General features: G+C 70.6%; 46 protein-coding genes and 2 tRNA genes. 19 read left to right on the forward strand and 29 right to left on the reverse strand.

The window, feature by feature from the left end:
* Window positions 1-183: 183 nt before the first annotated feature.
* A complete protein-coding gene (locus AN216_RS14490) occupies window positions 184-873 on the reverse strand; it encodes a TerB family tellurite resistance protein (RefSeq protein WP_420855744.1) in 690 nt (229 codons plus the stop codon).
* A 215-nt stretch (window positions 874-1,088) separates the two neighbouring features.
* On the opposite strand from AN216_RS14490, the gene AN216_RS14495 reads away from it, so the two are divergent.
* A complete protein-coding gene (locus AN216_RS14495; protein ID WP_070197080.1) occupies window positions 1,089-1,577 on the forward strand; it encodes a YflT domain-containing protein in 489 nt (162 codons plus the stop codon).
* A gap of 125 nt (window positions 1,578-1,702) precedes the next feature.
* On the opposite strand, the gene leuA is transcribed toward AN216_RS14495, so the two are convergent.
* Window positions 1,703-3,535: a 2-isopropylmalate synthase gene (leuA, locus tag AN216_RS14500; protein ID WP_079166591.1), complete on the reverse strand. Its 1,833-nt coding sequence runs from the start codon at window positions 3,533-3,535 to the stop codon at window positions 1,703-1,705.
* Between the two features lie 336 nt (window positions 3,536-3,871).
* Here leuA and AN216_RS14505 point away from each other — a divergent pair, with 336 nt between their 5' ends.
* The 9 genes from AN216_RS14505 (at window position 3,872) to era (ending at window position 11,987) form a co-directional block, all read left to right on the forward strand.
* Window positions 3,872-4,138 carry a protealysin inhibitor emfourin gene (locus AN216_RS14505; protein ID WP_070197082.1) on the forward strand — a complete coding sequence of 89 codons (267 nt, stop codon included), beginning with the start codon at window positions 3,872-3,874 and terminating at the stop codon, window positions 4,136-4,138.
* A 2-nt stretch (window positions 4,139-4,140) separates the two neighbouring features.
* Window positions 4,141-5,223, forward strand: a complete 1,083-nt coding sequence (locus tag AN216_RS14510) for an S-(hydroxymethyl)mycothiol dehydrogenase (RefSeq protein ID WP_070197083.1) — start codon at window positions 4,141-4,143, stop codon at window positions 5,221-5,223.
* Window positions 5,223-5,855 (forward strand): MBL fold metallo-hydrolase, encoded by a 633-nt coding sequence (locus AN216_RS14515; RefSeq protein WP_070197084.1) that lies wholly within the window; start codon window positions 5,223-5,225, stop codon window positions 5,853-5,855. Before AN216_RS14510 ends, AN216_RS14515 begins: the two co-directional genes overlap by 1 nt.
* A 361-nt stretch (window positions 5,856-6,216) precedes the next feature.
* Entirely contained in the window at window positions 6,217-7,332 is a 1,116-nt protein-coding gene (locus AN216_RS14520) for a PfkB family carbohydrate kinase (RefSeq protein ID WP_070197301.1), read from the forward strand.
* A gap of 192 nt (window positions 7,333-7,524) precedes the next feature.
* Window positions 7,525-8,616 (forward strand): PhoH family protein, encoded by a 1,092-nt coding sequence (locus tag AN216_RS14525; protein WP_070197085.1) that lies wholly within the window; start codon window positions 7,525-7,527, stop codon window positions 8,614-8,616.
* A gap of 11 nt (window positions 8,617-8,627) precedes the next feature.
* Complete coding sequence (gene ybeY, locus AN216_RS14530; protein WP_070197086.1) at window positions 8,628-9,128, forward strand: rRNA maturation RNase YbeY; 501 nt, start codon at window positions 8,628-8,630, stop codon at window positions 9,126-9,128.
* Entirely contained in the window at window positions 9,125-10,468 is a 1,344-nt protein-coding gene (locus AN216_RS14535; RefSeq protein WP_070197087.1) for a hemolysin family protein, read from the forward strand. The genes ybeY and AN216_RS14535 overlap by 4 nt, the downstream gene beginning before the upstream one ends.
* A gap of 58 nt (window positions 10,469-10,526) precedes the next feature.
* Entirely contained in the window at window positions 10,527-10,877 is a 351-nt protein-coding gene (locus AN216_RS14540; protein ID WP_070197088.1) for a cytidine/deoxycytidylate deaminase family protein, read from the forward strand.
* Window positions 10,878-11,036: 159 nt separating this feature from the next.
* Window positions 11,037-11,987, forward strand: a complete 951-nt coding sequence (gene era, locus AN216_RS14545; protein ID WP_070197089.1) for a GTPase Era — start codon at window positions 11,037-11,039, stop codon at window positions 11,985-11,987.
* Between the two features lie 54 nt (window positions 11,988-12,041).
* Here the strand turns inward: era and AN216_RS14550 are convergent, their stop codons facing one another.
* From AN216_RS14550 to hrcA, 7 genes are all read right to left on the reverse strand, one after another.
* Window positions 12,042-12,644: a Uma2 family endonuclease gene (locus tag AN216_RS14550; protein ID WP_070197302.1), complete on the reverse strand. Its 603-nt coding sequence runs from the start codon at window positions 12,642-12,644 to the stop codon at window positions 12,042-12,044.
* A 119-nt stretch (window positions 12,645-12,763) separates the two neighbouring features.
* Window positions 12,764-13,669, reverse strand: coding sequence for a ribonuclease Z (locus tag AN216_RS14555; RefSeq protein WP_070197090.1), 906 nt, complete (start codon window positions 13,667-13,669; stop codon window positions 12,764-12,766).
* Window positions 13,670-13,684: 15 nt separating this feature from the next.
* Window positions 13,685-14,062, reverse strand: a complete 378-nt coding sequence (locus AN216_RS14560; protein WP_070197091.1) for a histidine triad nucleotide-binding protein — start codon at window positions 14,060-14,062, stop codon at window positions 13,685-13,687.
* Between the two features lie 155 nt (window positions 14,063-14,217).
* Window positions 14,218-14,961 carry a 16S rRNA (uracil(1498)-N(3))-methyltransferase gene (locus AN216_RS14565; RefSeq protein ID WP_070197092.1) on the reverse strand — a complete coding sequence of 248 codons (744 nt, stop codon included), beginning with the start codon at window positions 14,959-14,961 and terminating at the stop codon, window positions 14,218-14,220.
* Window positions 14,958-16,043 (reverse strand): nitronate monooxygenase, encoded by a 1,086-nt coding sequence (locus AN216_RS14570; protein WP_070197093.1) that lies wholly within the window; start codon window positions 16,041-16,043, stop codon window positions 14,958-14,960. The genes AN216_RS14565 and AN216_RS14570 overlap by 4 nt, the downstream gene beginning before the upstream one ends.
* A 109-nt stretch (window positions 16,044-16,152) precedes the next feature.
* Window positions 16,153-17,286 carry a molecular chaperone DnaJ gene (dnaJ, locus tag AN216_RS14575; protein WP_070197094.1) on the reverse strand — a complete coding sequence of 378 codons (1,134 nt, stop codon included), beginning with the start codon at window positions 17,284-17,286 and terminating at the stop codon, window positions 16,153-16,155.
* On the reverse strand, window positions 17,287-18,303 hold the full coding sequence (hrcA, locus tag AN216_RS14580) for a heat-inducible transcriptional repressor HrcA (protein ID WP_070197095.1): 1,017 nt from the start codon (window positions 18,301-18,303) through the stop codon (window positions 17,287-17,289).
* Window positions 18,304-18,551: 248 nt separating this feature from the next.
* Here hrcA and AN216_RS14585 point away from each other — a divergent pair, with 248 nt between their 5' ends.
* The gene (locus tag AN216_RS14585; RefSeq protein WP_070197096.1) at window positions 18,552-19,274 is read left to right on the forward strand and encodes an MBL fold metallo-hydrolase; all 723 of its coding nucleotides are present in this window, start codon (window positions 18,552-18,554) and stop codon (window positions 19,272-19,274) included.
* Between the two features lie 11 nt (window positions 19,275-19,285).
* Window positions 19,286-20,134: a DUF3097 domain-containing protein gene (locus AN216_RS14590; RefSeq protein WP_070197097.1), complete on the forward strand. Its 849-nt coding sequence runs from the start codon at window positions 19,286-19,288 to the stop codon at window positions 20,132-20,134.
* 28 nt (window positions 20,135-20,162) lie between these two features.
* On the opposite strand, the gene AN216_RS14595 is transcribed toward AN216_RS14590, so the two are convergent.
* On the reverse strand, window positions 20,163-20,714 hold the full coding sequence (locus AN216_RS14595; protein WP_070197303.1) for a Uma2 family endonuclease: 552 nt from the start codon (window positions 20,712-20,714) through the stop codon (window positions 20,163-20,165).
* 111 nt (window positions 20,715-20,825) lie between these two features.
* Between AN216_RS14595 and hemW the strand changes: the two genes are divergently transcribed.
* Window positions 20,826-22,058 (forward strand): radical SAM family heme chaperone HemW, encoded by a 1,233-nt coding sequence (hemW, locus tag AN216_RS14600; RefSeq protein ID WP_070197304.1) that lies wholly within the window; start codon window positions 20,826-20,828, stop codon window positions 22,056-22,058.
* Between the two features lie 62 nt (window positions 22,059-22,120).
* Here the strand turns inward: hemW and AN216_RS14605 are convergent, their stop codons facing one another.
* Window positions 22,121-24,013: an AMP-dependent synthetase/ligase gene (locus AN216_RS14605; RefSeq protein ID WP_070197098.1), complete on the reverse strand. Its 1,893-nt coding sequence runs from the start codon at window positions 24,011-24,013 to the stop codon at window positions 22,121-22,123.
* Between the two features lie 249 nt (window positions 24,014-24,262).
* Window positions 24,263-26,146, reverse strand: a complete 1,884-nt coding sequence (gene lepA, locus AN216_RS14610; protein ID WP_070197099.1) for a translation elongation factor 4 — start codon at window positions 26,144-26,146, stop codon at window positions 24,263-24,265.
* Between the two features lie 234 nt (window positions 26,147-26,380).
* On the opposite strand from lepA, the gene rpsT reads away from it, so the two are divergent.
* Window positions 26,381-26,647: a 30S ribosomal protein S20 gene (gene rpsT, locus AN216_RS14615; RefSeq protein ID WP_070197305.1), complete on the forward strand. Its 267-nt coding sequence runs from the start codon at window positions 26,381-26,383 to the stop codon at window positions 26,645-26,647.
* Between the two features lie 591 nt (window positions 26,648-27,238).
* Complete coding sequence (locus AN216_RS14620) at window positions 27,239-27,586, forward strand: DUF1330 domain-containing protein (RefSeq protein WP_070197100.1); 348 nt, start codon at window positions 27,239-27,241, stop codon at window positions 27,584-27,586.
* A gap of 140 nt (window positions 27,587-27,726) precedes the next feature.
* Here the strand turns inward: AN216_RS14620 and AN216_RS14625 are convergent, their stop codons facing one another.
* Window positions 27,727-28,266 (reverse strand): sugar O-acetyltransferase, encoded by a 540-nt coding sequence (locus tag AN216_RS14625; RefSeq protein ID WP_070197306.1) that lies wholly within the window; start codon window positions 28,264-28,266, stop codon window positions 27,727-27,729.
* 131 nt (window positions 28,267-28,397) lie between these two features.
* Here AN216_RS14625 and holA point away from each other — a divergent pair, with 131 nt between their 5' ends.
* From holA to AN216_RS14640, 3 genes are all read left to right on the forward strand, one after another.
* On the forward strand, window positions 28,398-29,390 hold the full coding sequence (gene holA, locus AN216_RS14630) for a DNA polymerase III subunit delta (RefSeq protein WP_070197101.1): 993 nt from the start codon (window positions 28,398-28,400) through the stop codon (window positions 29,388-29,390).
* Window positions 29,391-29,475: 85 nt separating this feature from the next.
* Window positions 29,476-29,718, forward strand: a complete 243-nt coding sequence (locus tag AN216_RS14635) for a hypothetical protein (protein ID WP_070197102.1) — start codon at window positions 29,476-29,478, stop codon at window positions 29,716-29,718.
* 192 nt (window positions 29,719-29,910) lie between these two features.
* The gene (locus AN216_RS14640) at window positions 29,911-30,384 is read left to right on the forward strand and encodes a pyridoxamine 5'-phosphate oxidase family protein (protein WP_070197103.1); all 474 of its coding nucleotides are present in this window, start codon (window positions 29,911-29,913) and stop codon (window positions 30,382-30,384) included.
* Between the two features lie 39 nt (window positions 30,385-30,423).
* Here AN216_RS14640 and AN216_RS14645 read toward each other — a convergent pair whose 3' ends face one another.
* The 13 genes from AN216_RS14645 to AN216_RS29255 all read right to left on the reverse strand — a co-directional run bounded on the left by AN216_RS14645 (window position 30,424) and on the right by AN216_RS29255 (window position 45,265).
* Entirely contained in the window at window positions 30,424-32,979 is a 2,556-nt protein-coding gene (locus AN216_RS14645) for a ComEC/Rec2 family competence protein (protein WP_420855745.1), read from the reverse strand.
* 239 nt (window positions 32,980-33,218) lie between these two features.
* On the reverse strand, window positions 33,219-33,893 hold the full coding sequence (locus AN216_RS30245; RefSeq protein WP_244502463.1) for a ComEA family DNA-binding protein: 675 nt from the start codon (window positions 33,891-33,893) through the stop codon (window positions 33,219-33,221).
* Between the two features lie 883 nt (window positions 33,894-34,776).
* Window positions 34,777-35,631, reverse strand: a complete 855-nt coding sequence (locus AN216_RS14655) for a DegV family protein (protein WP_070197106.1) — start codon at window positions 35,629-35,631, stop codon at window positions 34,777-34,779.
* An 89-nt stretch (window positions 35,632-35,720) separates the two neighbouring features.
* Window positions 35,721-36,602, reverse strand: coding sequence for a hypothetical protein (locus tag AN216_RS29720; RefSeq protein ID WP_070197107.1), 882 nt, complete (start codon window positions 36,600-36,602; stop codon window positions 35,721-35,723).
* A gap of 306 nt (window positions 36,603-36,908) precedes the next feature.
* Complete coding sequence (gene leuS / locus AN216_RS14665; RefSeq protein ID WP_070197108.1) at window positions 36,909-39,839, reverse strand: leucine--tRNA ligase; 2,931 nt, start codon at window positions 39,837-39,839, stop codon at window positions 36,909-36,911.
* Between the two features lie 268 nt (window positions 39,840-40,107).
* Window positions 40,108-40,180 (reverse strand) — tRNA-Ala (locus AN216_RS14670).
* 254 nt (window positions 40,181-40,434) lie between these two features.
* Window positions 40,435-40,668, reverse strand: a complete 234-nt coding sequence (locus AN216_RS14675) for a hypothetical protein (RefSeq protein ID WP_070197109.1) — start codon at window positions 40,666-40,668, stop codon at window positions 40,435-40,437.
* A gap of 295 nt (window positions 40,669-40,963) precedes the next feature.
* Window positions 40,964-41,036 (reverse strand) — tRNA-Ala (locus AN216_RS14680).
* Window positions 41,037-41,150: 114 nt separating this feature from the next.
* Window positions 41,151-41,801, reverse strand: a complete 651-nt coding sequence (locus AN216_RS14685; protein WP_070197110.1) for a histidine phosphatase family protein — start codon at window positions 41,799-41,801, stop codon at window positions 41,151-41,153.
* A complete protein-coding gene (gene rsfS, locus AN216_RS14690) occupies window positions 41,798-42,217 on the reverse strand; it encodes a ribosome silencing factor (protein ID WP_070197111.1) in 420 nt (139 codons plus the stop codon). The genes AN216_RS14685 and rsfS overlap by 4 nt, the downstream gene beginning before the upstream one ends.
* A gap of 219 nt (window positions 42,218-42,436) precedes the next feature.
* Window positions 42,437-44,335 (reverse strand): LCP family protein, encoded by a 1,899-nt coding sequence (locus tag AN216_RS14695; protein WP_070197112.1) that lies wholly within the window; start codon window positions 44,333-44,335, stop codon window positions 42,437-42,439.
* On the reverse strand, window positions 44,332-44,991 hold the full coding sequence (gene nadD, locus AN216_RS14700; RefSeq protein WP_070197113.1) for a nicotinate-nucleotide adenylyltransferase: 660 nt from the start codon (window positions 44,989-44,991) through the stop codon (window positions 44,332-44,334). Before nadD ends, AN216_RS14695 begins: the two co-directional genes overlap by 4 nt.
* Window positions 44,992-45,109: 118 nt before the next feature.
* A complete protein-coding gene (locus AN216_RS29255; protein WP_170843126.1) occupies window positions 45,110-45,265 on the reverse strand; it encodes a hypothetical protein in 156 nt (51 codons plus the stop codon).
* 186 nt (window positions 45,266-45,451) lie between these two features.
* Between AN216_RS29255 and AN216_RS14705 the strand changes: the two genes are divergently transcribed.
* Complete coding sequence (locus tag AN216_RS14705; protein WP_070197114.1) at window positions 45,452-46,573, forward strand: M48 family metallopeptidase; 1,122 nt, start codon at window positions 45,452-45,454, stop codon at window positions 46,571-46,573.
* Between the two features lie 91 nt (window positions 46,574-46,664).
* On the opposite strand, the gene AN216_RS14710 is transcribed toward AN216_RS14705, so the two are convergent.
* From AN216_RS14710 to AN216_RS14720, 3 genes are all read right to left on the reverse strand, one after another.
* A complete protein-coding gene (locus tag AN216_RS14710; RefSeq protein ID WP_070197115.1) occupies window positions 46,665-47,744 on the reverse strand; it encodes an SCO2583 family membrane protein in 1,080 nt (359 codons plus the stop codon).
* A gap of 132 nt (window positions 47,745-47,876) precedes the next feature.
* Window positions 47,877-48,557 (reverse strand): SCO2584 family spore wall biosynthesis protein, encoded by a 681-nt coding sequence (locus AN216_RS14715; protein WP_070197116.1) that lies wholly within the window; start codon window positions 48,555-48,557, stop codon window positions 47,877-47,879.
* A gap of 62 nt (window positions 48,558-48,619) precedes the next feature.
* On the reverse strand, window positions 48,620-49,837 hold a 1,218-nt coding region (locus AN216_RS14720; protein ID WP_070197117.1), incomplete at its 5' end, for a glutamate-5-semialdehyde dehydrogenase.

Raw genomic sequence — 49,837 nt, forward strand, 5'->3', positions numbered from 1 at the left:
CCGCGCCGGGCGCGGTACGCCGCGGGCCCGCGCCGGAGAGGGCCGAGACGGCCCGGAAGGACGGTGGCCGGGCAGGCCGGTGAGCCGCCGGCGCGGGCGCCCATGAGCCCCGGCCCAGGCTCACCCGAGCCGCACGGCCCGTGCCGCGGAAGGGGCAGGGGACTCGGGAAGGGGAGAAAGCGCTCAGGAAGGGGTGCGCGCGGTGGCGAGCAGCCGCTCGATGTCCCCTCCCCGCAGGCTGAGGACCTCGCCGACCGTCTCCAACACCTCCCGCTCCGCCGCGACGTACGGGCCGTCGGCGAGCGCGACCACCGCCCCCCGCAGCAGCAGCGCCTCCCGGCCCGAGGCCGCCAGATGCGGAGCCAACGGGCGCAGGACCTGGGCCACCTCAACACCGGCGGCGGAGGGTACGACCGCGCCCTCGCCGGCCGTCGGGCGCCGCTCCGCCTCGAGCGCGGCGAGCAGGGTGATCAGCTGATCCTCCGCACAATCGGAGTATCCAGCGTCGCGCAAAACTGCGACAGCCGCCTCGCGGCTGACACGTGAGCCGCCGCCACCCGCGGCGAGGACGGCCAGTACGACGGAGTGCGTCGCGTCCCGAAGCATCGCCGAAAGCCGTCCGGTGGTGGGCTCGGACAGCGCCTCCAGGCCGAAGTGGCCCCGGCAGGCCGCGCATTCGACCACCGTCGCCGCCGCCCCGCGCGGCAGCAGCGGCAGGCCCAGCAGGACGAATCTGCGCCGCCCGGTGCGCCGTCGATAGCCGCGGTCACCACCACACTCCGGGCAGAAGAAGTCACCATCGCCGACGGTGTGCCACCTCGTGCGGATGCCCGCGACGCGCGCGGGCCCGTCTCGCCCACCACGGGAACGCATCATCCGCACCTCCAGCACGCTTCGGCAACATCGCCGGGAATGGACGTGATGTTAACCACATCCGCCAGTATCCGTCAGCCCCCTGTGGAAACCGGCGCCGACGGCCCCCGTACGCGCGAGCGCGCCCGCCGGCCCGGACACGCCGCCCGAGGTCGCGCATGGAGCGGGCGGGACGGGACACCCGTGGGGCACTGACCTCCCGAGGAGGAGCGGAGATGTCGCAGATCGACCCGACGCCCAGGAACCCGGTCACCGACCAGTGGAACACGGTGGCCAGCTTCGACGCGTACGAAGAGGCGCAGGAGGCGGTCGACCATCTGTCGGACGAGCACTTCCCGGTGGAGTACGTGGACATCGTCGGCAGCGGACTGAAGCTCGTCGAGCATGTCACCGGGCGACTCACCAAGGGCAAGGCGGCGGGCGCGGGCGCCGCCAGCGGAGCCTGGTTCGGGCTGTTCATCGGGCTGCTGGTGGGGCTGTTCACGGCAGGTCCGGTCTGGCTCGGACTGATCCTCGGCGGGGTGCTGATCGGCGCCGTGTGGGGAGCGGTCTTCGGTTTCGCCGGGCACGCGGCGACCGGCGGTCGACGCGACTTCGCGTCCACCCGGGCTCTCACGGCGACCCGGTACGACGTCATCGCGCGCGGTGGTCACGCCCAGGAGGCCCGCGACATCCTCGGGCGCGCGCGGCACGCCGCTGGTTGAGGGTGCCGAGTTCCGCGGGGGTCCCGACCGACGCGCGGAACGGGGAAGGATCGTCCCGCAACCCCGTCGGGACCCCCGCGCACCCGCACGGGTGTCCCGACGGGACGTGTGCTCAGCTCACCGGCTCACGGCCGAGCGGCGCGGTTCACCGCGGAGACCACGGCCTTGATGGACGCCCGGACGATGTTCGCGTCGATGCCCATTCCCCACAGCACCTTGTCGTCGACGGCGCACTCGATGTACGCCGCCGCCTGCGCCCCGGCTCCCTCGCTCATCGTGTGCTCGACGTAGTCCAGTAGCCGTACGTCCACCTCGACAGCGTCCCGCAGCGCGTCGAAGAACGCCGCCAGCGGGCCGTTGCCGGCGCCGGTCAGCACGGTGTCCTGACCGTCCACCGTCGCCTCCACGGTGAGGGCGTCCTGGCCCTGGCTGGTGGTGGACGTCTGCGCCGAACGCAGCGCGATACGGCCCCAGCTCTGCTCCGGCACCGGCAGGTACTCGTCCTGGAACGCCGCCCAGATGGCCGCCGGTGTGATCTCGCCGCCGTCGCTGTCGCTCCGCTCCTGGATGAGCTTCGAGAACTCGACCTGCATCCGCCGCGGCAGCGACAGGTTGTGCTCCTGCTGCAGGACGTAGGCCACACCGCCCTTTCCGGACTGCGAGTTGACCCGGATGACGGCTTCGTACGACCTGCCGACGTCCCTCGGGTCGATGGGCAGGTACGGCACCTCCCAGGTGATGTCCTCGACCGCGCTCCCCCGCTCCGCCGCGGTGGCCTCCAGCGCCTCGAAGCCCTTCTTGATGGCGTCCTGGTGGGAGCCGGAGAAGGCGGTGTACACCAGGTCGCCGACGTACGGGTGGCGGGGGTGCACCTCCATCTGGTTGCAGTACTCGTACGTCCGCCGGATCTCGTCGATCTCGGAGAAGTCCAGCTCCGGGTCCACACCCTGGGAGAAGAGGTTCATGCCCAGCGTCACCAGGTCGACGTTCCCCGTACGCTCGCCCTGTCCGAACAGGCAGCCCTCCACCCGGTCGGCGCCGGCCATCAGCGCCAGCTCGGCCGCCGCGACGGCGGTTCCCCGGTCGTTGTGCGGGTGGACCGACAGGCAGACGTGCTCCCGGCGGGAGAGGTGCCGGCCCATCCACTCGAAACGGTCCGCGTGCGTCGAGGGGGTGGAACGCTCCACGGTGGCCGGCAGGTTCAGGATGATCTCGCGCCCCTCCTCCGGCTGCCATACGTCCATCACGCCCTCGCAGATCTCCAGGGCGAAGTCCAGCTCGGTGTCGGTGAAGATCTCCGGGGAGTACTGGTAGCCGAACACGGTCTCGGGGCCCAGCAGCTTGTCGGCGTACTCCATCACCAAGCGGGTGCCGTCCACCGCGATCTGCTTGACGTCCTCCCGGGAGCCCCGGAAGACCACCCTGCGGAAGACCGGCGCGGCGGCGTTGTACAGGTGCACCGTGGCGCTCCGGGCGCCACGCAGCGACTCGACGGTGCGCTCGATCAGATCCTCGCGCGCCTGGGTGAGCACCGAGAGGGTGACGTCCTCCGGAACGGCGTCCTCCTCGATGATGGAGCGCACGAAGTCGAAGTCGGTCTGGCCTGAGGAGGGGAAGCCGACCTCGATCTCCTTGAAGCCCATGGACACCAGCAGGTCGAACATCGCACGCTTGCGGGCCGGCGACATCGGGTCGATCAGTGCCTGGTTGCCGTCCCGCAGGTCGGTCGACAGCCAGCGCGGCGCCTGGGTGACGCGTTGCTGGGGCCAGTTACGGTCCGGGATGTCGACACTCTCGTACGGCGTGTAACGGTGTACGGGCATCCCGGAGGGCCGCTGGCGCACGGTCGCGGCGGTGACGGGGGTGGCCGGGTGCACCCGGGAGGCGGCGCCGCCGGGGCGCGCGGGGCTCGTGGGGCGTACGGCAGGGGTCTCGGAACGATCGCTCGGGGCAGACATGAGACGCGGCTCCAGTCGCTGGACTCTTCGGTGGCTGGACTCTTCGGGGCTGAGAGAGGCCGACGGATGACAGCACCGATCTCCGCGGGGAGGGGGTCGGCCGTACGACTACAGACCCTCGCCGCGGCAGCTAAGGAGGAGCGTTCCGAAGCGCATGATGTCCCCACGCTAACCGAAGCACCCGGTCACCGCCGGGGGCGTATCACCATGCGGGACGGGACGTCCCCGCGCGTCGGCGTACGCCCCCGGAGCGCCCCCGGAGCCGCCCGCCCGGTGAAACGATCGAGAACGGCGAGGCCCCTTAAGTTCCGCCGCCGGCCGCGCGAGGATGGGCACATGCGCATCACCGTCACCCGGAGCGGCGGCTTCGGCGGACAGTCCCGCCGGGCGACGCTCGAAACCCAACACCGCACGGACGCCGAGGAGCTGACCACCCTCGCCCAGCACGCGCTGGCCGAGGGCCGGCGGGAACGCCCGCTCGGCGTACCGGACGGATTCCACTACGAGATCGAGTGCGACGGGACCGCCACGTACTGCGCCGACCCGCGGCTCAGTACCGCCCAGCGCGCTCTGATCACCCGAGTCCTCAAGGAGGGCGCCTGACCATGACCCAGCACGTACGCGGAGTCATCGCTCCGGGCAAGGACCAACCCGTCCGTACGGAGACCATCGTGGTGCCCGATCCCGGGCCCGGCGAGGCGGTGGTCGAGGTGCGGGCGTGCGGGGTGTGCCACACCGATCTGCACTACCGCGAGGGCGGCATCAACGACGACTTCCCCTTCCTCCTGGGACACGAGGCCGCGGGCGTGGTCGAGTCCGTCGGGGAGGGCGTCAGCGAGGTGGCCCCCGGCGACTTCGTGGTGCTCAACTGGCGCGCGGTGTGCGGGCAGTGCCGAGCCTGCGCCCGGGGGCGCCCCTGGTACTGCTTCGACACGCACAACGCCGAGCAGCCCATGACGCTGACCGACGGCACGCCCCTGTCCCCGGCGTTGGGCATCGGCGCGTTCGCCGAGAAGACACTGGTCGCCGCCGGACAGTGCACCAAGGTGCCGGAGACCGCCCCGGAGGTGGCCGGATTGCTCGGCTGCGGGGTGATGGCCGGCATCGGCGCGGCGATCAACACCGGCCAGGTCTCCCGGGGCGACTCGGTGGCGGTCATCGGCTGCGGCGGCGTGGGGGACGCGGCGATCGCGGGGTCCAGGCTGGCCGGGGCGGCCCGCGTCATCGCCGTCGACATCGACGACCGGAAGCTCGCCACCGCGCGCGAGCTGGGCGCCACCCACACGGTCAACTCCCGGCAGACCGACCCGATCACCGCGGTACGCGAGTTGACCGGCGGCTTCGGCGCCGATGTCGTCATCGAGGCGGTGGGCCGGCCGGAGACGTACGAACAGGCCTTCTACGCGCGCGACCTGGCCGGGACGGTGGTACTGGTGGGAGTGCCCACCCCGGACATGAAACTGGAGCTGCCGCTGCTGGACGTCTTCGGACGGGGCGGTTCCCTCAAGTCCTCCTGGTACGGCGACTGCTTGCCGTCCCGGGACTTCCCGATGCTGATCGACCTGCACCGACAGGGGCGGCTGGATCTGGCACCGTTCGTCACGGAGAAGATCAACCTGGACCAGGTCGAGGAGGCGTTCGCGAAGATGCACACCGGTGAGGTACTGCGCTCGGTGGTGATGTTCTGATGCCGGGCTGCCGCGTCGACCACCTGGTCACCTCCGGCACCTTCAGGCTGGACGGCGGCAGTTGGGAGGTGGACAACAACGTGTGGATCATCGGTGACGACACGGAGGCCGTCGTGATCGACGCCGCGCACGACGCCGACGCCATCGCCGAGGCAGTGGGCGGGCGTACCCTGCGCGCCATCGTGTGCACGCACGGGCACAACGACCACGTCGACGCCGCCCCCGCCCTGGCGGAACGCACCGGAGCGCCGGTGTTGCTGCACCCGGACGACGAACCGCTGTGGCGGATGACGCACCCGGACCGGCACCCGGACGGCCAACTGGCCGACGGCCAGGTGCTGACCGTGGCCGGCACGGACCTCACCGTGCTGCACACTCCCGGGCACGCGCCCGGCGCCGTGTGTCTGCACGCCCCGGAGCTGGGCACCGTCTTCACCGGAGACACCCTCTTCCAGGGCGGGCCGGGCGCCACGGGAAGGTCGTACTCGGACTTCCCGACCATCGTCGAGTCGATCCGGAACCGACTGCTGACGCTGCCCGACGACACGATCGCGCGTCCCGGGCACGGCGACTCGACCACGATCGGCGAGGAGTCCCCCGGCGTGCCGGACTGGCTGGCCCGCGGGCACTGATCCGCCTGGACCGACCAGCGGTGTCCTCGCCGGACCCACGCCACCGCACGCGTACGGGAGCAGACCCGTACGCGTGCGGTACGGCGGTCCGTACGCGCACGGCCCACGCGCACGACGCACGCGTACGGGATGACGCGCACGGGATCACCCGCCCGACGTGACCAAACCGGCGCGACCGCTCCGGAGTCTCGGCCCTCCCGGCAGTCGCGGCCGCCGCGGAAGCGCCCCGGAGCCGGCGGCGAGGCAGACTGGCCGTGCGGCGCCCGCCGCGTACGGCACGACAGGGAGAAGCACGGTGAGCACGCCCGAGACACCGGACCGGACGGCGCAGAGGTACGAGAGGCTCGGCGGCGAGGACACGATGCCTCCCGGGAGCCGGCTGCCGAAGAGTTCCGGCCGGCTGGACCCGCTCGCCGCCGTACGCGCGCCGCAGGACCCGGACTGCGACGTGTACCTCACCGGCACCGTCTTCCTGGACATCATCTTCACCGGGCTGGACGCGGCGCCCGTACGCGGCACCGAGTCCTGGGCCCGCGGCATGGGATCCAGCCCAGGCGGCGTGGCGAACATGGCCACCGCGCTGGCCCGCCTCGGCCTGCGGACCTCGCTGGCCGCCGAGTTCGGCGACGACATGTACGGCGACTACTGCCGGGAGGAGCTGGAGCTGGGCGAGGGCATCGACCTGTCGATGTCGCACACCGTGCCCGGCTGGCACTCCCCGGTCACCGTGTCCATGGCGTACGAGGGCGAGCGCACGATGGTCTCGCACGGGCACGAGACGCCGCCCGCGGACCGGGTGCCGGAGCACGCGCGGGAGGGCCCGCCCCCGGCGCGCGCCTGCGTGGCCTCCCTGGTGCCCGACGAACGCCAGGACTGGATCGCCACCGCCGCCGACCAGGGCAGCCGCGTCTTCGCGGACGTGGGCTGGGATGACACCGGCCGCTGGGAACTGGACGCGCTGCGCGGCCTGGAGCACTGCGAGGCGTTCCTTCCGAACGCCGTGGAGGCCATGCGCTACACCCGTACGGACTGCCCGCGCGCCGCCGCCCACAAGCTGGCGGAGCGGGTGCCGCTCGCCGTGGTGACGATGGGCGCGGAGGGCGCGTACGCCGTGGACGGGCGGACCGGGGAGGACGCCGAGGTGCCGGCGATCCGGGTGCCGGCGCTGGACACCACCGGAGCCGGGGACGTCTTCGTCGCCGGCTTCGTCACCGGCACTCTGGCGGGCTGGCCGCTGGCCGACCGGCTGGCCTGCGCGGGGTTGACGGCGGCGTTGTCGGTGCAGGAGTTCGGCGGCTCGCTGTCCGCTCCCGGCTGGGTGGAGATCGCCGCCTGGTACCAGCACGTGCGGTCGTACGACGACCAGGACCCGACCGCGCTGCGGCAGCGGTACGGCTTCCTGGACGGGCTGTTGCCGGGCTGCGCGCGAGCGTGGCCGCTGCGCCGGGCCGTACCGACGATCGGCTTCCGCGCGTGAGGACGGGCCGGGGCAGCTACGGACGGGACGGGGCCCGGCCGGGACGCCGGACGCACACGGCGGGGCGGCAGCGGCGGGCGGCGAGTGAGCCCCGGAAAACCCGTCGGGCTTGTCGGTGACCGGGCGTAAGCTGGGTGGTGCACGATCCACGCAGCCCCCAGAGAGGGATGAAGTAGGCCGCGCAGGCCGCCCATGACGCAGACAACCACCACCCAAGAGAACGCCAGCCAGGGCACCGCACGGTTCACCGTGCCGGCCAAACATCCGATGGTCACGGTGCTTGGATCCGGCGACTCGCTGCTGCGGGTGATCGAGACGGCGTTCCCGGAGACCGACATCCACGTCCGGGGAAACGAGGTCACCGCGACCGGCGCCCCGGAAGAGGTCGCACTGGTTCAGCGGCTGTTCGACGAGATGATGCTGGTGCTGCGGACGGGCCAGCCCATGACGGAGGACGCCGTCGAGCGCACCATCGCGATGCTGCGGGAGTCGGAGTCGGGTGCGGAGGGCGGCCACTCCGCACCCGCCCAGGTGCTCACGCAGGACATCCTCTCCAACCGGGGCCGCACCATCCGGCCCAAGACGCTCAACCAGAAGCAGTACGTCGACGCGATCGACAAGCACACCGTGGTCTTCGGGATCGGCCCGGCCGGCACCGGCAAGACGTATCTCGCGATGGCCAAGGCGGTGCAGGCGCTTCAGTCCAAGCAGGTCAACCGGATCATCCTGACCCGGCCGGCCGTCGAGGCGGGCGAGCGGCTGGGATACCTCCCCGGCACGCTCTACGAGAAGATCGACCCGTACCTCCGCCCGCTCTACGACGCGCTGCACGACATGCTCGACCCCGACTCCATCCCCCGGCTGATGACCTCCGGCACGATCGAGGTCGCACCGCTGGCATACATGAGGGGCAGAAGCCTCAATGATGCCTTCATCATCCTGGACGAGGCGCAGAACACCAATCCGGAGCAGATGAAGATGTTCCTGACCCGGCTCGGCTTCGACTCGAAGATCGTCGTCACGGGCGACATCACCCAGGTCGACCTGCCAGGCGGCACCAGGAGCGGCCTGCGGCAGGTGCGGGACATCCTGGAGGACGTGGAGGACGTGAACTTCTCCACGCTCACCAGCAGGGACGTGGTGCGGCACAAACTCGTGGGGCGGATCGTTGACGCCTATGAGCGCTACGACGTGCGCGACGGCTCCGGCAGCACACCGAACGGCGAGACCGACGCGACACGCGGTGCGCGAGACGACAGACACCAGAGCAACGGAAGCCACTGAATCCCACACCCATGTCGATCGATGTCAACAACGAGTCCGGGCGAGAGGTCGACGAGCAGTCGCTTCTCGACATCGCCCGATACGCCCTGACCAAGCTACGTATCCACCCCCTCGCGGAGCTGTCCGTCATCGCGGTGGACGCGGAGGCGATGGAACAGCTGCACCTGCAGTGGATGGATCTGCCCGGCCCGACCGACGTGATGTCCTTCCCCATGGACGAGTTGCGGCCGCCCGGCCGGGACGACGAGGAACCGCCGCAGGGGCTCCTCGGAGACATCGTGCTGTGCCCCGAGGTGGCCGAGAAGCAGGGGGCCGACGCGCCCACCGGCCACACCATGGCCGAGGAACTGCACCTGCTGACCGTGCACGGCGTGCTGCACCTCCTGGGGTACGACCACGAGGAGCCCGGTGAGCGGGCCGAGATGTTCGGACTACAGGCGGCGATCGTCGACGGCTGGCGCGCCGAGCAGGGCCTGGAAGGCCCTTCGCCGACCCCGACCACGACGTCATGAACCTCCAACTCGTCGCCGCGGCGGTCGCCCTGGTGGTGGTGGCGTGGCTGGCCGCCTGCGCGGAGGCCGGCCTGGCACGCACCACCAGCTTCCGGGCGGACGAGGTGGTGCGCTCGGGCCGGCGGGGAGCCAACCGGCTCGCCCACGTCGCCGCGGACCCGACCCGCTACCTCAACCTCGCGCTGCTGCTCCGGGTCGCCAGCGAGATGGCGGCCGGGGTGCTGGTGACGTACGCCAGCCTGGGCTACTTCGCGCACACCTGGGAGGCGCTCTCCCTCGCGATCGGCGTGATGGTGCTGGTCTCCTACGTCGCGGTGGGCGTCTCGCCCCGGACCATCGGCCGGCAGCACCCGCTCAGCACGGCGATCGCCGCCAGTTACGTCCTGGTGCCGCTCGCGCGGGTGCTCGGACCCCTCCCGCAGCTGCTCATCCTGCTGGGCAACGCGCTGACTCCCGGGAAGGGCTTCCGTCGCGGCCCGTTCGCCAGTGAGGCGGAGCTGCGGGCGATGGTCGACATGGCGGAGCAGGAGTCGCTGATCGAGGCCGAGGAACGCAAGATGGTGCACTCGGTCTTCCAGCTCGGGGACACGCTCGTGCGCGAGGTGATGGTGCCGCGTACGGACCTGGTCACGGTCGAGCGGTACAAGACCCTCCGGCAGGCCCTCACCCTGGCACTGCGCTCCGGCTTCTCCCGGATTCCGGTCGTCGGGGAGAGCGAGGACGACGTGCTGGGCATCGTCTACGTCAAGGACCTCGCCCGCAAGGTGCACATCAACCGCGAGGCCGAGTCCGAGCTGGTGTCCGCCGCGATGCGGCCGGCCACCTTCGTGCCGGACACGAAGAACGCCGGCGATCTGCTGCGGGAGATGCAGCGGGACCGGACGCACGTCGCGGTGGTGATCGACGAGTACGGCGGCACCGCTGGCGTCGTGACCATCGAGGACATCCTGGAGGAGATCGTCGGCGAGATCACCGACGAGTACGACCGCGAACTGCCACCGGTGGAGGAGCTGGGCGAGGGCAGTTACCGGGTCACCGCCCGGCTCGGTCTGGACGACCTGGAGGAGCTGTACGACCTGACCGGGCTGGACGACGACGATGTGGAGACGGTCGGCGGGCTGCTGGCCAAGTCGCTGGGCCGGGTGCCGATCCCGGGTGCGAGCACCACGGTCGACGCCACCCAGGACCGCTCCGACCCGACGCTCACCGCCCTGCGGCTGACCGCTGAGTCACCGACCGGGCGCCGGAACCGCATCGTCACGGTGTTGGTGGAACCGGTGCGTGACGCCTCGGTCCGAGAGGCCGAGGAGGAGAGGACCGCGGCCGTGTCGGACCGCTGAGGAGCGAGCGGACGGGGCCGTTCCCGTCCGCTCGGCCCGGACGCATATGCTCCCGCGTATGAGTGACGACGCCCTGGACCCGGAAGACGCCAAGCTCCTCACCCTCGCCCGCAGCACCCGCGCACGGAACGCCGTGCAGGAGGGCGCGGCGGTTCGCGACGACACCGGCCGTACGTACGTCGCCGGCACCGTGGATCTGCCCTCGCTACGGCTCAGCGCGCTGCGTACGGCCGTCGCGATGGCGGTGGCCTCCGGCGCGCGCTCGTTGGAGGCGGGTGCCGTCGTCTCGGCGGTGGAGCGGTTGCCGACCGATGACCTGGACGCCGTACGGGACTTGGGGGGCGAAGGCACGCCCGTGCTGCTCGCCGGGCCGGACGGGGTGCCGCACACCACGACGCTGGTCGGCTGACGCGGGCCCGGGCCGGACCTTCTGCGTCGCTGGACCCGGGCCGGTGCGCGTCGTCGTGAGGCCCGTACGGTCACCCGCACCGGGGCCGTACGGTCACCCGCGGCGGCCGGCTCTCCACCCGGTCCGGGGCGCCGCGCGCCATCGGGGACAATGTTCCGTATGAGCGCACCCCCTCCTGCCTCCGACACCCCCGCGGACACGCACCGCTCGGGCTTCGCGTGCTTCGTCGGCCGGCCCAACGCGGGCAAGTCGACGTTGACCAACGCGCTGGTGGGCACCAAGGTCGCCATCACCTCGACCCGCCCGCAGACCACCCGGCACACCGTGCGCGGCATCGTGCACCGGGACGACGCGCAGTTGGTGCTCGTCGATACTCCGGGTCTGCACAAGCCCCGCACGCTGCTGGGCGAACGCCTCAACGACGTCGTCCGCAGCACCTGGGCCGAGGTCGACGTCATCGGCTTCTGCCTGCCGGCCGACCAGAAGATCGGCCCCGGTGACCGATTCATCGCCCAGGAGCTGGCCGAGTCCCGCAAGACGCCGAAGGTCGCCGTTGTCACCAAGTCGGATCTGGTCGATCCGCCGGCGCTCGCCGCGCAGTTGCTCGCGGTCGAACGGCTCGGGCAAGAGTTGGGCATCGGGTGGTCCGAGATCGTCCCGGTGTCGGCGGTGGACGGACACCAGGTCGGTCTGCTGGCCGACCTCCTCGTCCCGCTGCTGCCGGAGGGGCCGGTGTTGTACCCGGACGGGGAGCTGACGGACGAGCCGGAGCGGGTGATGGTCGCCGAGCTGATCCGGGAGGCGACCTTGGAGGGCGTACGCGACGAACTGCCGCACTCCATCGCGGTGGTGGTGGAGGAGATGGGCCCGCGGCCGAACCGGCCGCGGGACAAGCCGCTGCTGGACGTGCACGCGAACATCTTCATCGAACGGCCCAGCCAGAAGGGCATCGTGATCGGCCCCAAGGGCAGGCGGCTGAAGGAGGTCGGGAGCACCTCCCGGGTCCATATCGAGGCGCTGCTCGGCACCCCGGTCTATCTCGACCTGCACGTCAAGGTCGCCAAGGACTGGCAGCGCGATCCGAAGCAGCTGCGTCGACTGGGCTTCTGACGCCAGCCTGTCGGCCGGCCAGCCTCGCGCGGGCCGGGGAAGCGCCCCGCCTGGTCAGCTGCCGGCGTGCAGGACCGACGTGACCGACAGGGTTACCGCAGCACTCACGGAGCCGGGCAGGGTGACGTGTTCCCCCGGCGCGTGCACCCGATGACCGCGGTATTCACTGATGTGCGGGTCGCTCAGCACGTGGAGCCGACTGTGCTTACGGTCGACGATCAGATAAAGCGGAATCCCGGCTACCGCGTACGCCACCACCTTGGCCCGCAGGTCATTGGCGGAGTTGGTGGACGTGACCTCGATAACCATGCGGAAGGCGATCGGGTCATAGCAGTTGTTCTCACGCAGGTGCTCTCGGTAGTCGGCGTCGACCACCGAGAGGTCAGGCACGGCGAAGTCGGCTGGGCCGCCGGGAAGCCATACGCCGGCGCCCTGGAGCACCCGGGTGTGCGCACCGTGCAGCTCGGCGAGCGCGAAGGTCAGATCCGTCAGGGCCTCCGCGTGCGGCCCGTCCGGCGGTGGTGTCACGGTGATCTGGCCCCCGATGATCTCGACGCGATAGCCCGCCGGCAGCTCTGACCGCAGTCGCTGAGCCTGCCGCAACAGGCCCTCCCCACGCTCGCCGTCACATGGACGCTCGACTGCGGCTGCGGACATGCACGCCTCCCGGGACTGGTTCGCGACCATCATCGTAGAACGGGCGGCCACGGCGTGCTCCACGCTCGGCTCGTCCCCGGGACGAGTGACCCCAGCTGGCACGCGTCCGGCACGGTGGCTCAGCGGCGCTTGGGCACCGGGATGCGGTCCAGGTCCCGGGCAGCCGTGAGTTCCCCCTCGAATCCGGCGGCACGCGCCTGGCGTACGAACGCCTCCGGGTCCGGGTAACGCTGGCTGAAGTGCGTGAGCACCAGATGCCGTACGCCCGCGTCCGCGGCGACCCGGCCGGCCTGTCCGGCGGTCAGATGGCCGTGTTCGCCGGCGAGCGTGGCGTCCTCGTCCAGGAAGGTGGACTCGATCACCAGCAGGTCGCAGCCCTCGGCCAGTTCCTCCACGCCCGCGCACATCCGGGTGTCCATGACGAACGCGAAGCGCTGCCCCCGGCGGGGCACGCTGACCTGCTCGAGCGTGACGCCACGGAGCGCGCCCTCGCGTCGTAGCCGCCCGACGTCCGGGCCGCTGATCCCGTACCCCGCGAGCCGTTCCGGCAGCATCCTGAGACCGTCCGGCTCCTCCAGTCGGTAGCCGAATGACTCGACGGGGTGCGAGAGTTGGCGCGCGCTCAGGGCGTACGCCGGTCCCTCGTACAGCACTTCGGAACGCAGTACGGGCGCCGGGCGCAGCGGCACCGTCTCGCGGTAGGCCGTCGCGTACCGCAGGCGGTCGAAGAAGCGCTGGCCGCTGGCCGGGAAGTGCGCGGTGATCGGATGCGGCACCCGGTCCAGGTTGATGCGCTGGATCACTCCGGCCAGTCCGAGGGAGTGGTCACCGTGGAAGTGGGTGACGCAGATCCGGTTGAGGTCGTGTGCGGCCACCGAGGCCCGCAGCATCTGACGCTGGGTGCCCTCGCCGGGGTCGAAGAGGATGCCCTCGCCGTCCCAGCGCAGGACGTAGCCGTTGTGGTTGCGGTGCCGGGTCGGGACCTGGCTGGCGGTGCCGAGTACCACCAGTTCGCGTACGGACAACAGCGGTCACCCCGGTCAGCCGGGCGGCCAGTCGAGGCCGCGCCCGCCGAGGACGTGGGCGTGCGCGTGGAAGACGGTCTGTCCGGCGCCCGTACCGGTGTTGAAGACCACCCGGTAGCCCGTGCCGGGGCCGCCCTCGGACACCGCGAGCTTCTCCAGCGCTGCCACCTCGCCCGCCTCCCGCAACACGTCCGCGGCGACCTGCGGTGCCTCGGTGGCCAACGTCACCGCGTCCCGGTGGTGCGCCTTCGGGATCACCAACACGTGGACGGGGGCCTGTGGGTTGATGTCCCGGAACGCCACGGTGGTCTCGGTGTCCCGTACGACGGTAGCGGGCACCTCACCCGCCACGATCTTGCAGAACAGGCAGTCGGCCTGCGGTTCTCCCGCCACTGTGGCGCCTCCCGCTGTCGATGAGGAATCCGTACGCACCGGATGCTACCGGCAACCGACCAGCGCGCTCGGCTCCGCACCCCGCGGACGGGCGTACGGCCATGACCCTGGTGCCGGCCTGACGCTGGCGCGCCGACGCCGGTACCACCACATGCTCAGGCGCCACCCCAGCGTCCCGTACGCCCCATCAGCAGCGCCGCGGCGGCCGTACCAGCCGTGGAGGTGCGCAGCACGCTCGGGCCGAGCCGGTACGGCTGGGCACCCGCCTCGGCGAACGCCCCCAGTTCGGCCGGGCTGATCCCGCCCTCCGGACCCACCACCAGCACGATGTCACCCTCCGCCGGCAGTTCGGCGGCGGCGAGCGGGAGCCCACCCTCCTCGTGCAGTACGGCACCGAACGCGGCGGCCGCCAGCCAGCGGGCCGGCTCCGTCCCCCCGATCGGCTCCGCGACGTGCGGAAAGCGCAGTCTTCTCGCCTGCTTGCCCGCCTCCCGCGCAGTACGCCGCCACTTCTCGAGCGACTTCGCGGCGCGCTCGCCCCGCCACTGGGTGACACAACGGGAGGCCGCCCAGGGCACGATGGTGTCCACACCGGTCTCCGTCATGGTCTCCACCGCCAACTCACCCCGCTCTCCCTTGGGCAGCGCCTGGACCACGGTCAGCCGGGGCCGTGGCGGCGGTTCCGTGCGCACCCGGGTCACCTCGGCTGTCAGCCGGTCCTTGCCCTCGACCGAGAGCACCGTGGCGTCCGCGCCGGTGCCCTCACCGTCGGTCAGCGTGATCTCCTCACCGGGCTTCACGCGGCGTACGGACACCGCGTGCCGCCCCTCGGGCCCGTCCAGGAGGAGACGGCCGGCGGCGAGCGCCTGCGGGGCGGCGACGAACATCGGAGCGGTCACGCGACGCCTCGCTCGGTCATGCCCTCCCGGGCCACGGACAGTTCGGCCGCGAGCACCTCCACCAGCTGCCCGGCCGGCAGATCCCGCGCCAGCTGGTGGCCCTGACCCGCCCACAGCGCCATGCCCTGCGGGTCACCGACACGCGCCGCGGCCTTTCGCAGCCCGGCGGTGAGGTGGTGGACCTGTGGATACGCGGCGGGCGCGTACGGTCCGTGCTCCCGCACGAAGCGGTTGACCAGCCCGCGGGCGAGTCTGCCGGAGAAGGCCCGGGTGAGTTCGGTGCGGCCGTACAGCGGGTCCGTCAGGGCCCGCTTGTGCAGCGGACTGGCCCCGGACTCCGGGCACGCCAGGAACGCGGTGCCCAACTGCGCCGCGCTCGCACCCGCGGCCAGCACGGCGGCGACCTGTCCGCCCCGCATCAGCCCGCCGGAGGCGATCATGGGAAGCCGCACCGTCTCCTTGATCCGGGTCAGCAGCGGCAGCAGCGCGCTGTGTGAACCGGTGCCGTCCAACTCGGGATCGTCCTCGTACGAGCCGTGGTGCCCGCCGGCCTCCACACCCTGCACGCACACCGCGCCGGCACCGGCTGCCTCCGCCTGCTGAGCCTCGGGGACCGAGGTGACGGTGACCACGGTGAACGTACCCAGTCCGGCGAGGCGTTCGAGGACCTGCGGAGCGGGGCAGCCGAAGGTGAACGAGACCAACGGCACCGGGTGCTCGAGCAGTACGGCCAACTTGCCCTCGAAGGCGTCGTCAGCGCCCTGGTCGGTGTCTCCCAGCGGCGTCTCGTACCACCTGGCCTCTCCGGCGAGTTGCTCGCGGTAGCCCCGCAGCGCGGCCGGGTCGGCGTTGTCCGGCTGCGGCAGGAAGAGGTTCACGCCGAACGGCCGGTCGTTCAGCCCGCGCAGCTGTCGGATCTCCCCGTACATCGCCTCCGGCGTCTTGTAACCCGCGGCGAGGAAACCGAGGCCGCCGGCCTCGCCCACCGCCGCGGCCAGCTCCGGACCGGCGGCACCGCCGGCCATCGGAGCCTGCACGAGGGGGTGTTCGGAGAAGTCAGCGAGCGCTGTCCCAGCGGCCATGACGTCATCCTGTCACGCGGCCGCGCCCCGCACCTCCCCGCCCGCGCCGAGACGGGACGCCGGTGTCCGGGGATCCGTGTACTGCTGGGCCTCAGCGGACGTTTGGGGCTCAGCGGCCGTTGAAGGCATCCTTCAATCGGGAGAACAGCCCCTGTTGCCCGGGCTGGAAGTGCCCCTCCGGCCGCTCCTCACCGCGCATCTGGGAGAGCTGGCGCAGCAACTCCTCCTGCTCCGTGTCCATCTTGGTCGGCGTCAACACCTCGACGTGCACGATCAGCTGGCCCCGGCCACCGCCGCGCAGGTGTGTGACACCACGCTCGTGCAGCGGGATCGACTGGCCGGACTGGGTGCCGGGCCGGATGTCCACCTCTTCCTTGCCGTCCAGCGTCTCGAGCGGCACCTTGGTGCCCAGCGCGGCGGCCGTCATGGGGATGGTGACCGTGCAGTGCAGGTCGTCGCCACGACGCTGGAAGGTGGGGTGCGACGCTTCGTGGATCTCCACGTAGAGGTCGCCCGCGGGCCCGCCGCCCGGGCCGACCTCGCCCTCGCCGGCGAGCTGGATACGGGTGCCGTTGTCGACACCGGCCGGCACCTTGACGGTGAGCGTACGCCGCGAGCGGATACGGCCGTCTCCCGCGCACTCCGGGCACGGGGTGGGCACCACCGTGCCGAAACCCTGGCACTGCGGGCAGGGGCGGGAGGTCATGACCTGGCCCAGGAAGGAACGGGTGACCTGGGAGACCTCCCCACGGCCCCGGCACATGTCACAGGTCTGCGCGGAGGTCCCGGGGGCGGCGCCCTCGCCGCTGCAACTGCCGCAGACCGTCGCCGTGTCGACCTGGATGTCCTTGGTCGTGCCGAAGGCGGCCTCGTCCAACTCGACGTCGAGCCGGATCATGGCGTCCTGACCCCGACGGGTACGCGAACGCGGTCCGCGCTGCGAGGCCGTACCGAAGAAGGCGTCCATGATGTCGGAGAAGTTCCCGAAGCCCGCGCCGAAACCGCCGGCCCCGCCGCCACCGGCAGCCGAGGCCGGGTCGCCACCGAGGTCGTAGACCTGCTTCTTCTGGGGATCGGACAGCACCTCGTAGGCGGTGTTGATCTCCTTGAAGCGGTCCTGGGTCTTCGGGTCCGGGTTGACGTCCGGGTGGAGTTCCCGCGCCAACCGGCGGAAGGCCTTCTTGATCTCGTCCTGCGAGGCGTCCCGCTGCACGCCGAGGACCGCGTAGTAGTCCGTCGCCACTTACGACTCCGCGAGGATCTGTCCGACGTAACGTGCCACTGCGCGTACCGCTCCCATCGTTCCGGGGTAGTCCATCCGGGTCGGCCCGACCACGCCGAGCTTGGCGACCGCCTCTTCGCCTGAACCGTAGCCGACCGATACCACCGATGTGGAACTCAGGCCCTCATGGGCGTTCTCATGACCGATTCGCACGGTCATGCCCGAGTCGGTGGCCTCCCCCAGGAGTTTGAGCAGGACGACCTGTTCCTCCAGTGCTTCCAGCACCGGCCGGATGGTGAGGGGAAAATCATGGTCGAAGCGGGTGAGATTGGCGGTGCCGCCGATCATCAGCCGCTCCTCGGTCTCCTCGACCAGTGTCTCCAACAGCGTGGCGAGCACCGCCGAGATCGTGCCACGGTCCTCCGCGTCGAAGCCCTCCGGGAGGTCCTGCACCAGCCGCGGCACCTCCGCGAAGCGCTGACCGGCGATGCAGCTGTTCAGCCGGGCACGCAGGTCCGCGACGGTGTTGTCGACGATCGGCGCGGGGCAGTCGACCAACCGCTGCTCGACCCGCCCCGTATCGGTGATCAGCACCAGCATCAGCCGCGCCGGCGCCAGAGACAGCAGCTCCACGTGCCGCACGGTGGAGCGGGTGAGCGAGGGATACTGCACCACCGCGACCTTGCGGGTCAACTGCGCCAGCAGCCGGACCGTACGCCCCACCACGTCGTCCAGGTCCACGGCGCCGTCCAGGAAGTTCTGGATGGCGCGGCGCTCCGGTGAGGTCATCGGCTTGACTCCGGCCAACCGGTCGACGAAGAGCCGATAGCCCTTGTCGGTCGGCACCCGCCCGGCGCTGGTGTGCGGCTGCGCGATGAAGCCGTCGTCCTCCAGCGCCGCCATGTCGTTACGGACCGTGGCTGGGGAGACCTGCAGGTTGTGCCGCTCGGTCAGCGCCTTGGAACCAACCGGCTCCTCCGTGCCGACGTAGTCCTGAACGATGGCGCGCAGCACTTCCAGTCTTCGTTCACCGAGCATCCGCGCACCTCCTTCACAAGCGGCTCCGGTCCCGCGGCCTGGCACTCACGACCGGGGAGTGCCAGTCACCGGAGCAAGTGTACGGCCGGATGCCGTGCGGGGGGCAAGGGTGGGCGCGGGCGAGCACGGCGGGTGATCGCGAGGGCACCCCCGCGCCGGACGCCGGGCCGCCGAGTGCCAGACGCCGGACGCGGGATGCGCGAGGGCCGCGGGATGCGCGAGGGCCGCGGGCCGGATAGCGTCCCGGTGTGCGCGCTCCCCCGGAAGAACTCACGCCCGGAGTCGTACGCTTCCGGCTCCCCCGCTGGGACGCGACGGTCGGCGCCGTCGCCGGGGCCGACGGAGTACTCGTCGTCGACGCCGGGTCGAGCCTGCGCGAGGGCGCCGCCGTCCGGCACGCCGTACGGCAACGTTTCGGCCTGCCGGTGACCCAACTGGCACTCACCCATGCCCACTTCGACCATGTGCTCGGTGCCGCCGCCTTCGCCGGCGCCCGGGTGTACGGCGCGGTGGGGGTGGACACGCTCCTCGGCTCGGCCGGCCGGGTCTCGCTGTACGAGGAGGCCGTCCGGCACGGTCTGGGACGGGAAGCCGCGGCGGAGGCGGCCGACGTCCTCGTACGGCCGAGGCACGCCGTGTCCGGCGAGCTGACCCTGTCTCTCGGTGGCGGTCGGCAGGTGCTGCTCGCCAACGTCGGCCCAGGACACACGGGACACGATCTGGCCGTGTTCGTGCCGGGCCACACCCCTGGCGAAGCTGAGACGGTCTTCTGCGGTGACCTCGTGGAGGAGTCCGGCCCGCCGCAGGCCGGGGCGGACGCCCGCCCCAGCCGCTGGCCCGAGGCCCTGGACCGGCTGCTGGCGCTCGGCGGCCCGGACGCCGCCTACGTGCCCGGGCACGGCGCCGTGGTGGACGCGGCGTTCGTACGCGCTCAACGCGACCACCTGGCTCGGCGGTTCGGTGCCGGGTGAAGAATGGGCGCATGCGCAGCCGCAGTTACGACCCGGATCTCACCCCACCCTGGAAGCGCCGGAAGACCGCCACCGAGGTGACCGCCGCACCCGGACTGGTGGTCGAGGAGGTCAGCACCGGCTTCTGCGGGGCGGTGATCCGCTGTGAGAAGACGGCGCGGGGCCTCACCGTCACCCTGGAGGACCGCTTCGGCAAGCACCGGGTCTTCCCCATGGAGCCACGGGGTTTCCTGTTGGAGGGCCAGCCGGTGACTCTCGTACGGCCACGCGCCGCCACCCCGACTTCCCCCGCGGGGAAGGGGCGCACCGCCTCGGGCTCGGTCGCGGTGCCGGACACCCGGGCACGGGTGGCGCGCGCCGGGCGGATCTACGTCGAGGGGCGGCACGACGCCGAGCTGGTGGAGAAGGTCTGGGGAGACGACCTGCGGATCGAGGGCGTGGTGGTGGAGTACCTCGCGGGGGTGGACGATCTCCCGGGCGTGGTGCGGGAGTTCGGTCCGGGCCCGGACGCCAGGCTGGGCGTACTGGTGGACCACCTGGTGCCGGGGTCGAAGGAGTCGCGCATCGCTGCCCAGGTGACTCATGAGGACGTGCTGGTCGTGGGGCATCCGTACATCGACATCTGGCAGGCAGTGAAGCCGGCCTCGGCGGGGATCGAGGCATGGCCCCGGGTGCCGCGCGGGCAGGACTGGAAGACCGGCGTGTGCCGAGCCCTGGGCTGGCCGGACAACACGGGCGCGGCATGGCAGCGGCTGCTGGGGGCGGTGGGGTCGTACAAGGACCTGGAACCGGAACTGCTGGGGCGGGTGGAGGAGCTGATCGACTTCGTGACGGCGCCGCCCGACGGGCACCCGGGCTGAGACCCGCGCGGCAGCGGGACCGGCAGGGTCAGGGCTGGGTACGGAACGAGGACGTCTCGAGCGTGACGTCCAGCGACTCAAGCGGGATCGGCTCCTCGAACTTGGAGATCCGCTCCACCCGGTAGTCAGCCGCCGCTCCAACACCGGCCGGCTCCGTGAACAGCACGCAACGACCCGACAGCGGATCGATCACCAGATACGCCGGCACGCCACCAGCGGCGTAGATCGAGCGCTTCAGCCGATAGTCCCGATCGACGCTGTTCCTCGAGACGACCTCCAGAACCAGTGTCACCGCAGGGGCCGGAATCAGCCGCCCCGGCCCCTCGAACGCAGCTGGGTCCAGCACCACGAGGCCTGGCTGCGGCTCGCTGGCCTCGCCGGGAATGGCGATGTCCTGCGTCTGTAGTCGATCCCACCGCGCGGGCGGGATCTGGTCCGCCACGGACTGCACGATCTTGTTGTGCACCCAGTCCGAGCCGGCCATCATCACGATGTCCCCCCGCAACAGCTCAGCCTTGTACCCCTCCGGCACCTCAAGTTGTTCGAAGAGCTGTATCGCCCGGTCATCAATGGCTGTCACCGCTTCGCCCTCCCACTCCGTGTGCACTCAGAGTAACGCTCCTCGGAGGTACACGCACCAGCTGGGATACGGGGCCACGCCTTCGGGTGACGATGCCGGACAATGGCGTTCATGCCCTCCGCACTACCCGACGGCGAGCCGGTCCCCGAGAACGGCTCGCTCCCCGACCACGCCCTCGAGAGCGCCACCTCCCGCCCGCTGGGCTTCTATCTGCACGTGCCGTACTGCGCCACCCGCTGTGGCTACTGCGACTTCAACACCTACACCGCCGAGGAGCTGACCGGCGCCGACGGCACCCGGGCGTCCAGGGAGACCTACGCCGCCAATCTGGCGGAAGAGCTGCGGCTGGCCCGTAAGGTGCTCGGCGACGACCCCCGTTCGATCAGGACCGTCTTCGTCGGTGGCGGCACTCCCACCCTGCTGCCCCCGGCGGATCTCGGCCATCTCCTGGACGTGCTCCGCGCGGAGTTCGGACTGGCGCCGGACGCCGAGATCACCACGGAGGCGAATCCGGAGTCCGTGGGCCCGGCCTCGCTGGAGAAGCTCCGCGCGGCCGGCTTCAACCGGATCTCCTTCGGCATGCAGAGTGCCCGACAGCACGTGCTGCGGGTCCTTGAGCGTACGCACACGCCCGGTCGCCCGGAGGCGTGCGTCGCGGAGGCACGCGCGGCGGGTTTCGAGCAGGTCAGCCTGGACCTGATCTACGGCACCCCCGGCGAGTCCGAGGACGACTGGCGGGCCTCGCTGGACGCCGCGCTGGCCGCCGGCCCCGACCACGTCTCGGCGTACGCGCTGATCGTCGAGGAAGGCACCCGGCTGGCCCGGCGGATTCGCCGCGGCGAGATCCCACCCACCGACGACGACCAGCACGCCGACCGCTACCTCCAGGCCGAGGAGACACTGAGCGCGGCGGGCCTGCGGTGGTACGAGGTCTCCAACTGGGCGACGGACGACGCCGCCCGCTGCCGGCACAACGAGTTGTACTGGACCGGTGGCGACTGGTGGGGCGCCGGTCCGGGCGCGCACAGCCACGTCGGCGGGGTCCGCTGGTGGAACGTCAAGCACCCGGCCGCGTACGCCCAGGCCCTCGCGGAGGGGCGTACGCCGGGCGCCGGACGGGAGGTGCTGACCGCCGACGACCGTCGGTTGGAACGGGTCCTGCTGGAGCTGCGGCTCGTCGACGGCTGTCCTCTGGACCTCCTCGCCCCCGAGGGGGCGCGCGCCGCCGGCCGCGCGCTGGAGGACGGCCTGCTCCGCCCCGAGGCGTACGACCGCGGGCGGGCCGCACTCACGCTGCGCGGGCGGCTGCTGGCCGACGCGGTGGTCCGCGGCCTGGTGGACTGAGCGCCTGGGAGGCGCACGTCCACCAGGCCGGCACGACCGGCTGGGCTCGAGTTCGCGGAGGGTCAGGCGGCGCGGGACCCCTCGTACATCTCGTCGATCAGGTGCTTGAACTCGCGCTCCACCACCGGCCGCTTGACCTTGAGGCTGGGGGTCAGCTCGCCGTGCTCGATGTCGAGGTCGCGCGGCAGGATGCGGAACTTCTTGATCCTCTGCCAGCGCTGCAGACCCGAGTTGAGCTGCTCGACGTAGCCGTCGATTAGTTCCCGTACCTCGTCGGAGGCGACCACCGCTTCGTAGGGCTTGTCCTTGAGCGACTCGTGTTCGCTGGCCCACTGGGTCAGCGAGGGCTCGTCGAGCGCGATCAGCGCCGTGCAGAAGTTCCGGTCCGCGCCGTGCACCAGGATGTTGGAGACGTACGGGCAGACGGCCTTGAACTGGCCCTCGACCTCCGCCGGCGCGATGTACTTGCCGCCGGACGTCTTGATCAGGTCCTTCTTACGGTCGGTGATCCGCAGGTAGCCGTCGGAGGACAACTCGCCGATGTCCCCGGTGTGGAACCAACCGTCACTCTCCAGCACCTCGGCCGTCTTCTCCGGGAGGCCGTGGTAGCCCTGCATGATGCCGGGGCCGCGCAGGAGGACCTCACCGTCGTCCGCGATCCGTACCTCCGTGCCGGGCAACGGCTTGCCGACGGTGCCGGTCCGGTACGCCTCTCCGGGGTTCACGAAGCTCGCGGCGCTCGACTCCGTGAGGCCGTAGCCCTCGAGGATGTGGATGCCGGCACCGGAGAAGAAGAACCCGATGTCCGGGGCCAACGCGGCGGAGCCGGAGACGCAGGCGCGCAGCCTGCCGCCGAACGCCTCCCGTAGCTGGGCGTAGACCAGTCGGTCGGCGACGGCGTGCTTGGCCTTGAGGCCGGCGGGAGCGCTGGCGACGCCGGTACGGCGGTAGTTGTCCTGGGTGACCTTGCCGTACTCGCGAGCCACCCCGGCCGCCCACTGGAAGATCTTGTACTTCGCCGCGCCGCCCGCCTTCGCCTTGGCCGCGACGCCGTTGTAGACCTTCTCGAAGATCCGCGGCACGGCGGCCATGTACGTCGGGCGCACCACCGGAAGGTTGTCGATGATCTTGTCGACCCGACCGTCCACGGCCGTCACGTGCCCGACCTCGACCTGCCCCGCGGTCAGCACCTTGCCGAAGACGTGTGCCAGCGGCAGCCAGAGATACTGCACGTCCTCGCCGTTGACCAGGCCGGTCTGGGCGATCGCCCTGGCCATGTAGGACCAGCACTCGTGCGGCAGCCGTACGCCCTTGGGCTTGCCGGTCGTGCCGGAGGTGTAGATGAGGGTGGCGAGTTGGTCGCTGCGCAGCGTCCCGACGCTGTCCCGGACGCTCTCGGGCTGTTCCTCCAGGTGCGCGTTGCCCCGCCGGATCAGCTCGTCGAGTGAGAGGACCCAGCCCTCCGGGTCCTCGGACCGGGCGACGGCGTCCGCCTGCTCCATCACCACGACGTGAGCCAGTCGCGGCAGTTCGTCCCGCTTCTCCCGAACCTTCGCCAGCTGCGCGGCGTCCTCGGCGATCAGCACGCGGCTCTCCGAGTCGGAGAGGATGTACGCCGTCTCGTCCGTGTTCGTGCTCGGGTAGACCGTGGTGGTGGCCGCTCCGGAACACAGCACCCCGAAGTCGCACAGAATCCAGTCGACCCGGGTGCTGGAGGCCAGGGCGACCCGCTCCTCCGGTTGGATGCCCAGCTTCATCAGGCCGGCGGCGATCGCGGAGACCCGCTCGCCGGCCTCCCGCCAGGTGTAGGACCCCCAGGTCTCGGACCCGCCCGGGGTGGTCGCCGGCACCGGATACCGGTACGCCTCCGCGTCCGGAGTGGCCGTCACGCGCTCCAGGAACACGTGCGCCACGGATGGCGGCCGGTCTTCGATCAGGGACTGTGTGTCGCTCACGCCAACCTCCGGGCCCGAATCTGCTGCTTGTGCGTGCTCGCTCGCGGGTTCGTCCGCGCGGAGAACGTCGCGGCGGACACACGGGGCACTTTTGTGACTCACGAGTAACTATTGATCGGCGATCAGCGTAGAGGTCACAGCGCCGTAATGTAAGGGGGACGGGGGGCGGTCGATACGGGAGCGTGACCCCGCCACCCGCGGTCACCCGCGAAGCCGCCATCGAACCGCCACATGTCGCGGGTCCGAGCCCTACTTCTTGGCCTTCGCGTCGCCGGCTTTGCCATCGCCGCCGTCGCTGGAGAGCGCCGCGATGAACGCCTCCTGGGGCACCTCGACCCGGCCGACGACCTTCATCCGCTTCTTCCCCTCCTTCTGCTTCTCCAGCAGCTTCCGCTTCCGCGAGATGTCACCGCCGTAACACTTGGCCAGCACGTCCTTACGGATCGCCCGCACCGTCTCGCGTGCGATGATCCGCGAGCCGACCGCCGCCTGGATCGGCACCTCGAACTGCTGCCGCGGGATCAGCTCCCGCAGCTTCGTCGCCATCCGCACCCCGTAGGCGTACGCCTTGTCCTTGTGCACGATGGCGGAGAACGCGTCCACCCGATCGCCCTGCAACAGGATGTCGACCTTCACGAGATCGGCGATCTGCTCGCCGTTGGGCTCGTAGTCCAGCGAGGCGTATCCACGCGTCTTGGACTTCAGCGCGTCGAAGAAGTCGAAGACGATCTCGGCCAGCGGCAGTTGGTACCGCAACTCGACACGGTCCTCGGAGAGGTAGTCCATGCCCTGCAGGCTGCCGCGACGGGACTGGCACAGCTCCATGATCGCGCCGACGAACTCGCTGGGCGCGATGAGCGTCGAGCGCACCACCGGCTCGTGCACCTGGTCCACCTTGCCGGTGGGGAACTCGCTGGGGTTCGTGACGACGTGCGTGGCGCCGTCCTCCATGTCGACCTGGTAGATGACGTTCGGCGCGGTGGCGATCAGGTCCAGTCCGAACTCGCGCTCCAGACGCTCCCGGATCACCTCCAGGTGCAGCAGACCGAGGAACCCGACCCGGAAACCGAAGCCGAGAGCCGCCGAGGTCTCCGGCTCGTACACCAACGCCGCGTCGTTGAGTCGGAGCTTGTCCAGCGCGTCCCGCAGCTCCGGATAGTCCGAGCCGTCGAGCGGATACAGCCCGGAGAACACCATCGGCTTGGGCTCCTTGTAGCCGCTGAGCGGTTCCTCCGCGCCGTGGTTGAGCTGGGTGATCGTGTCACCCACCTTGGACTGGCGTACGTCCTTCACGCCCGTGATCAGATAGCCGACCTCACCGACGCCGAGCCCGTCGGCCGGGTTCATCTCGGGCGAGTTCGCGCCGATCTCCAGCAACTCGTGGGTGGCTCCCGTGGACATCATGCGGATGCGCTCGCGCTTGCCCAGCATGCCGTCGACGACCTTGACGTACGTCACCACGCCTCGGTAGGCGTCGTACACCGAGTCGAAGATCATGGCTCGCGCGGGCGAGTCCGCCACACCGACCGGCGGAGCGACCTGCTCCACCACCGCGTCGAGCAGGTCCTCGACACCCTCTCCGGTCTTGGCCGAGACCTTCAGCACGTCCGTCGACTCGCAGCCGATCAGATGGGCCAGTTCGGAGGCGAACTTCTCCGGCTGGGCCGCCGGCAGGTCGATCTTGTTCAGTACCGGGATGATGGTCAGGTCGTGCTCCATCGCCAGGTACAGGTTGGCGAGCGTCTGCGCCTCGATGCCCTGCGCCGCGTCCACCAGCAGGATGCAGCCCTCACACGCGGCCAGCGAGCGGGAGACCTCGTAGGTGAAGTCCACATGACCGGGGGTGTCGATCATGTTGAGGACATGCGGAACCGCCCCGTCCGTGCCACTCGTCGGCGCCCACGGCATCCGGACGGCCTGGGACTTGATCGTGATGCCGCGCTCCCGCTCGATGTCCATCCGGTCGAGGTACTGAGCGCGCATCTGTCGCTGCTCGACGACACCGGTCAGCTGGAGCATCCGGTCAGCGAGCGTCGACTTGCCGTGGTCGATGTGCGCGATGATGCAGAAGTTACGGATCAGTGCCGGCTCGGTGCGGCTCGGCTCAGGCACGTTCGAAGGGGTCGCGGGCACGCAGTGTCCTGTCGGTCAGTCGGTGAGGGCTCTCGGGTCATACGTCGCGTCCATGGTCCCATGAGCGCGCGCCCGCGGGGGAACGCCGACCGGATACGTGGAGGGCCACGGACGGCTGTTAGGCTTGCCCACTGTGTCTCGTGCCGGTAGCTCCACCGGAACTCCAGAAGTTCGGTGCGACGCCGCCCGGAAGGACACCAGCATCACACCTTCGAACACCGTAAGGGCACTTTCGTGGCGAACATCAAGTCCCAGATGAAGCGGATCAAGACCAACGAGAAGGCGCGGCAGCGCAACAAGGCGGTCAAGTCCGAGCTGAAGACCGCCATCCGGCGGACCCGTGAGGCCGTCGCCGCAGGCGACGCCGAGCAGGCGAACGTCGCTGTCCGGGACGCCGGCCGGAAGCTGGACAAGGCCGTCAGCAAGGGCGTGCTGCACAAGAACAACGCGGCCAACAAGAAGTCCGCGCTGGCTCAGAAGGTCAACTCGCTGCAGGGCTGAGCGCAGCCGCACAGCGCGAATCCGTCGGCACGGAACCGCGGACCCTCTCTCCGCCCGCGCCGAATGCGTCACTGGCACCGCACGCGGCCTGCGTTCGCCACGCGGGTGCGGTGTTCACAACCAGACAGCGAGCCCGTTCACGGGCTTGGCAGTACGGCCCGATCGGCTTCCGTCGATCGGGCCGTACGCGTGGCGCACGCACGTGAACCCGAGAACACTCCACCGGCTCGCACAGGCTTCCGGCGCGCCACGTCATGCGGATCACCGGAGCGGTATCCAGCAGGCATGGAAAGACGTACCACCACCCGCGCAGGCCAGCAGACCGGGAAGCACGACGGTGCGCACGGCGGTCGCCGCCATCGACTTCAGCCCACGAGGTCATGGGTCGACCTTCTGTTCACTCACGCTGTTCACTCACGCGGTGCCTCCCTGCCGGTCGATGCCGGCGCTGCCATCCCCGGCGCGAGACCCGTCGCTGATTTCCTTCCGTGTACGGGAACGGGCACGTCAATCACCTCTGAGGTCATCGACCCCGGCAAGCGCGCCGGACACCATGGTCGACACCCGAACCAGCCAGCGGAAAGGGACGCCATGCCCGCCTACGCCATAGCTCACCTGCGCGACGCCGCCCCCCACCCGGAGATCGCCGAGTACATGGAGCGCATCACCGGCACCCTCGAACCGTACGGTGGACGCTTCCTCGTGCACGTCACACGGCACGAGGTGAAGGAGGGCAGCTGGCCCGGAAGCGTCGTACTGATCAGCTTCCCCGGTATCGCCGAGGCGCGCGCCTGGTGGGACTCACCGGCCTACCAGGAGATCGCTCCACTGCGGTCTCGGCACATCGAAGGCGACATCATCCTCGTCGAGGGCGTCCCGGAGGGCTACTCACCGGCCTCCAGCGCCGCGCGGATGCGGGAGACAGCGGCCACCGAATAGCCTCCGACAGAGGCGGGACGGTGGCTTCCCACCCGCCGCCGCTCGTACGCGAATACACCCCGGCCTCGGTCCGCTCCGTACGACGCGCTCGCCATGGCCCCCGTACGGTCCTGGGTGCCTGGCGCGTACCAGCTCGGTCGTCAGGCGGCGATCTCGCGGACGACCCGGGCCGGGTTGCCGACCGCGACGACATTGGGCGGCAGATCCTTGACCACCACCGCTCCCGCCCCGACGACGGTGTTCTCGCCGATGGTCACTCCCGGGCAGACGATGACGCCCCCGCCCAGCCACACGTTGTCGCCGACCGTGATCGGCTCGGCGGCCTCCCATTTCGCTCGACGCTGCTCCGGGTCGACGGGATGGGTCGGCGTGAGCAGTTGCACGTTGGGGCCGAACTGGACGTCGGCGCCGATGGTGATCCTGGCCACGTCGAGCAGTACGGCGCCGAAGTTGATGAAGGTGCCCGGCCCGACGGTGATCTGGTAGCCGTAGTCCACATAGAGCGGTGGTCGTACCTCCGCACCAGCGCCCACCTCGGCCAGCAGCTCGGCGAGCAGCTTCCTGCGCCCTTCCGGGTCGGCGGCGGACGAGGCGTTGAACCGCTCGCTGAGCTGGGCCCCGCGCAGTGCGTCCGCGGCCAGTTCCGGATCGTCGGCGATATAGAGCTCCCCGGCGAGCATCCTGTCCTTCTGGCTGGTCACGGTGGTCCTCTCGCAACGACGGGCTCGGCACAAGCACCCCCAGTCTGCCAACCGGACTGGGCGGCCGTTACGCACCGCGCTGTCGGTGTGCCATGCGATGCTGGAGCACGATGGCCGCAACCCGTAGGAAACCGACGACCGACGACCCACTGGCGCGGGTCACTCTTGCCGTGGGCCAGGAGGAGCTGCTGCTGGATCGTGCGGTGAGCCATGTTCTCGCCGCCGCGCGCTCCGACGACCCGGACACGGACCTGCGCGAGTTGACCAGCCCCGAGTTGCAGCCCGGCACGCTGGACGAGCTGACCAGTCCCTCGCTGTTCGCCGAGCGGAAGGTGATCGTGGTGCGGGGGGCACAGGACCTGGCCTCGGACAGCGTGAAGGATCTCAAGCGTTACCTCGCCGCCCCGGCCGAAGAGATCATCCTGGTGTTGCTGCACGCGGGGGGCAACAAGGGCAAGGCGGTGCTGGAGGCCGCCCGATCCGCCGACGCTCGCGAGGTGGCCTGCGCCAAGCTGACCAAGCCGGCGGATCGAGTCGCCTTCGTGCGGGGGGAGTTCAGGTCGTTCGGGCGTTCCGCGACCCCGGAGGCGTGTCAGGTGCTGTGTGACGCCATCGGCAGCGATCTTCGGGAGCTGGCGTCCGCCTGCGCACAGCTCGTGGCCGATGTCGAGGGCACCATCGACGACTCGGTGGTCGCGCGCTATTACACCGGGCGGGCCGAAGCCTCCAGCTTCACCGTCGCCGACCGTGCGGTGGAGGGCCGTGCGGCCGAGGCCCTGGAGGCGTTGCGGTGGTCTCTCGCCACCGGTGTCGCGCCAGTGCTGGTGACCAGCGCTCTCGCGCAGGGTGTCCGGGCTGTCGCGAAGCTCGCCTCGGCGCCCAGCAGCATGGGCCCGGGTGATCTGGCGCGGGAGTTGGGCATGCCGCCCTGGAAGGTCAAGACGGTGCGGCAGCAGATGCGGGGCTGGTCCGCGGACGGGGTCGCGGTCGCGCTGCGGGCGGTCGCCGAGGCTGACGCGGGGGTGAAGGGCGGCAGCGCGGACCCGGAGTACGCGCTGGAGCAGGCGGTGCTGACGGTGTCCCGGGCCGCGCGTTCGCGGTGATCGTGGCTTCGGTGGTCTCAGTGGCTTCGGTGGCTAGGAGGAACAGCACACATGGCATGCTTCCTCTCATGCGGAGGATGACCCGTTGACCGACGTACGACACGTGCTGGTGCTGCCGGACCGGGACGCCGCCGAAGAGGTCGCCGAGCTGTTGTTGGAACGTTTCCACATGCCCGACGAACCTCGCGTGCTCAGGGACGAGTTGGCCGGCGAGGATGACGCGGAGGACGCGCAGTGGCTGGTGGTCGTGGAGGACCCGGAAGGGCGCTGGTCAGCTGACCGACTGGCGACACTGGCCGAGGAGTTCGAGGGCTGGCGGGAGAGCTGAGGACCGGGCGGGCCATCCGGGGCGTACCGACGGTGGCGTGCCTGGTTCGGGCGGAGCGGCTGCGGCGCTTGAGCTCGCTGGACGACCCCCGTACGCACCGGACTGCCGGGCCCGCAGTCGATGGCCTGAGGCACGGGCACTAGGACCCATGACGGATGGACGGCATGTCTCCCTCGCGCTAGCTTTCCGAGGGTGACACTCGACTCCGCGGCACGCACCCGCACGCAGCGCAAGCAGGAAGTACTGGAACGTTTGCGTACCGAGCACGACGTCTGGGTGGCGTCGGCCGATGCGGAGGGGACACCCTGCCTGGTGCCGCTGTCGCTGTACTGGGATGGTACGGCGATCTGGTTGGCCACCCGGGAGACCAATCCGACCGGGCGGAATCTGCGGACGGGCCGAAGCACCCGGCTCTCCTTTCCGGACACGCACGATGCCGTGCTGCTGGACGGCGGCGTGGAGACGTTCACCAAACGGGACATCGACGAGGCTACGGCGGACGCGTTCGCCGCACGCTGTGGTTGGGAGCCACGACGCTCGGCCGCCAGGGGTGTCGTGGGCGACTACGTCTACTTCCGGGTCACACTGACCGCTGTGCAAGCCTTCCGGGGACTGCACGAGATGCCCGAGCGGCATCTGATGCGTGAGGGCGAGTGGCTGGTCTGAGACGCCGTTGGGCTGTGCCACTCCGACCGGTGCGCGCCGTCATGGCCGTTCCTGGCCCGGCCGCCGGACGACAGCGTCACCGGATCCGGTCACGGACAACGCTCCGGAGATGTCGGTGCGCAGCACCAACGCTCCTTCCCTGCGCAGCGCGTGGACGGTACGGGGTGCCGGATGGCCGTAGTTGTTGTCGGCTCCACAGGAGATCAGCGCGATACGTGGGCTGAGCCGTCGCAGCAACTCGGCGTCCTGTCGTCCCGAACCGTGGTGGGCCACCTTCAGAACATCGACCTGCGGCAGGCCCGGGTGGGTGTCCAGCAGCTCTCGCTGGGCATCCGGCTCCAAGTCTCCGGGCAGGAAGAGTGTGAGCTTCCCGGAACGCACCAGCATCGTCACGCTCGAGTTGTTGGCGCCGTCCTCCGAACCGCCTGACGTGGACGGGTCTCCGTTGCCGTCCGGCCACAGCACCCGCCAGGACAGTGAGCCGACCTGACGTCGCTCGCCGGGTGCCGCACGTGTCATCGGGATTCCGGCTTCCCGCGCCGTGCGGCGTACGAACGCCGCCTGCCCCGGCGGCTCCGCCAAGCCGGTCGTCTGGATGGCGCCGACCGCACGGCCCCGCAGGACGCCCGGGAGTCCGGTCACATGGTCAGCGTGGAAGTGCGTCAGCAGCACCAGCGGCACCGTCGTGACACCCAGCGCACGTAGGCAGTCGTCCACCGCGTCCGGGTCCGGTCCGGAATCGACCACCACCGCGCTGTGGTCGCCCGATGCCAGCACCAGAGCATCACCCTGCCCCACATCGCAGGTCACGACCCGCCAGTCGGGCGGAGGCCAGCCGGTGAGCGGGCGGGTGACACCCTGCGGACGTAGCAGGGCGAGCAGAAGCAGGACCGCGCAGCAGGCGGACAGCCACGGGTGGCGCGGAAGCCTACGAGCGAGCACGGCCATGGCGGCGCTCAGGCCGGCGAGCAACAGAGCTCCGGCCCAACTGTCCGGCCATGCCACAACCGCTCCTGGCACGTCAGCTCCGGTGCGTGCGATGACCGCGATGCCTCCGGTGGGCCAACCGGCCAACCAGGCCAGCGCGGTGGCAACCGGCATGGCGAACGGGGCGACCGCGAGAGCGGCGAAGCCCAGCACCGTCGCGGGCGCCACAGCGAACTCCGCAAGGAGGTTGCAAGGCACCGCGACGAGACTCACGTGTCCGGAAAGCACCACCACCACGGGGGCGCACACGGCCTGCGCGGCGCCTGCCGCGGCGAGTGCCTCGGCGAGGCGTCCCGGCACCCCGCGCCGGCGCAGCGCCATGCTCCAACGCGGAGCCAGGAGAAGCAGCGAGGCGGTAGCCAGCACGGACAGCGCGAAGCCGAAGTCCTGGGCCAGCCAGGGATGCCACAGGACGAGCAGCAGCACGGCGGCGGCGAGCGCGGGGAGCATCGAACGCCGGCGTCCCGTACCGATCGCGAGAACGGTGATGAGTCCGCAGGCGGCGGCCCGCAACACGCTGGGCTCCGGACGGCACACCACCACGAATCCGAGGATCACCGAACCGGACAACAGCACGGTCCCCCGCAGGGAGATGCCCAATCGTGGGGCGATGCCACGTCGTTCGGCACGGGAGGCGGTGCCTGGCGGACCGATGAGCAGGACCAACAGGATGGTGAGATTACCGCCGCTGACAGCCAGCAGATGCAGCATGTCGGTGGTGCGGAACGCCTCGTCGAGTTCCTCCGGCACTCGGGTGGTGTCGCCCACGACCAGCCCCGGAAGCAGGGCTCTGGCGTCGGCGGCGAGCCCGTCGCTGGCTTCCCGCAGACCAGCTCGCAGCCCGCCGGCGGTGCGTTGCAGAGCGCTAGGGCCCTCGAGGATCGCGGGCGGTTCGCCATCCTGGACACTCAGCACGGCGGCGAGATCACGCGCGCCGTGCTCGGGGGCGTCCGGCAGCTGGAACCGCGCGTCCACACGCAGCCGAGAGGACGGCAACAGGTCCAGCCACTCCTCCTCCCTATCCGGTGTTGCGTGTACGGCGCTCCTCGCCGATTCCCGAGAATCCCCGCCGGCGGCTTCCCCGGATGCCGTGCTCGCGGTTATGGCCGGCGCTTCGTGTGACCGCACGAAGAGGAGTGCGGGCGCGCGTAGTCCGCCGGTGTCCGTCCCCTCGAAGTCGACACGGCTGATCTGGGCCGGCACCACGATCGTCCCCGGGGTCTGTCTGGGGCCATGTGTCCGTGGGGCGACAGCCCAGGGGTCACCGGTGACCTTCACCTCCACGGTTGCCCGCGCGTGTTCGCGCGCCAGACCGGGCACGGGACCACGGCGCAGGTCCGCGGTGTGCAGCGTGGCGGACGCCACACCCGCGGCAGCGGAACACAGGGCCATCGCCGCGGCCACCAGCACCCCACCCGGAAGCCGCGCCCTCCCACCAGATCCCCGGCACGGTTCGGATGCCGGCTCGGGAGCCCGCGTCGCCTGCCCGTCCGTTGGTGGAGCGGGCGGCGGGTCGGATTCGACTAGGGCTCTACCAGCCCGGCTGGCCGGCTCCGGAACAGTCCCTCCCGCCCATGGGCCGCGTGCACAGCGTGTCCACAGCAACAGCAGCAGTGCCGACAGGAAGCAGCCCGCCGACAGCACCACGGCCTGAACGCCCGTCACCCGTAGACCAATCGCGGCCGCGGCCCAGGTGGCGAGTGCGGAGGGTACGAGTCGGAGGTCCAGTGGCCCCTCCTGCCGTTGATCCCTCGCTCCCCGCCGGTGGTTGACGGACCCGGGCGACGGGGGCCGCCCCGGCGCGCAGCGCCCTTCCGTCCTGTCTGGCGCCGGTGCCGTGCCGCCCGTCACGGGATGACCAGCGATTCGAGTTCGGCGAACCGGGCCTCTCCGATCCCGCTGACCTCCTTGAGCTGCTCGATCGAGGCGAAGCCGGCGTGCTCAGTGCGGAATTCGATGATGTGCTGGGCGAGTACGGGGCCGACTCCCGGCAGTTGCTCCAGTTGCTGCGCCGAGGCGGAGCTGAGGCTGATCCTGCTCTGCGCGACCCCGGCGCCCCCGGTGGACGCACCGGATGGATCGGACGGGGCGGAACCGGGGGGTGCGGCGCCCGCGGCCGCCGGGGCTGGCGGCTTGTCGCCGACGCTGATCTGTTCCCCGTCGACGAGACGCCGTGCCTGGTTAAGGCCCTTGGTGTCCGCGCCCGATGTGAGGCCCCCGGCTGCCTTGAGCGCGTCGGTGACCCGGGATCCCGGTGGGAGCCGTTGGATTCCCGGGTCCTCCACATCGCCGGTGACCTCCACCGTGACTCGCTTGCCCCCGGAGGCACTTGGCTCAGGGGCTTCATCGGAGGTGGGAGAGCCGGCGGACACCTTGGGTGGTCGAACCGGCTGCGGCCGTCCGCTCCAGAAGTGGTGCACGGCGAAGCCGACCGCGACAAGCAGCACCACAGCGAGAGCGGCCAGGGTCTTCGGTTCCACTCCACAGCGCAACTGGACCCACGGTGGCAGTCGTTCCAGCACGGCGAGCCGCCCTCGGCCCTGCCGCCCCACCGGACGCTGACCGCTTTCGCGGCGGCACTCCTCCTCGTCCTCGAGCGTCTCGCCAGGCGATCGTGAATACGATCCGACTCCCCGTTTCCGTACGGAAGATGGCACTCCACGGGCAAGCGGCTCCGGGCGGTCATGTCCAGCTGCACGCGCCGCACACGGGCGTGGCGGGACCGTGCGCCCGGCCCGGCTACGCCGAACCGCCGCCCGCGCCACGGAGATCGCCACGCCGCGCGGCAGCTGCTGATCAGGCGAGGATGGGTGGACGGCGGCGCGGTCCGGGACGAGCGCTTCAGCGACGACGGTTCCGGCCGTCACCGGCCCCGGAGCCCGCACTGAGCGAGCTTCGGTCGGGCGGGTCGGCTCCGGGCGCCCCAGGACACGGCAGCCCCGCCCCGGAGAAGCCAGTGACTGCCCCGTGAGCGACCGGTCGCCGCTCCAGCGGCCCTCGGCGGGCGCACCGTCCGGCAACGCTCCGTTCCGCACCGCACCGTCCCGTACCGCACCGTCTCCCGGCGTGCTCAGCGCGGGACGTGTACGGGTCGGGGGCGGACCGCTCCCCGGCAGGTGCGCGCTTACGGACAGCGGCCGGGTCGACGACGGTTGGTTCCCTGCCACCGGTCCGCCTGGAGGTGAGGTGGGGAAGAGGGCCGCCACCCGGCCGGGGAAGGGCGACGGTGCGCTGTCCCGGCGGTGGCGAAGTCGACTGGCAGAGCCGCGACCTGGGCCGGGGTGTCCGGGTCCACGGGTGTCACGGTGAGATCGAGAGTTCATGGGCCGACGCTAAGGTGGCCCACGGGGAACAAATGATCTTGCTCGTCTTCTGGGGACAACTGTCGGCTTGTGGAAAGTTCGCTCACTCGTTCCGGTGAAGTGAGACCACCGTGCCGAGCAGACCCGGACCGGTATGCGCGCCGATGACCGCTCCCACCTCGCTCACCTGCAGACTCTTCAGCCCGGGGACCCGTGAACGCAGCCGATCGGCTAGTTGCTCCGCCCGCTCCGGAGCAGCGAGATGATGCACCGCGAGATCCACGTCCAGTTCGCCGGCCTTGCCCACGGCGATCTCCTCCAGGCGAGCCAGTGCCCGTGAGGCCGTCCGCACCTTCTCCCGCAAGCCGATGCTTCCGTCCGCCAACTCCAGGAGTGGCTTGACGGCCAGGGCGGAGCCCAACAGGGCTTGGGCGGCACCGATCCGACCACCTCGTCGGAGATAGTCCAGGGTGTCGACGTAGAAATAGGCGGAGGTCGCCTCGGCTCGTCGTGACGCGGCGGCCGCCACGTCGTCCAGCGTGCCGCCCGCTGCCGCGGTCTCGGCCGCCGCCAGCGCGCAGAAGCCCAGGGCCATGGCCACCATTCCGGTGTCCAGCACGCGCACCGGCAGTGGTGCTTCCCTGGCGGCGAGGCAGGCGGCGTCGTACGTACCCGAAAGCTCCGCGGACAGGTGCAGCGAGACGACGCCTGACGCCCCGGCGTCGGCCGCTTCCTGATAGGTCTCGGCGAAGGCCGCCGGACTGGGGCGGGACGTGGTGACCGGACGTCTCTTGTGCAGAGCCTCGGCAAGCGAGTCCGCCGAGATCTCCGTGCCTTCCTCCCATGCCTGTCCGTCCAGCACGACGGTCAACGGCACCGTACGCACCTGGCACGCTGCCGGAATCGCCGGCGGCAGATAGGCCGTGGAGTCGGTGACAACAGCGACATGGTGGTGCATGGAAGGGAGATTATCCCCGCTCGCCCGCGGTCAGCAGCCCAGGCCCGGCGGCTGGCATGCCGCTCGCCCGTCCACGGACGCCGGCTCTCTCAGCGTTCACTGTCAGGGCGTCCCTTACGCAGGTCATGTGGCTTGCCCGAGGGCTCGGCCTCCGGGTCGCCCGCCTCCCACCGCGCTCTCGGGTCCAGGGCCTGGCTAACGGCGTCCGGCAGGGTCGGCTCCTGCGCCGGCGTCAGCGCTGCCGGCCCACTCCCGGTGTCGCGCTGAGCCTCGTCCACGGGCCGCTGGCCACCGTGCGCGGCCGGCTCCTCCACGGCAGCGACCGACTCTCCCGGCGCGGCCGGAGCCGAACGGTCCCCCACGGAACGCCCGCTTCTCGGCGGCCCCTCCTCCGCCTCGGCGGCGCCCGCCCGTGGCTGGGCCGGGTCCCGCCAGCCCCGCAGCGCGCCCGACTCGATCTCGATCTGCTCCCGTAGCGAACCCAGCGAGTCAGTGGTGTCGTAGTCCCGCGCCCGCTCCTGGGCGGCGAAACGCAGCGAGTCGGCGGATTCCTTGATGGACGCGACGCGCTCACGTGCCTCCGGCAGCCTCTCGGCGACTCGGGCACGGTCCGGCTCCCGCTCCATCAGCAGGCGCAACTCGCCGTCCAACTGTCGGGCGTGCTCATGCAGCCGGTCGAGCAGACCGAGAGCCTCACGCAGCGAGGGGTCGTCGTCCGCACCGGCGTCCAGGACACCCCGAGTGTGATCAATGGACGCGCGCAGCTCCAGCCTCAGCCGTGCGACCTGGCCCACCGGACCCGGCTGCGCGCTCTTCGCCTTGAGCCCCGTCTCCTCCACGGTCCGCCGCACCTGACTGCCCGTACGCTCCACGCCCCGACGCACCGCACGCGCCGTCCGGACGGTGAGCATGATCCCGAGGGTCACGAAGATCACGAAGAGCACGGCGAGCACTCCGATGACGAATTCCACTCGCGCTCCCTCGTCAGACTTTCCCGGTCCGTGCGCCTGCCATCGCGCGCACGGCAACACGCACCGCGCGCGGCACCTCCAGGGTAAACGGCAAGCAGAGGCGTGGGGTTCCACCCGTCCCGGACACTTCCCCCGGCGGCCCCTTAGGGGGTCCGGGGTGCCGTCCCGTCTTCCGGGGCCTCGTGAGTCCGGGTGTTCCGGGTGCCCAGTCCGGGTGTTCCGGGTGCCCAGTCCGGGTGTTCCGGGTGCCCAGTCCGGGTGTTCCGGGTGCCCAGTGTGTGCGGGAACGGGTGAAGCGCTCCGATGTCAGCTCGGGACGATGTTCACCAGCTTGGGAGCCCGCACGATCACCTTACGGACCGACATGCCTTCCATCGCCGAGGCCACCGCGGGACTCGCCAGCGCCAGCGCCTCCAGGTCCGCGTCCGTGATCGACGGCGACACCTCCAGTCGGGCCTTCAGCTTGCCCTTGATCTGTACGACGCAGGTCACCGACTCGTCCACGACGTACGCCGGGTCGGCGACCGGGAAGTCCGCGTACACCAGGGAGGTCTCGTGGCCGAGCCGGTGCCACAGCTCCTCCGCGATGTGCGGCGCCAGCGGGGCGATCAGCAGGACAAGCTGCTCGACGACCCCGCGCGGCACCACGCTCTGCTTGGTGAGGTGGTTGTTCAGCTCGGTCACCTTGGCGACGGCGGTGTTGAACCGCAGTCCGGACAGGTCCTGCCGGACGCCGTCGATCGCCTTGTGCAGCGCACGCAGGGTGTCCTCGTCCGGTTCCGTGTCGGCGACCCGGACCTCGCCGGTGGCCTCGTCGACGACGTTCCGCCACAGTCGCTGCAGCAGCCGGTGCTGGCCGACGACAGCGCGCGGGTCCCAGGGCCGGGAGACGTCCAGCGGCCCCATCGCCATCTCGTAAAGCCGCAACGTGTCGGCGCCGTAGTCGGCGAAGATCTCGTCCGGAGTGACGGCGTTCTTCAGGGACTTGCCCATCTTGCCCAGCTGCCGGGAGACCTGCTCGCCCCGGTGGAAGTACTGCCCGTCGCGCTCCTCCACCTCGGCCGCGGGAACGACGATGCCACGGCGGTCCCGGTAGACGAACGCCTGGATCATGCCCTGGTTGTACAGCTTGTGGAAGGGCTCGGAGGAGGAGGTGTGGCCCAGGTCGAACAACACCTTGGACCAGAAACGCGCGTACAGCAGGTGAAGTACGGCGTGTTCCTGGCCTCCGACGTACAGGTCGACCCCGCCGTGCGGAATGCCCTCCCGCGGGCCCATCCAGTACCGCTCCACCGTCGGGTCGACCGGCGCCTCGTCGTTGCGCGGGTCCAGATACCGCAGCTCGTACCAGCAAGAACCGGCCCAGTTGGGCATGGTGTTGGTTTCCCGCCGATACGCACGCGGCCCGTCGCCCCGCCCCAGGTCCAGGGTGACGTGCACCCAGTCGTGGTTCCGGGACAGTGGCGTCTCGGGAGTGGTCGCCGCGTCGTCGGGATCGAAGGTGCGCGGCGAGTAGTCGTCGACCTCTGGGAGTTCCAGCGGCAGCATCGACTCCGGCAGCCCGTGCGCGACGCCCTGCTCGTCGTAGACGATCGGGAACGGCTCGCCCCAGTACCGTTGCCGGCTGAACAACCAGTCCCGCAGCCGGTAATTGACCACACCGGCGCCGATCCCCTGGGCCTCCAGCCACTCGGTGACCTTCGCCTTGGCCTCCGTCACTCCCAGACCGTCGATGGTGATCCGCGGGCCGGCGGAGTTCACGACGCGCGCGTCGTACGAGACGAACGCGTCGTCCCAGTCCGCCGGGTCGTTGCCCCGCCCGTCGGCGGGCTCCACCACACACCGCATGGGCAGTTCGAAAGCCCGCGCGAACGCGAAGTCACGGTGGTCGTGCGCCGGCACCGCCATGATGGCGCCCGTGCCGTATCCCATCAGCACGTAGTCGGCGACGAAGACCGGCACCTGCTCGCCGCTGACCGGATTGGTGGCGTACGCACCGGTGAACACACCGGTCTTGTCCTTGACCTCGGCCTGTCGTTCCACGTCCGACTTGGCCGCGGCCTGTGCCTGGTACGCGGCGACCGCGTCCCGTGGGCTGCCGTGTCCGCCGGTCCAGGTCTGGTGCGTACCCTCCGGCCAGGCGTCCGGGACGATGTCGGCGACCAGCTCGTGCTCCGGGGCCAGCACGACGTAGGTCGCGCCGAACAGGGTGTCCTGTCGCGTCGTGAACACGCTGATCGTGGCCTCGCCCGCGGGCCCGCCACCGGCGTCGCCGGCCGACTCGACCGGGCGGGCGGACTGCCGCGGCACCGGAAAGTCGACGTGCGCGCCCTCGCTGCGTCCGATCCAGTTCCGCTGCGCCAGCTTGATCGACTCCGGCCAGTCCAGCCCTTCCAGGTCGTTCACCAGCCGGTCGGCGTACGCGGTGATGCGCATGTTCCACTGACGCAGCTTGGCCTTGAACACCGGGAAGTTGCCGCGTTCCGAGCGGCCCTCGGCGGTGACCTCCTCGTTGGCCAGCACGGTGCCAAGCCCCGGGCACCAGTTCACGGGGGCGTCGGAGGCGTACGCCAGCCGGTACTCGCCCAGCAGTTCGGCGCGTTGTACCTCCGTGAGTTCCGCCCAGCTGGCGTGACCCTCGGGGGTGGGGCGGCGCCCGCTCTCGAACTCGGCCACCAGCTCGGCCACCGGGCGGGCACGGTCGGCCTCCGCGTCGTACCAGGAGTCGAAGATCTGCAGGAAGATCCACTGGGTCCACCGGTAGAACTCCGGGTCGGTCGTCGCCACCGAGCGCCGCTGGTCGTGGCCCAGACCCAACCGCCGCAGCTGGGAGCGCATGTTGACGATGTTCGCCTCGGTCGACTCCCGCGGGTGGGTGCCGGTTTGCACGGCGTACTGCTCCGCGGGCAGACCGAACGCGTCGAAGCCCAGGGTGTGCAGGACGTTGTGCCCGGTCATTCGCTGGTATCGGGCGGCCACGTCGGTGGCGATGTAGCCCAGCGGGTGGCCGACGTGCAGCCCCGAGCCGGAGGGGTACGGAAACATGTCCATGAAGAACTTCTTGGGCTTGGCGACCATGTCGGGATCGCCGCCCAGCTCGCCCGCGCCGGGGTTGGGGGCCTCGTACGTGCCCTGTTTCTCCCAGAAGTCCTGCCAGCGTGTCTCGATGTCGGCGGCCATGGCCGCCGTGTAGCGATGGGGGGCCGCGGCCTCGGCGGCAGTCGTCGTCTCGCTCATCGTCCTCAAAGCTCCATCGGTCGTCCCTGCTTAGCCAAATGAAAAATCCCCTCACACAGGAGGGGATGCCGCGCCGACTCCGCCCCGCTACCCACGGGGCGGGACTGGTCAGCGCGGCCGGCTAAGGAGAAGGCGTACGGCACGCATGCGGCCAGCCTACCGCAAGGGCTCCGAGCCCCTGCCCGTTTCGCTGCGGCCCGCAGCAGAAACGGGCCACCCGTACATCGGGTGACCCGTCGAAGCCCCACGCACACCACGTGAGGGAGTGTGGAGCTAAGGAGAATCGAACTCCTGACCTCTTGCATGCCATGCAAGCGCTCTACCAACTGAGCTATAGCCCCGGGAATGGTCCGCCCGAAAGACGAAGCAGTGACCTGCCGAGAGTTCGGCGGCTGCACTGGTGCGTCCTCGCGCGGCGTCGCCCACTGTACACGGCCGGCCGTGTGCTCTGCCACTTCGCACCCGGGCGACGGTACGGGACTCTCCACCGGGCGCGCCCCGCTCCGACCCGCTGTGCCCAACCGGGCGCACAACGGGGGCGTTCGGGAAGCAGCCGGCGAGGCTACGCGCCTCGGAGCCGGGAGCGCCGGAACAGTCAGGCCGTGGCGAACGAGTAGAAGCGCTTCAGCGTGCAGTGTTCCTCGAGCAGCCGACCGTAGATCGGCTCACCGTCCAACTCCCGGTACGTCTCGATCGGATCGCCGCGTATGATCAGCGCCCGCGCGCACTCCTCGCACCAGTACTGGTACTCCAGGTTGGCCGGCTCCATGTCCCGGACGATCGGAGTACCGCTGTTGCACCAGTCGCACTTGCGGCTGTGAGCCCCCATCAGTCAGCTCCAGGTGTGGCCACAGGCCGTGCACACGTAGGAAACTCCTCCATTGTCGCCGAGCACCTGGGCGATGTTCGATGATCCACAGACGGGGCAGCCAAGGACCGTCGCGGCCATCGCTTCCGTCCTTTCCTCAGCCCCGCCCTCTCCCTTAGACGATTCTGCCATGTTCTCGTCCTGGGCATGAGCCTCGTCCGCGGACGCCTCGCCGAAACCACCCGTAGCCGGACGGCGGACATCACGGAACGACGAGAAAGGCCACCCGCGGAGCTGCGGGTGGCCTTTCCGGCTGTGGAGCTAAGGAGAATCGAACTCCTGACCTCTTGCATGCCATGCAAGCGCTCTACCAACTGAGCTATAGCCCCGTGCGGGAACGGACAGCAGCCTAACCGGTGGACACCCGGATTGAGAAATCAAGGGTCGTGCCCGCTGGGCACCCGCCCGTGTGCCGCCAGCCGAGCGCGGTCCACCGCGCCGACTCAGTCGTCATCGCCGAGCACCGGCTCCGGGAGACTGCCGGCGTTGTGCTCCAGCAGCCGCCAGCCGCGTACGCTCTCGCCCAGCACCGACCAACAGCAGTTGGAGAGCCCGCCGAGCGCCTCCCAGGTGCCGGGCTGAAGTCCCAGCAAACGTCCGATGCTCGTACGGATCGTGCCACCGTGGGCGACGACCACGAGCGTCCCGTCCTCCGGCAGCTTCTCCACGTTGCGCTCGATCACCGGAGCGGCTCGGTCCGCGACCTCTGTCTCCAACTCGCCACCACCGCGACGAACGGGTTCCCCCCGCTTCCAGGCGGCGTACTGCTCGGCGTACCGCTCCACGATCTCGTCGTGGGTCAGCCCCTGCCAGGCACCGGCGTACGTCTCGCGCAGGTTCTCGTCGTGGGAAACCTCGAGGCCCGTCACCGCGGCCAGTTCCGCCGCGGTCTCACGGGTCCGCAGCAGGTCCGAGGCGACGATCGCGTCCGGCCGCAGCGCGGCGAGCAGCCGAGCCGACCGCCGGGCCTGGGCGACACCACCCTCGGTCAACTCGATGTCGGTCGTCCCCTGGAAACGTCGTTCGAGGTTCCAGGCCGTCTGACCGTGCCGCCACAGCACGACCTTCCGTGCGTACCCACCGCCACCACTCACTGAGCTTCTCCCGCCTGTGCCTCCTCCTGGCTGCCCCTGCCGTGTGAGGCCTTGGCGTCCTTTGGCAGCTCGAGTTGCGGGCAGTCCTTCCAGAGGCGTTCCAGCGCGTAGTAGACACGTTCCTCAGCGTGTTGGACGTGTACCACGATGTCCTCGAAGTCGAGGAGCACCCAGCGACCCTCGCGTTCTCCCTCCCGGCGCACGGGTTTGGCGCGGTGCTCGGTGAGCAGTGCCTCCTCGACCCCGTCGACCACCGACTTGACCTGTCGGTCGTTGGGCGCCGAGACGAGGAGAAAGGCGTCGGTGAGCACGAGGACGTCGCTGACGTCGTACGCGATGATGTCGTGTCCGAGCTTGTCGGCGGCGGCCTGGGCGGCCGTGTTGATCAGCTCGATGGAACGGTCCGTGGCGGTCACAGGCGAGGCTTCCGGTCGGGGTGGGTGTGGGTCAGGCACTGTCAGGTCGCGTCCGCGTGCACGACCAAGACGGTCGTACGACGCCGCGTCCGGGCAGCAGGCGAACTCCAGGATCTCACGCCCGCCCGTGGCCCCTCACCGGTTCACGCGGTGCGCCGTTTCACACCCCGTACCTCTCGCTCGGCGCCGTCTCCCCCGCTCCTCCGCTCAGCTGCTCCGCTAGTTCTCGTAGTCCTCGCCCAGTACGACCGTGACGTCCGCGTTCCCGCCGGCCTTGCCCTTCGTCACGGAGTCGGCGGGCAGACCGAGCGTCTCGGCGACCTCCCCGGCCTTCTCCTTGTGCGCCGCCTCGGCGTAACTCACCTCGGAGGTCCGTCGCGTGGCGTCGTCCGAGTCCCCGCCCACCACGGTGAAACCGCCGTTGACGAGCGTGACCCGGGCCGAGTCGTACGCGCCCTTGGCACCCGCGGCGTTTCGCACCCGCACCGTGGGCGCGGCCTCCTGGTCGGAGTTCCGGGCCGTTCCGCCCAGCACCTCCTTGACCAGCCCCTGGCTGGTCTTGTCGCTGAGCGTGCCGTTCCGCCGCACTGGCAGCGTCCGAGTGTCGTACGCGTCGTCCCGCACGCGCTGGGAGAGTCCGGCGAGCGTGGCGCCGAGCGAGCCCTCGGACAGCGAGGGGTCCAGGATCTGCCCGAGGTTACGCACGGTCTTGGTGGCGGCGGCCTTGTCGTCCGGGACCTTGCCCAGGGTGGCCTCCATGACCTGCCCGAACCGGGCGAGCTGCGCGCTCTTCGACTCGCCGGTTTCTCGGTGGGTGGCGTACGCGACCGCGGCCCGACCGTCCAGCGTCTTCCTCTCGCCGCGCTCGGTCACCGGCTTGTCACCCTTCTTGGCGCCCGGCACGGTGGCGTCCGGAGTGACGGGGACGCCACCGACCGAGTCGACAAGGATCTCCAGGAAGGGCGTGTCCAGCCGCCAGGTCCCCTTGATCTCCGCGCCGAACAGCCGGTTCAGCGCCTCCCGGGTCGGGGTCGCCCCCTCGCTCTCCACCGACTTCCCGAGAGTGGTCGTGCCGCCGTCGCCCGTGGACACCGACAGCGAGCTGGGCAGCAGCAGGGTGGTGCCACGCTCGGCGGTGGCGTTGTCGACGAGCAGGGCGGTGGAGCTCGACTCGCTGTCCGTGTCGCGCAGATGCACGACGGTCACGTCGCGCTGCTGCCCGGCGGCCGGAGTGTCCTCGGTGGCCGTACCGCCGAGCCCGGGGATCTTGCCCGCGCGCCAGAGGTAGCCGGTGCCGCCCAGCAGGAGGAGCACGAGCAGCACGATCAGCGCGGACTTCCGGTTTCGGCCGCGACGCTTCGCCTCCTCCCGACGCTCGGTGCGACTCTCAGTGAACTTCAGCCAGTCGATGACGTCTTCGGAGTCGTCCGACTCCTGATCGACGAAGGAGAACTGCTCGGTGTCGTAACCGCCGTCGTCGCCGGTGGCGGGCTTCCCGGTCTCGCCGAGCCCGCTCGCGCCGGACCCGCTCTCGCGGCTCCGGTTCTCGGCTGAAGGGGGTTGTGCCTGCCGGGGCACCCGGCCACTCGTGTCAGCCGTCGCCCCGTACGGGTCGTACGGGTCGTACGGGGCGTCGTAGCCGTAACTCCCGGGTACGGGCTGTTGTTGGCCGCTGTCCGTCGCTGGCCCGTAGGGGTCATAGCCGTAGCCGCCGTCAAGCTGCTGGGCCTGCTGGGCCTGCTGGGCCTGCTGGGCCTGCTGGTACGCGGCACCCTGCTGCCCGCCGTACGTGTCCGCGTACCGATGCTGCTCGTACTGCTCCGGCTGCGGTCCGCCCTGCCCGGTGCCGTACGGGTCGTAGCCGCCGTACCCCGAGTCCTGGGTGCCGTAGGGGTCGTAGGCCGAGTACGGACCGTACGTCCCCTCCTGCCCGTACGGCGTCCCCTGTCCGGGCGCCCACTGCCCGTACGGCGCCCCCGCCTGGCCGTACGACGAGCCCGCACCCTGATCACCCTGCGGCTGCCGGGCGTCCTGCTGATAGACGGGCTGGCCGTAGGCGTCGTAGCCGACGATCTGGGGCTGCTGCCCGTACGGGTCGTCACCGTAACCGTCGGTCACGTGCAGGCCCCCTCCGCTCTGTTGCGGTACAACTGCCGCTTGCTGATGTAGCGCACGACACCATCCGGCACCAGATACCAGACCGGATCGCCACGTTCCACCCGCGCGCGACAATCGGTCGAGGAGATGGCGAGCGCGGGGACCTCGACGAGCGAGACCCCGCCGTCCGGCAGTCCCGGATCGGCCAGCGTGTGCCCTGGCCGGGTCACGCCGATGAAGTGCGCCAGTCCGAAGAGTTCCTCCGCGTCCCGCCAGGTCAGGATCTGCGAGAGGGCGTCGGCACCGGTGATGAAGTAGAGGTCGGCGTCCGGGTTCTCGGCGCGCAGGTCGTGCAGGGTGTCGATGGTGTACGTACGGCCGCCGCGGTCGATGTCGCTACGGCTGACGGAGAACTGCGGATTTGACGCCGTGGCGATGACGGTCATCAGATACCGGTCCTCGGCCGGCGAGACCCGCTGGTGGGTCTTCTGCCAGGGTTGTCCGGTCGGGACGAACACCACCTCGTCGAGATGGAACCGCGCCGCCACCTCGCTCGCCGCGACGAGGTGTCCGTGGTGCACGGGATCGAAGGTGCCGCCCATCACCCCGAGTCGCCGCCGGCCGGCGCCGCCCGTTTCGCTTTCGCCACTGCCGCCAGGCACTATGCGCTCTCCCATGCGAGCTGACCCTAGTCGAGTACGTCGAACGCCCGGCTCGTGGGACGGGCGACCCGCGGCACGCCGCCGGGCTCTCCCACGCGGCGTTCCGACGACCTGCGCTCCGCCGAAACGCGGCTCAGCGGTCCCGGTTGAAGCGGGTGGTGATCCACAGCAGCAAGAGCAGCCCGACGAACGCCCCGATGCCGATGACGTATGCCGTGGAGCCCTGTTCGCCCCCACCACCGGAGGCGACGGCGACGAGGGCGTCGTGCGCGGAGTTGCTCAGAGTCATTGTCGGTCGAACCCATCCAGAAGTGTGCGGGCAAGTAGCGTGCTGGCGAGGAGCGGCCGGAGCCGCCCGCGAGTCACTGGCCACATGGTATGCGAAGCCGAGTGTCCCAACCCTGGAACGGTCCCCCGTACCCTCGGACACAGCAATTAGGCTGACACTCCCAGCCGAAGAGGGGGATCAACCACCATGACCAACGGAACGGACGGCGCCGAGCGCCTCCCCGGCCGTGACCGCCGCCGGTTCCCGGGCATCTCTTCCCGGGCCTACGAACACCCCGCCGACCGCACGGCCCTGGTGGCCCTGCGCAAGCTCACCGGTTTCGACACGGCGTTCAAGGCCCTGAGTTCGCTGTTGCGCGAACGCAGCATGCGGCTGCTCTACCTCTCCAACGCGGTGCGGGTGAGCGACGAGCAGTTCGTCCACCTGCACGAGATGCTGCGGGACGCCTGCTACATCCTGGACCTGGAGAAGGTCCCCCCGATGTACGTCAGTCAGGACCCCCAGCCCAACGCGATGTGTGTCGGGCTGGACGAGCCCGTCATCGTCGTCACCACCGGTCTCGTCGAACTCCTCGACGAGGAGGAGATGCGGGCGGTGGTCGGGCACGAGGTGGGGCACGCGCTCTCTGGGCACGCGGTGTACCGCACCATCCTGCTGTTCCTGACGAACTTCGCCACCAAGGTCGCCTGGATTCCGCTGGGCAACGTCGCCGTGATGGCGATCGTCACCGCCCTGCGCGAGTGGTTCCGTAAGGCCGAACTGACCGCGGACCGTGCCGGTCTGCTGGTCGGGCAGGACCTGCAGGCCTCGATGCGCGGGCTGATGAAGCTCGCCGGAGGCAACCACCTGCACGAGATGAACGTCGATGCCTTCCTGCGGCAGGCCGAGGAGTACGAGTCGGGCGGCGACCTGCGGGACTCCGTGCTGAAGATCATGAACGTCCTGCCGCGCACCCATCCGTTCCCGGTCGTGCGGGCCGCCGAGCTGCGCAAGTGGGCGGCGACCAGGGAGTACCAGCGGATCATGGAGGGTCACTACGAACGGCGGGAGGACGACGAGGAGTCCTCGGTCAGTGACTCGTTCAAGCAGTCCGCGAACCACTACGCCGAGTCCATGAAGGCCAGCAAGGACCCGCTGGCCGGCCTGGTCCGGGACATCGCCGGCGGCGCGGGAGACCTCGGCGGCAAGCTGCGGGACACCTTCGCCGGCGGCCGTCGCCCGGGCGGCGACAGTGCCGGTGGCGGCTCCAACGGCGGTGCCGGTGGCAAGGACGACAGCGGTTCAGCGGACGGCGACGACAACCGCTGAACACGGACGTGGCGCCTGCGCCCCCGGTCGTACGTAGCCGTGCGGGCTGCGGACGTACGGCTACGTACGACCGGGGGTGGGCGCTGCGGGCCTACTCGTCCGCCGGGCTGGGCTGGGCCGAGTCCGCCAGCACTCCGCAGGTGGCCCGCCCCCGGTCATACGGATTCTCCCCGGCCGGCCCGCCGTCCGGGGCACGCTGGCCCGCCAGCAGCGGGTTCAGCGTCTCCGCCGCGTCGGCGGAGCAGGCCATCGGCCCGGCTCGGGTGGTGGCCTGCGCGACCCGGACCTGATGCTCCCGTAGGTCCTCCCGGTCCAGTTCGAAGCGCATGTCGCGGTGCACGGTGAAGAGCGAGGCCCGCTCGGCCGCCGCTTCGCCGTCGCCCGATCCGGCGGGCCGTACGGCGTAGACGAAGACGTGGTCGGCGGTGATCTCCAGCACACCCGAGCGGGACTCCTCGACCGCGAGCGTGCCGTTGACCCGGACCTGCTTCGCGGCCAGCGCCACCTTCGCCGGGTCGAACCGGACCATCCAGCCTGTGCTGGCGTGTTTCCCGTCCGCCCTGGGGTGCTCCACGCTCTGGTCGAACTGCCCCCGCTGTTCCGCGTCCACCAGGTTCCGTACCGGACGCACCGCACCGCCGGTGAGCACGCTCGGGTCCATCGAGCTGGACACCAGATAGTCCTTGACGATGGTCAGGGCGTTCAGCACCTCGCTCCGCGCGAAGCCGCCGGTCTGGTGCACCGTCGGCAGTGTGATGCCCTCGGCGCCGGCACGGAACTGCGCCGCCGGGCTGTGCTTGAACAGGTCCGCCGGAGTGGAACCCGGCACCTCACCCCGTGGTTGGAGTGGCAGCGTGGTCGAGCGCATCGGTCCGGACGGCGTGCTCTCGATGCCCGGAAAGGGATTCCGGATGCCCATGAAGACAGCCGTGCCGAAGGCCAGCACGATCAGCAGCATCAGCACGATGGCCTGCTTCGAGGCCCGGAAGGGGCGCCTGCCGGGAGGCGTCGGGCGGCTGCGTACGGCGGCGTGCTCCTCGTCGTCCAGGCGCTCCTTGGCGGAGTACTCCTGGAGCCGGGCGGCCTCCACGAACGACTCGTCGAAGACGACGGAGCGGTACTCGTCGTCGCCTCCCGGCGTCCCCTCGTCAGGTTCCTCACGCCCGGCCATACGGACAGGGTAGGTCGCCGGGAGCCACGTTAAACGCCCGCCGTCGAAGCAACCTTCCAACCGCCGGACCGCCCTCGCGTCGACGGGGCCGCACCGCGGACGTGCCGCCGTCCGGAGATGGACCGTCCATGATCAACCGATCACACGGCTCGTCCCGACCGGCTCCGCGAAGGTGCCGGACGGGGCGCCGGTCTTCACCCGGTCGCGCTCGGCCGAGGGTGCGCCCACACCCGTGGAGGGTGGCGGTGTGGGCTCCTGTCGCTGGCTGGTGGCACCGCGGTAGACGGCGGCGAACGCCAACGCCACCACCCCGATGCCCATCACCACGGCGAGCACCCAGGCGACCGGCCGCTGCCACCGCGCGTGCCCGCGATAGGCAGGCGGAGGACCGTCCTCCGGGCCGTATCGGTCCCCGAAGGCCCAGCCGTGCTCATACCCCTGGTCGAGGACGTCGTCGAAACCCCCGGGCGCAGAGCCAGGTCCGGGCGTCCGACCTGGCCAGCCGTCCGGTCCGGTCAGCTCTCCGGAACCGAAGCTGGCGTGCCCGCTCGGACCGTACGCCCCCGGCTCCCAGGCACCCGGGCCGTGGGTGTACGGCAGGTCGTCGTACGGCCCGCGCGACTCGCTGTCCGGGTGGGACGGCTGCGGGGCAGCCAGTATCCGTTCGGCCGCGGTGGGCTCATGGACCTCGGCGCCCCGCACGAAGTCCTCATCGAACACCACGGCGGCGAACTCGTCGTCCGCGTCTCCGTGGTGGCGGTCCTCGGGCTCTTCGCCGTGCGGGTACGGCTGGCCCCCCACATCCTCCGGCACATCGTCCAGCCTAGACCGATCCGGACGATTTGGGCAGTGAGCGCCGGAAACGGGACAAGGGTTCAGTCGCGGGTGTGACCGTCGCCCGTGACGACGTACTTCGTCGCCGTCAGCTCCGGCAGCCCCATCGGCCCCCTGGCGTGCAGTTTCTGCGTGGAGATGCCGATCTCCGCGCCGAACCCGAACTGCCCGCCGTCGGTGAACCGCGTCGAGGCGTTGACCATCACCGCCGTCGAGTCGACGAGCGCCGTGAAGCGGCGGGCCGCCGCCGCGTCCCGGGACACGATCGCCTCGGTGTGCCCCGAGGTCCACTCCCGGATGTGCGCGACCGCCGCCTCCAGGTCTGGTACGACGGCCGCGGCGATGTCGTACGAGAGGTACTCCGTGCCCCAGTCCTCCACGGTGGCCGGCACCACCCGCGCGTCGGCGCGCTGCCATGAGGCGTCACCGTGCACCGTCACCCCGGCCGCGGCCAGCGCGTCGAGGGCGCGCGGCAGGAAAGCCTCGGCGACGTCCGCGTGCACGAGGACCGTCTCCGCGGCGTTGCACACGCTGGGGCGCTGCGCCTTGGAGTTGACCAGGACGTCCACCGCCATGTCCAGGTCGGCGGACGCGTCCACGTACACGTGGCAGTTGCCGACCCCGGTCTCGATGACCGGCACGGTGGACTGCTCGACCACCGACCGGATCAACGACGCGCCGCCCCGCGGGATCAGCACGTCGACCAGGCCGCGGGCCCGCATCAGCTCCGTCGCGGACTCCCGCCCCTCGCCCGGCACCAGTTGCACGCAGTCCGCCGGCAGTCCCGCCTCGTGGAGCGCGTCCCGCAGTACTCCGACCAGCGCGGTGTTCGAGGCGTACGCCGAGGAGGAGCCGCGCAGCAGCACCGCGTTGCCGGACTTGAGGCAGAGCGCGGCGGCGTCCACGGTGACGTTCGGGCGCGCCTCGTAGATGATCCCGACGACGCCGAGCGGGACCCGCACCTGGCGCAGGTCGAGGCCGTTGGGCAGCGTGCGGCCGCGCACCACCTCGCCCACCGGATCGGGCAGCGCCACCACGTCCCGTACGTCCGAGGCGATGGCGGCGACCCGCTCGGCGGTGAGGGTCAACCGGTCCACGACCGCCTCCGGGGTGCCGGTGGCCCGGGCTCGGGCGACGTCCTGGACATTGGCGGCCAGGATCTCGTCCGTACGCGCCGACAGCGCGTCGGCGACGGCGTGCAGCGCCGCGTCCCGCGCCGTGCGCGACTGCGGCGCCAGCACGGCGGCTGCTGTACCGTA

Origin of the sequence: Streptomyces oceani (assembly GCF_001751245.1) — a bacterium.
Classification (GTDB): domain Bacteria; phylum Actinomycetota; class Actinomycetes; order Streptomycetales; family Streptomycetaceae; genus Streptomyces; species Streptomyces oceani.

Coding starts and splice junctions, on each gene's coding strand:
- AN216_RS14490 (WP_420855744.1), bottom strand. CDS start 873: ATGCGTTCCCGTGGTGGGCGAGACGGGCCCGCGCGCGTCGCGGGCATC.
- AN216_RS14495 (WP_070197080.1), top strand. CDS start 1,089: ATGTCGCAGATCGACCCGACGCCCAGGAACCCGGTCACCGACCAGTGG.
- leuA (WP_079166591.1), bottom strand. CDS start 3,535: ATGTCTGCCCCGAGCGATCGTTCCGAGACCCCTGCCGTACGCCCCACG.
- AN216_RS14505 (WP_070197082.1), top strand. CDS start 3,872: ATGCGCATCACCGTCACCCGGAGCGGCGGCTTCGGCGGACAGTCCCGC.
- AN216_RS14510 (WP_070197083.1), top strand. CDS start 4,141: ATGACCCAGCACGTACGCGGAGTCATCGCTCCGGGCAAGGACCAACCC.
- AN216_RS14515 (WP_070197084.1), top strand. CDS start 5,223: ATGCCGGGCTGCCGCGTCGACCACCTGGTCACCTCCGGCACCTTCAGG.
- AN216_RS14520 (WP_070197301.1), top strand. CDS start 6,217: ATGCCTCCCGGGAGCCGGCTGCCGAAGAGTTCCGGCCGGCTGGACCCG.
- AN216_RS14525 (WP_070197085.1), top strand. CDS start 7,525: ATGACGCAGACAACCACCACCCAAGAGAACGCCAGCCAGGGCACCGCA.
- ybeY (WP_070197086.1), top strand. CDS start 8,628: ATGTCGATCGATGTCAACAACGAGTCCGGGCGAGAGGTCGACGAGCAG.
- AN216_RS14535 (WP_070197087.1), top strand. CDS start 9,125: ATGAACCTCCAACTCGTCGCCGCGGCGGTCGCCCTGGTGGTGGTGGCG.
- AN216_RS14540 (WP_070197088.1), top strand. CDS start 10,527: ATGAGTGACGACGCCCTGGACCCGGAAGACGCCAAGCTCCTCACCCTC.
- era (WP_070197089.1), top strand. CDS start 11,037: ATGAGCGCACCCCCTCCTGCCTCCGACACCCCCGCGGACACGCACCGC.
- AN216_RS14550 (WP_070197302.1), bottom strand. CDS start 12,644: ATGTCCGCAGCCGCAGTCGAGCGTCCATGTGACGGCGAGCGTGGGGAG.
- AN216_RS14570 (WP_070197093.1), bottom strand. CDS start 16,043: ATGGCCGCTGGGACAGCGCTCGCTGACTTCTCCGAACACCCCCTCGTG.
- hrcA (WP_070197095.1), bottom strand. CDS start 18,303: ATGCTCGGTGAACGAAGACTGGAAGTGCTGCGCGCCATCGTTCAGGAC.
- AN216_RS14590 (WP_070197097.1), top strand. CDS start 19,286: ATGCGCAGCCGCAGTTACGACCCGGATCTCACCCCACCCTGGAAGCGC.
- hemW (WP_070197304.1), top strand. CDS start 20,826: ATGCCCTCCGCACTACCCGACGGCGAGCCGGTCCCCGAGAACGGCTCG.
- AN216_RS14620 (WP_070197100.1), top strand. CDS start 27,239: ATGCCCGCCTACGCCATAGCTCACCTGCGCGACGCCGCCCCCCACCCG.
- AN216_RS14625 (WP_070197306.1), bottom strand. CDS start 28,266: ATGCTCGCCGGGGAGCTCTATATCGCCGACGATCCGGAACTGGCCGCG.
- holA (WP_070197101.1), top strand. CDS start 28,398: ATGGCCGCAACCCGTAGGAAACCGACGACCGACGACCCACTGGCGCGG.
- AN216_RS14655 (WP_070197106.1), bottom strand. CDS start 35,631: ATGCACCACCATGTCGCTGTTGTCACCGACTCCACGGCCTATCTGCCG.
- leuS (WP_070197108.1), bottom strand. CDS start 39,839: ATGAGCGAGACGACGACTGCCGCCGAGGCCGCGGCCCCCCATCGCTAC.
- AN216_RS14675 (WP_070197109.1), bottom strand. CDS start 40,668: ATGGGGGCTCACAGCCGCAAGTGCGACTGGTGCAACAGCGGTACTCCG.
- nadD (WP_070197113.1), bottom strand. CDS start 44,991: ATGGGAGAGCGCATAGTGCCTGGCGGCAGTGGCGAAAGCGAAACGGGC.
- AN216_RS29255 (WP_170843126.1), bottom strand. CDS start 45,265: ATGACTCTGAGCAACTCCGCGCACGACGCCCTCGTCGCCGTCGCCTCC.
- AN216_RS14705 (WP_070197114.1), top strand. CDS start 45,452: ATGACCAACGGAACGGACGGCGCCGAGCGCCTCCCCGGCCGTGACCGC.
- AN216_RS14710 (WP_070197115.1), bottom strand. CDS start 47,744: ATGGCCGGGCGTGAGGAACCTGACGAGGGGACGCCGGGAGGCGACGAC.